Source organism: Ferdinandcohnia sp. SAFN-114 (genome assembly GCF_059415045.1).
In genome coordinates, this window is record NZ_JBPFDQ010000016.1 from 1 (window position 1) to 57671 (window position 57671).

Below are 57671 nucleotides of genomic sequence, written 5' to 3' on the forward strand. Positions count from 1 at the left end.
ATACAAAAAATTTGTATATACTAGTAAATCAATATTAAACAATATAAAATTAGTTTAGACTTTCTTGTCCTTTTACATATATGGTTAAAAGCAGTGTGATTTCTGATGTGAAATCCACTGCCTCTATTCTATATCTAATTTTATTTATATCTTTTCAAATGCGAGTAACTTTAAAGAGAAACAGATTAGCTTATTATTGACTCCACTTATTGACCATCGCAGGTTTTAAGTCCAGAAAGCTTTATTTTGTCACGATGGAAACTCCACCATCAACAATGATATTTTGACCTGTTACAAAGGAAGATTCTTTAGAAAATAACCAGGTTACCACATCTGCCGCTTCAGAGGAGGTCCCCATTCTTCCTAGGGCATTAAGGCTGTTGTACTTTTCTTCTAACCATTCTGATTGCTCTTCAGTCAAGTTTTCAAATTTTCGTTCGATCATCGGAGTCCTGATTGCACCAGGTGTAATGGCATTAACTCGAATTCCTTTACTCCCATATTCTTGGGCGACTCCGCGGGTTAATGCCAGAATGCCACTTTTCCCAGCTGCATATGCTGTAGTGTATGCCGAACAAATCAAGGCATCCAGGGATGATGTATTAACGATTGAACCAACACCATTTTCAATCATTGCTTGCAGCTCATACTTCATACACAACCAAACTCCTTTGATCGTAGAACCCATCATATGGTCGAAGTCTTCTTCACTTAATTCATGTGTTAATGCAGGCGTACCTTCCGCATTTCCCGCATTATTAAATGCAAAGTCGATTCTTCCAAATGTGTTCACTGTTTCTTTTACCATCTGTTCTACTTCTATTCCTTTGCTTACATCGACTGATAGAAAAAGAACATGTGGACTAATCTGTTTCAGTTTTTCTAGGGCTGAGTTTCCGCGTTCCCTATTACGACCAACTATGACAACTTTCCCACTCTCACGAAGTAATCGTTCTGCTACGGCTAGTCCAATTCCAGAAGTTCCCCCGGTTATAAGCGCCACTTGATTTTCAAATTTCACACCATCCACCCCTTGTGGTTAGAATTATCTAAATTTTACCACAAAGGGAACCTTAACAAGAAACTTTAATTACAGGACTGCACATAAAAGCTAAAAACCTACATAGGAACCAGGATGACAATCGCTGATTCCTACCATAAATAAGCCTTTTTCGTAAATAATTCTAATAACTCCATGGCACTATGTACTTCTTTATCTGGTTTATAGGTAGCATTAGTCGGTAAAGCTTTCTTACGATGATTCATCCAGATCGCTTGCCAGCCTGCTTGTTTTGCTCCGATAATATCTTTTTCAAAATTATCCCCAATATACACGGTTTTGGTTTGGTCAAGGTCTAGTTTCTTTTCAATAAAATCAAATACTTCTCTTTTCGGTTTTGCATGACCAATTGTACCTGAAATAAACGTCATCTCTGCCGGAATCCATCGACTAAGGCTGAGTTGTTTAATTTTCATTGCTTGATGTTTTTCTTCACCATTTGTAAGAATTCCCAGCTGTTTTCCTTCTTTGTAGAGCACATTTAGCAGTTCCTCGACTTCGGGAAACAAGGTAATGTTTTTTTGTTCGGTCACATACGTTTCATGAAAAATAGCTGCTTTTTCTGTATCTATTGGGATGTTAAAGTCCTTACAGGCAGCCATAATTCGTCCGGTTTGCCATTCAAATTGGGATATTTCACCTGCTTCACTTTGATCAAATAATATCTCGCTATACTTACGACTTGCAGTATATAATTGATCAATCTCCTCGTCTGAAAATGGCTCTTGAAAAAGCTTCCTCACCGTTCTATGAAAAGATTGTGCTTGATCATATAGTGTATCATCGACATCAAAAATTATCGTATCCATTTTCACAGCCCTCCTTATATTATGATGATATCACTATTTATCAACTAGAGAAAACAGAGGGCCTCCTTCATCTAATCAAACAAATAAGCAACAGCACTTACACAAGTAAGAATGAGGGATCAGAGCTATTCAGCCCTAATGCTAGTATCAGTTTTTTATTCATATCTTTTTATTATCGGTATATTCATCAATTGCTTTTGGAGCTACAAAGGTTACTGTTCCTAACAGTGCAGCACCTAAACTGTACGCCGTCCATAAAAGGAACTTTCTATCATCCTTGATGTCCTTTTCTTTTCTATCTAATTGTTTGTTTATTCTAACGAAAATTTCCTTTATTGTTCCCAATTTGTCCATTGTTTGACGTTGAAATGTTGCTCTATCAAAAAAAGCAAAGAAAATAGTTCTCTTTGCTTTTCTAAAGTGTTCTGCTTTAGCTACGTAAGCTACCCCTTAACCATGGTCGAGGTCGATAAGGACCGATTGGTATTTGGATTAAACTAGTTTTTTTATGTGAATCCATTTTGTAAATCTTATCACTCATATTCGCATTAAATCCTAGAAGTGGGTGTCCTCCCCATCCAATTGCTGTGGCCGCCAAAAGTAATCTCTGCACCAGCATACCAGCTTCCATTTGTTGAATCCGGTAACCTCTTAGACCTAGTGAAGTTTTTAAGTGATCTCTATCTCCTGCCACGTGAAAGCAGAGTGGGACTTGGGTCAAATTTACATTATCTGCAGACATTCCGTATTGAAGGTCAAGTCGATGGTCTCCAGGTTCTATCTGTTGTAACGAATGAGTAATGCTATCATAAGAATAAGCAGCATCCGGAATTCCCTCAACATTATGAAAACAGCCATACAGTGAGATACGGGACTCCTGCCCTTTTATTTCGTTGTCCAAATCATTTCGATATGCGAAGGAATCTGTTGCCTCTTGTAGTAAACTAGCCAGTTCCAGCTGATTTACCTTTCCAATAATGAAATCCATGTCCGGTGAAAAACGCTTTTGCAAGACCGACGCAAGGTCGTAAGATAAACGATTCACCTGAGGAAGAGTTACTTTAGGACCCCGACAAAATATTCTTTTTTTGGGCTTAATTTTATAAATTGATTCCGTGGAGTCAATAAAAGACTCTTCATTAAGCTTTGTTAACATTGGGTACTCTTGTACCCTCTGTGATCGTAAATAGTAATTATTATTAATTTCATTCAATTTACTAGCTAGTTCCACTGAATTGACGTTACCGTATCTGTCACTCTGAATAATATTCCAGTTTGTTGGTTCTACAGTAAGTGGAATAACCGCATATATGCTTTCTTCTTTTTCGGATAGCCCGAGTAGATGGTTGATTGCCTTATCAAGAAATTGGAAGTATACCCCTGTCTCAAATCCAAACCGTTTTGCTACTTCGAGTAACTGTCCAATCAGAACTCCCGTATCCAACCCTTGTAAACGGAAGGAAAAGTTGTTGTATTTAAAGAAATTTTTCCAAAACATTGTTGATATAAAAACCGTACCAAAACATGTAGACAAATCAATGCGGTTACCAAGAGCTTGGTTGATATAAAAATCGAAATTACCTTCTCGTAGTAATACTAATCGATGGTGTGCAACATCATAGTGGTATACCCCAAAAGGCAAATCCTCCAATTTTAGATAAACGTATAATTCGTTTGGATATAATGCTCCTCCGGAAGGGACAAACCGTCTGTACGACTGCATTAGATCAACGTCTTGGTCCGTTGTGAAGACTGATTGGCTTATTTGACTAAGACCAAATACATACCACAGAAAATGCCCCATTCTGCTATGAGTAGGTTTACTGGGGACATCCTGCTCTTCTAGCTTCAACGGCACATCTAAAGTCATCGGAAAACTCTCCAAGTCACGGTATAATTTATATGTCAAAGGTGAATCATCCCAATCGACTACCTTATCTGGTGGGCTTACTTTATCAATGTCAAAATGTAAGTTGTACAGAAATTCATTCAGACTCATCCTACTACCTCCTAGTCTACTTATGGAAACGGGTGTGGATGTGGGTTAAGCTGTTCTAGTGTAAGAAGATGATTCTCATACCCTAGCTCCATTGGTACCTTCAATACCCTCTCAAGTCCCGTTATTCGAGTAAGATGGTGTCCAAATGTCATCGGTAACATTCCTGGTATTAATACTTTTACACAGTGAAGTCCATTTCGTAGGGTTTCCGATGTCGTTTGATCCACAACAACTACATCGAGTTTCAATCGACGAAACTCCCGGAGAATGTCTTTAAGATCTTTGGTAAGGTCTGAATGTGGTACCTTCAACTTGAATTCCTCGGCAAATGTTCGCAATGGACGACTTTCGTGCAGCAAAAACTTTAGACGCTCTTCCGCTTCCGGCAATCCATAGAGCATGCCATGATCATCCATTTTTTGAACAAGGGAAGAATCATGCAACATATGCAGATACTCTCCCTTGTTCTCCTCAAATTTTTCGTCAAGCGTAAGCATCATACCGGACAGTTCATGAACTGCGCTTTTAGCAGCTCGAATCGGGTCGGGATGCGCTCCTGCTGCACAAATAATATTTAATCCATCTTTCTTTCTGTTTTTTGCCAATGCCCATACGCTTGGAATTCCGTGCTCCATCGTCGAGTTGAACAAAAATATTTCATATCCTGCAACTGCACGTATGCGATCAACCATTAACTCCAATTCCCTATCGTTAGATGAATACGGGTCTAATTGGGGTATGGACATTTGCGCGTACCAGGTCATCAAAAATGAATCACGTTCCACTACTTCCATTATTCCGTAGAAAATAGCCTCTTCTAAGCTTCCTCCTAATGCACATCCGTTTGAGGTTTCATAGACAAAGCCCTCCCCATCGCCTAAGCTGTAATAGGCAAGCAACTCTGGAACAAGAATCGGTCGATCTTGTAAAAGTGAATAGCCCCATACCCAATTCATTGGGCTATCAGGATCAAACGGTTTAAACGGAAAACCCGGTTGAGAATATTTTTCCGGTTCATGAATGCCTACTGTGAGAGGATTTAGTGCTTTTCCCTCTAAATTGCGGAAACTATCATGTACGACAGTTCTTTTGCCACGTGGAGCAAGACCACAGTACCGCTCCAAGCCTTCTAATATCGCAGTCAATTCACTTATTTTGTATGAATGGGTCCGTCCGGCAACTCCCTCGTCACCTATCAGCAAAGGCAAATTAACACCTACATCTGCAAAAGGCGGCAAGAGGTCATACATTTTACCATTTAAAAAGCCAGTCTTAGGATCCAAATAGTCGTCTACTAAGAATGTTTCTAAGTCGTCTATAGAACGGCATCGATAACTGTCAAGGCTGGTCTTAGGACTTGGTTGAAGAGTAATTTTGGCACTATCTTCTGAATCTACGGGAAGTCCACCACACACTGAACAAAGTGGATTAGAAAGAAAGGAATGCCATGAACTTTTTAGAGTTTGCAAGTTCATTAATAGTAGTTTTCCTTCTGAATGAGGGATATTTCCATCTAGAATACGCTTGACCTCTCCAACTATCAAATATGCCATCTGCAAAAGCCCCGTGTTAGATGCCCAAACATCACGAGTAATTCCTCTCTGTTCCGCAAGGTGTTTCTGCATATCCTGCATTTCTATTCGGTCACGGCCAGCCATGAGGCGTCTCATGTCAGCGCATTGGGAACAACCTGTGGAACCTGGTCGAACCAACGGACCAACCACACCCTCTCCAAAGGAAACAAAACCTCGTAACCAGGGGATTCCCTTAGGGCGTAATAACTCTTCTGCTTTTTGATGGATGGAGGGATTCCAGGCTTCATGCAATACTAAAACCAAATTAGTCTCTTCTGGTATTCCTGAGTTGATATCGGGATGACGAATTAACATGTAATGGGAGGCCAATTCTTCGGACACGTGATCAGCTAAAAAACCTTCTCCGATAATCACCACGATAGCATTCATGTGGACTCCACCTTTCTTAAAAGAACACCACACAGTTCAACTTGTTCCTTTTTCCAAAATGGTTCTATTTGAAGTTCAAATACCAATATTTGTTTGTTGTTACGTTCTAATACTTTTATAGCGGAATTCAAAATCTCGGCATGAAACATTCTTTCACAAGAAGGTATTTCAAGGCTGAGTGGGACAGTTTCCTCCAGCTGTACCGAAGAAACTTCCATTGCATGAGATGTTTGAAAATCCCCAATGTTTTCTGCCTTCATAATTGCGTGTTGTAATGCGTTTTCCAATGCCTTTGTGATAGTCAATCCTATACCGCTATACCAGCGGTTATTAGTACCAATCCAAACAACAGGGAATCCAGAAACCTTCTCTCCTAAGCCGATAATCGGTGCACCATTCAACCTAGTCAATACCTGCATATAAAACTGACAGTGCTTATCTTTTAAAGATTCCAATTCAACAAGTGATACAGTATGCTTCCGTTCTACATTTTTTTCACTTAGTTCCTTAACCAAACACTTTTGCAATCCCCTGCATACACTTTCTGCTAACGTTTCCCCCATTCCTACACTGATAAATTCGTTTTTTTCTCTAATACTACCATCTACTTCAAGTTGTGGAGGAGTTTTAAAGATATGATTAAACATTTGAGAAACATGGGCTTCAATCCCGATCAACCCTGCTTCCCTCCGAGCCTCCACATGAGTCAAACCAGCACAGACAATCTCTGGCAACAGTTTAGCAGGCCCATCTGACAAAGGGTTTGCTGCCTGAACCCGACATAGTGATAAGGGAAGTTGCTTCAAATCCCCTTCTTCCCAAGTATGAAGAATTCCTGTTTCAGGTGATGTCACATGATTGAATAATAGAAACAATTTATCCACATCACCACCGCTAACTCCTTCTTTGCTCCTTAAATCTAAATCGTGTATCCGTTTAGCTTCTGCAAATCCCGTCACAAAGGGGTGTGGGATGAAGGAATGCCAGTTCCCCTCCAAAGTATCTAGGTTAAGTAAAAAGAATTGATTATCCTCTTTTTCCATTTCGGTTCTTCTGGTAATCTCTTTGAACAATTCAAAGACGATTACATTTGCAAGCATTGCTCCTGCTATTTCAGAGAAATTGGATAACGACTGATCGTTGTGAAGTGCAGATTCGTGAATGCGCCTCCATGCAGATTCCCAACACCCCTGAGAATTAGGACGTACTAGAGGACCAGCCATACCTATGTGTTCTAAACAAATAGAGGGGAGAAATCCCTTTTTTTCCTCCGTACAAATCTCATTAAGAGCCCGCAATTCCTCAACATCACCCTCTTGTGACACATACAAAATGAATTGGAATTCTTGCACAATTTCCCGCCATGAACTCATCTCATCCTTTTGTGGGTTTAACTCATTTACCATTACCTCTGGGTCGGTTTGACGTGCATGTACAACGTGTTCTGACAACCTCTTTCTATTAGTAGATACTTGATCGGTAATAAATACATGGAACTTTGGTAATCCGGATTCGAGTAATGCAGATACCAAAGATACTAAGAATGGGCCAGCTCCAACCACCAAAACTTTTGACTGTCGATAAAGTTCAAAGCGGTAAGCACCTGAATCTCCGAAATTTTCTAAGAATTCAATTTGAGATGCAAACTTCTTAGTAACATGAGATTGCAATTGATGCGGTAAATCTTGACTAACATCCTGAACAAATCCGTTACGATACAGTGCTTCCGCAATTTCATATACCCGCTCACGGTATGGACCGGGTAATCCTTCTGTTATATTCCCCAACGTGTACTCTCCATTGAACATCGGTATTAGTTTTTGAACCCACTTATCAATCGTATTTCCTTTCATACTGAACGAACTTGTATTATTCCGAAAATATACTCCGTTGTTTGAAACAGGGAGAAAAAACGTGTCTCTTTTTACTTTGAGACGCATAGAAGGGGTTAATTTTGTCATTTCGCTCCTCCTTTACAAAATATCCAACTAAGGTTTCTATACCATCACAGTCACTATAATCCTATGTACAGAAATTTGTCTTATATGTCTAATCTTAGAGAGAAAGCCCCTAAAGCAATTTTTTAGGGGCTGCCTTTTTAATAGGCTAGATTAGTTTAATAATTAAATTCGAATTAATAACCTCCACAACGGTGTCCGCCTCCACAGCGTCCTCCGCCTCCACAACGGTGTCCACCGCCACAGCGTCCACCACAATTAGAGCAACTAAAGCAACTAAAGCAACGGAAACAATTAAAGCAATTAAAGCAATTAAAGCATCGAAAACAACTAAAGCAACTTGAACATCGTCCAAATGTACCGAATCCGCCAATTCCACCTATTTGACGGGCAGATTCCTCATAATACTGATTTGGGTCCCAAGGAACTGCTTCGCTCGAATGGAAATCTCCAATGTTCAACATTTGAAGTTCATTTTGAAAATTGTTCACGAACATTACCTCCGATTATTCATTTAATAAGGGGTGAAAGTACTTTAAAAGAAAATAGAACGAACAAAATAGTAAAGTAATATGATTAAGTTATATTGGAAATAATTCTAAGTCTTTCCCCAACAAACTATGAACGATTAATGGGTATTGTGCCTGATTCTAATGCCTATTTTTAATTGAAAACAGTTAAGACTATGAATTTACTAAATAGAAAAGCTTATAGACTAGCTTGTCCATGCAACATGACTTTATTTTTGACCAGGATAAATTCCTCTTATCCACCATCACGCTTTATCTAATAAACTATTTTTAGAATTTTTTCGTCCTTCAAAAACATGTTAAATTGTCTAAAAAGAGTTAAATAACAAAAGGTTATTTCATTTATATAAGTAGATAGGAACGTATGATCTATTTCTTTGTTATAAAGACCAACGTCATATTCATAACAGTCATTTTTATGAATTAAAAAGCCAACGTCATTTTAATGACGTTGGCTTTTTTACACTTCTTTGGATTTATAGATTAATTAGACTTAGCTTGTTTGCTCTTTGCTTTACCAGGAATGAGGTGAACATCGACACTTGGTCCAAATCCACTCCATCTGTAACCTGAGACTTCGACAAGGCCGTTTGGTAGGACATCTGAGAGTCTTTCTCTCTTAGAATATTTAGTTGCATGGCCAACCGCTTCTACTTTAAAGGTGTAGCGTTTTCCTTGTTTTAATCCTGTTACAGTATAGCTAGTATCAGATGTTGTCATTTCCGAATTAATCGGTGTGAATGTCGCTCCATCTGGTTTGATTGCTTGACCATTCACATATACTCGGTATCCGATTACATCTTGATTTTTTGCTTTTGCCTCATTCCAGGAAAGCGAAACACTTGTTCCGTCTGTATTAATCATTGCTTCTAGGTCACCTTCAAAATACGGAGCCCCTATAGGATATTGCTTTGCTGTCTCAAACTCTAGAGCACTATTATATGGTGATTTATTACCAGCAAGATCCACTGCTTCAACCTTAATCTTATATGCTGTGCCAGGTTCAAGACCTGTTAATGTGTATTTATTTGATGTTGCAAATCCTACTAACTCTCCATTTGCGTAAATATTATAACCCGCTATTCCAGTGTCATCCTTAGCAACATCCCAAGTGATTGAAGTCCAAGTAAACCCTGTATACACAACGTCTACTGCTTTCCCGCTAAAAGTATCACTAGAAGGAATTTTAGTAGTTGATTCTGATATACTTGTATTCTCTGGTAAAACTGGAGCTGTTTGGTCAGCTTCCCCAATTGTTTTTACCTTAATTTCTGGACCATTTAATGTTCGATTTCCGATTGCATCAGTAGCTTCCACTTTAAATGTGTATTCTTTAGCAGGAGTGAGCCCCTCAACAGTAAAACTAGTTTGATTAGTTGTTGTATAGTCTTCATTGAGTTTTTCACCATCTTTAAAGATGGTGTAACCCGTAACTCCTACATTATCAGTAGCTTCATCCCAAGTTAATGTCACACTTTTTCCGTCAGGTGTAGATTCTGCTTGAATACCTGCATTTTCAGACCATTGGGGTTGTTGAGTTGCATCTACTGGAGCGTTTGTCGTATTTTCAAAGATAAGTCCAGTAGAATTTTTAATTCTCCATGGATTTCCACCGTTATCCTTCACATTTGTAAAAGATACATTAATAAATTTGAAGCCTTTTGCGTAATTCATATTAACAGAATAGACATTATCGAATTTGACATTTTTAAATGTTATATTCTCATGATAAACCTCGCCAGCATCATTATTCCCGTTAACTAGAATGGCTTGTTTTTTACTACCGCCTTGATTTCGAACAGTTGTATCTACAATCTCCATATCTCTAAATTGCGAGATAACCTCTGCTGGTTCGTATAAGATTGAAGCGTTCGCATCCGTATATGAGGAAGTGAAGACAAATGGACCGTCTCCGTCAATACCTTCTAAGGCATTGTTTCTGAAAAGGATATTTTTTGCCCCACCACCCATTGGTGTATTTGTCTTACTACGTAAACCGACATCCGTCTTATACATGATATTATCTTCAACTAAGAAGTCTTGGATCCACCCACCTGTGTGACTACCGGTGACAACCCCTCCATGTCCCTCGCGGATATAGTTGTTGAATATCCAAGCATTTCCGGTTGGTTCACTATTAGATGCTGCTTGTCCCATACCAGATGCGAAATTAATAGCATCATCACCAGTATCAACAAAGTTATTGAATACCATGATATTTTGAGAGTCACCAAACTCGTAACCATCGGCATTATTTCCATCGTATGTTTTAGAAATGGTTCCATTTATAACGATATTTTTACTATGAAGGTTTACAATCCCGTGATTTGCAGGATTTAGCTGTGTGATGCCTTCGTAATACATGCCATCTACACCACGAACAGTAATCAGATTTGAGCGGGTAGAATAAGCAGACTTCACATCCATACCTAGTTCTTGTGCTGCATATGATTGGTTTGCAGCAAGAATACCAAATGTATCTTCAGATTCAAGGTTTAATGGGCTCATTTTCCCGTTCTCTACTTTTACATTTCCGGTTACTTTTGAATTATTGCCAGCGACGTAACGTGGTAATTCATTTCCTAGTTCATCGACAGTAGGATGATTCTTATCATATTTCCACCCGTTACCATCAATGATGCCGTTGCCCACGATACGAATGTTTTTTAAACTTCCATAATCGTATGTATGTGCATTGATGAGTGAATATGAACGTTCGTCTGTTGAATAGTCATAAAGCCAAAAATTCATACTGTAATCTTCTGCATCTGGAGATCCAAGCAAATACCCATCCACTTGTAATGTCATATCAGATTTAAGCCACAATTCTCCAGAGATAAATTTCCCCTCTGGAATTACCACCTTTGAACCAGGAGTAGCAGCGTCAATTGCTGCCTGAATAGCTTCCGTATCTTTTGTTTCGTCATCTGGGGCTGCCCCAAAATCAATGATATTAAAAATTTCAGGTGCTTTTGTTGTTTTTCCTACAATTTTATTGGAAGGTGCTGATTCCACCCCTTCAGCATTTACTGATGTAACATAAAATTCGTAGGATTTATTTGGTTTAAGATTATTAACCTGAAAATTATGGATTAATATCTTCTCGTGGAAATGATCCTTATCAATATTTTCATAGAAATTATCGATATAGGCTTTTGCTGGTCCACTATTATCTTCTAAAGCGCTTCCAATTTTCTTCTTATTCATGTAGATATTAAAGTCAACGATGTCCTTATACTGTTCCGGCTTTTCCCATACAAGAGTGATGCTGTCTTCATCATAAGCAAGGTTTGGAATCTGTAAATTTACTGGTGATGCAGGTCCATTAGGAGATGTCCCCGTTTTTGCATTCGCTGCCACTACATTAAAGTTACTTGAAACTAATAATAAAGTTAGAAAAACAGATAAAATTATCTTAAAGCTCTTCAAATACTATTCCACCTTCCCATATAATTAGTAATATGAACTTTCTGCCCTCCATTCTTTTAAAAATTTCTATAAACTTTTTAAGATGCTGAATGCATTTAAAAGTTTATTAAAAGGGAATTTAGGATTTCACAACAATGTTAATCTCTTCCATATAAGTACGTATACAATCATTTTATTGAATTTTTAGACAATTGTGGTTATTTCCTCCTACGCAAAAAGTCCTGTATGAAGAAATGATTACTTCCAATGAAATGACTATGATTAACCCGTTTGATTGACATCAACAGCTTTAAAGCCAGTTAAGTGGATTCGGTTTCACCCCGTCTGTCTCTTCTTCAGTAAAAGAACTAAATCGAGCCTCCGATTAGAGTTCTTATGTAGAATACCAGGAATAAAGTTTTTCCTTATTATCTCAACACATAATCCAATACAATATTTAACAATTTATCTATTCAATTCTTAAAAGTTCCAAATATTGACGTGTAATTCGGTGCTTGTTATTATTAGGAAATAATACATAGTACGTAGGGACATGTTATTTGTCCAAATGACTGTGAGGAAAGGCGAGAACAACATGAACAAACCTACAGGAACGAAACGTTTGCAACTTGCATTACTTTTAGGGTCACTTGGACTCTTAGGACCATTCACGATCGATATGTATCTACCATCATTTCCTACGATTGTGGAGGATTATGAAACGACTGCATCACTAGTCCAAGTCAGTTTAACGACATGTTTGTTAGGACTTGGATTGGGACAATTAATTATTGGTCCAATGAGTGATGTACAAGGACGACGAAAGCCATTACGAATATTTCTTATCATGTATTTGATTGCTTCCGTCATTTGTGCTTTTGCCCCATCTATTTATCTATTTATTGTAGGTCGCTTTCTACAAGGTTTTGCAGCAGCAGGTGGTCTTGTAATTTCAAGAGCCATTGTCCGTGATATCTATAGCGGCAGGGAATTAACAAAGTTTTTCTCCTTATTGATGTTGGTTGGTAACCTTGGGCCTATCGTTGCCCCAATTGTTGGTGGTGGAGTCCTTTCAATTACTGACTGGAACGGAGTTTTTATTGTTTTAGCAGGTTTGGGCTTTGTGCTGTTTCTTATAATCTCTATTAATCTAGAAGAATCATTACCTGTAGAGAAGCGTGTGCCGAGTAATCTAACTCGAGTATTAAGTAATTTTGGTTCATTATTTAAAGATCGAGAGTTTCTAGGTTATGCACTAACACAAGGCTTTATCATTGCTGGAATTTTTGCTTATGTTTCTGGTATTCCTTTTGTTTATCAGAATATTTATGGGGTGTCACCTCAAGTATTTAGTTTGCTATTTGGGGTTAATGGTCTGGCATTAATAATCGGAACTCAGTCTGTTGGACGTTTATCAGATATTATCCCAGAAAGAACGTTTTTGAAATTCGGTTTATTTCTTTCCACTACAGCAGGTACTTGTTTGTTAATAGCTCTTTTGTTAGAGGCACCACTTCTAGCAGTTGCGATTCCGATCTTCTTTTTGGTTTGTTCGATTGGTATGATTTCAACAACCTCCTTCGCATTAGCTATTGAGAGCCAAGGACATATTGCCGGAAGTGCTTCCGCCCTATTAGGTTTACTACCATTTGTTCTTGGTTCAATAACTTCTCCACTTGTTGGCGTCGCGGGAGAATATTCAGCCATTCCTATGGGAGTCGTTATATTATCAACGAGTTTACTAGCTCTATTTTCATATTTTGGACTGGTACGCCGAGCATCATTACGTTTACAGACTTCTAAAAAATATTCAGGTTAATCTAAAAAGCAGAGTTTAATAAACTCTGCTTTTTTCTATGAGACTTAAGCTGCCCTTTTTATTAGTCCTCCCTTTCTCTTGTTGTGGTTAAGTTGTTTCAACATCGAAACCACTACCGTAATAAAAGGTAAACCCCACAAAAATATGGCATAAGGAAGATATTCAGTAACCGGTAAGCCCAATACCGTACTACACATAATCGTTAGTACACTCCATGGAATCATGCCTGGAAACAGCATGGTCGAATCTGCCATGACTCTTGCTAGGTCAGCTTTCGTTCGGCGATTTATCCAGTGAGGTAGTAACGTTCTACCAGTAAGGATAATCGGTAATGTCTGATTTGCAGCAATTAGAGAGATCCCTAAGGTAGCAATGATTGTTTTTACGGAATCTTCAACTAAGGTTTTAGATTTATGGAACCATCCATCGACTAATGGTTGGATAACACGATATTCTTCTAAAAGCCCATTATATGCTCCAGCTAATGCTAAAAAGATAAGAAGTGTATACATATTGATGAGGCCCCCGCCCATTCCCTCTATACCAAAGAATAGGGCATGAAAAAGTTGGTAAATGGCAGTTCCGTCGATGAGAGAAATGATACTAGCACAGATTATACTTGATAGAAAAGCATAGACAATACCTTTTCGAAATAATACCACTACAATTAATACAAGTGGTGGCAATAACTTCAAAAAGTATAAATCTTCCCAGCTAAATGCTGCTATTTCACCTTGCTTCAAGTTATATTGAGAATCTAAATAACTAAAAAAGACTATACTAATTAGAATGGCTGGAATAGTAGTTAGTGCCAACGCTCTAAATTGCTTCTTATTAGGAATCTCAACCGTGTGTGATAATAACTGAAAAGCGCTTGAAAAAGGTGAAGTTCGGTCCCCGACAAATGCTCCAGATATCAAAGCACCAGCTACTATTTGAGGTGACAAATGGATTGAAATAGCACTGCTCATGATTGGAATCCCAACGGCACTTAGTGTTCCTATAGAAGTACCTAGCGTCATTGAAAAAAGCATCGCAATGATAAAGGAGAGCAAAAAGAAATGATCAGGTGTAATAATTTGCAAGGCAACAGAAACTAATACTTGAATAGTACCTGCTTCATACCAAGAAGGAAGGATAAAACTAACTAGAAATAAAATAAGAATGACAGTCTGTGTTTTGTTTATTCCCTTTCTACAAATCTTCCAAATTTCACGAAGAGATTTTCCTTTCCCTATTATTAATGAAATGAGAAATACAAATCCAGGTAAAAATCCAATAAATAATGGGATATCAAAGCTTACAGACCATAAAACTCCTGCAAGTGTAATCGTGATGAGCATACATATCTGACGTACTGTAAATCTATCGTTGTTCAGTTTTTTTCACTCCTAATGCTTACTTACTTGTACTGTCCAAAATGCATTATACCATTCATTCATTTCCGATAAAACTAAAACTAACCCCGTCTCAAAATAGAGACGAGGTTAGTTATCTTCCATTTTTGTGTATGATTTTTAATTGCATTTTGCTTATAACTGGTAAACCTTAGAATATTTCTCTTCTAAGTAGTTCACTAGATAAGTAGCATTTAAGCTTTCGCCAGTGACTTTCTTAATTAATTCATCAGGTGTATAAATAGCCCCGTATTTGTGTATTTTTTCTTTCAGCCAATTTTGAATAACGGTAAACTCTCCTCTTTCAATATGCCCGTAAAAGTCAGGGAGCTCCTTCTTAATGGTATTCAAAATCTGGGCTGCATATAAGTTTCCAAGAGAGTATGATGGGAAGTATCCTAAGCCGCCAAATGACCAATGAACATCTTGAAGTACCCCTAAAGTATCAGTTGGAGGTACAATCCCTAAATATTCGTTCATCTTCTCATTCCATACATTCGGTAGGTCTTTTACAGCAATTTCCCCACTAATGAGTCCTTTTTCTATTTCATAACGAAGCATGATATGTAAATTATACGTTAATTCGTCCGCTTCAACTCGAATATACGAAGGCTCAACGATATTAATTGCCCGATAGAAATCTTTCACATCCAGATTTCCTAATTGGTCAGGGAAATGATTTTGGAGATCTTGATAGAAGAACTTCCAAAATTCTTCACTACGTCCTACCATATTTTCTAAAAATCTTGATTGTGATTCATGAATACCAAAGGATGTTCCGTTGCAGATTGATGTTCCTTCTAATTCAGAATTTATGTTTTGCTCATAAATACCATGTCCTGCTTCATGGATTGTGCCAAAGATTGCCGAACGAACATTATCCTCAAGATAGCGAGTTGTAATTCTGACATCCCCTGTATTAATCGATTGAGCAAATGGATGTACGGTTTCATCTAGTCGTCCAGCATCCATATCAAATCCAATTCGCGGAAGTAAGAATTTATTAAACTCTTTTTGAATCTCAGGGTTGTAAAGCTTTTCAAAAACCTCGCCACTTGGCTTAGAAGTTGATAGATTGATTCGATTTAATAAATCAATGCTGTTTTTTCGTAAATCTGCAAAAAGTGGATCTAAAACTTCAACTGTTAATCCAGGCTCAAATTCATTTAATAATGCATTATATGGATGCCCCTCATACCCATAATACTTCGTAAATTCCTTTTTAATTTCCACAATTCGTTCAAGATAGGGAAGATAAACTTCAAAATTATTCGTTTCTCTAGCTTCCTCCCATGCATTATTTGCATTTGAAGTTAAGACAATATATTCATTGTACAGTTCAGATGGAATGCTTTTTGACTGTTTATAGAAGTTATTTCTTTCACGTACAATTGCTTTTGTCACGTCATCAAGTTGCTCATAGAATTTATCTTCTGTTAATACCTCTAATAGCTCACCCATTTCTTGCGAGATAGATAGCTTAAATATCTCCGTTGATAACGTTCCGATGGAATTGGCAAAAAGAGATCGTCCTTTCTTAGGTGCCATTACTTTTTGATCCCAATCTGCTAGAGCAAGTACACTATTTAGATGAGTAATTTTTTCATCTAATTTTTTAAATTGATTGACCTTTTCTTGAAGTTCAGCATTTATTACTTGTTGGTTAGACATACTATACCCCCATTTCGAGTTTCATCCCGAAGAAATAAAATTGACTGTTCAGTCTATAACCTATTATAAATAAAAATTCCGAAAATTAATAATAAAAAATAACAATTTTTACAAAATCTATCTCTCTTTTGATAGTTCACTATTGAGAACAACTTGTTTTCGCATTTCGACAAAACTTCGGGAAATAAAATATTAATGTGTTATATTGTGATAGTTTTTAAGTTTCGGCACCATTATCCTGATAAATTAGAGATTTACTATTAGAATAGAAAAAAGCATGAGGCGTATGATTTCCTCATGCTTACTTAAAACCCTCTTCCCCCACCGCCAGATCTGCCGCCGCCGGAAAAAGATGATCCTCCACCACTATTTGAATTTCTTTGAATCTTTTGTTGAGTTACTCGTGTATTGTAATGTCGGTCCATTTTATTGGTTACAGTAAATGAATTAGATTCTAAATACGTGTGGGCTGTTGTCGTCGAGCGCCCCCTGTTGTACATCGCCATTATCCCAACTGAAATAACGCCAACCCCAATTGCAATAGCAAAATAGATTAAGAGTTCTTTAACTAATTCTCCTTGGGAGGTACTTGATGAATAGGATGTCGAATTATCCGATTGTGCATATCCGCCAGAAGAAGATGGTCCTTCAGGAATTCCATCATTCATCGTAGTCTCAACGTCTGACAAGAATGCTTTCGCACTTTCACCATATGCTTCTTCTGTTAAATAAGGATAGACATGGTCAAGAATTTCCTCCACGGTTACGTCTGGAAAATAATCAACAATTCGATCACGTGTAAAGATATACACTTCCCGGTTATCCATGTCAATTAGATATAATATTCCATCCGCAGTTCCTTCATAACCGAATCCATGGCTATCATAAAAATCGCTTGCATAATCTCTTGCTGATTTTCCTCCACTATCATCCGTTGTGACGATACGGATATCCATTTGAAATTGTTCAGTTAATTGTATGCCTTGCTCCTGCAATTCTACCTTTTCTGTATCTGAGAATAAACCTGCCTGATCAAAAACACGCTCGTTGTCAGCAAACGTAACACTTGCGAAAGCTATTAACGTGAGGAGGAATAATGGAATAAAGAGAACTTTTTTCATTACCATATAAATAACCCTCCTAACGACAGGGCTGTAAAGACACTGGCTGAAATCATACCAAACCATTTACTAGCTCTTCCAATGCTAATTGGCAAGTCCCCCGCAATTTTTCCAGTTTGGCCATTCATTGCAAATATATAGGTCTTCCCCTTATATTGGTAAGTAAACATCCAAACGGGTAATAAAACATATTTTGCTTTAACATTGGAGAGTTTTACGTTTGCATTATGGATCGAAACCGTACTATATCCATGAATCGTACCTTGAAGTAACGTTCCGATATTATTACGAAGAACGTTTGAAATTCTTCCGTACACCTCATTTTGGTTCATATCATACTTTTCGGCAAAAAAGCCTGACAAATAGGACATTGAAAAATCGGTTAAATCGTTATAGTCATAAGGCTCTAAGATGGTCATGAGCTTATCATCCATTTTCTTAGATCCATCTGCTGGTACATCACGGAATATTGCTTTTCCTTCCCGCATCACCTTATAATATTTTGTTTCAGTATACCTGGTATCCCCTCTTGTATAGGTTCTAACTCTTCTAGCTTCACCCTCAATTTTTCCAGAAGTATTACTATCAAATAACCAAAATGGAACATAGATTCCTGAAAGTTTTTCGAGCTCTGAATTTGAAGTGAAGAACTTGGGGAGTAGTGGCTTCCCCTTACACCAATTTATAAATAATTCTTCCGCTTTTTTACGGTTAATTTTAAAAGGAATAACCATCTCAGGGCGATATTCTCCCTCTAATTGCCGTGGGATAATCGTTGGATTGTGGCAATAATAACAAAAAGTTGCGGCAGTGGTATCATCGGTTACAATTTCTGCTCCGCAACTGCTGCACGTATAGCCTGTAGCTTTTTCATCAAATTCCTGATCTAATACCTTTGAATGTTGTAGGGATTCTTTACTTGCTTTTGCTTCTTCCTCTGCTTTTTCATTATTGATAAAATTCTTCACGTCTTCTTCTGTAAATTCACTCAAACAATAATCACAGGTCCAATTCTGGGTTTCCGCTTTGAATGCTAATGGTCCCCCGCAGTTAATACATTTATAGACTACAACCCCCAACCCTTATCACCTCTTTTTCTTCTGAAATATTCCCGATTCAGCACATCATTTATGTTCAAAACGAGATCCACACTCAGGACAGAATTTTGCATTTTGATTTGCAGGTTTAAACCCGCATGTTTGACATGTTAGTTCTTCAGGCTTTTTACTGCCACAGTTTGAACAGAACTTCCCTTTATTTTCTTGGCCACATTGACATTCCCACGTTTCTTTATTAGCTTGTGGTTTGGGAGATCCACATTCTGAGCAAAAATTACCTGTATTTGTTTGACCGCAAGAACATTTCCATTGATTAGGATTTTCCACCTGTTGATTTTGCTGTTTTTTTGCTTGCTGTTGCATTTGCTGACGATTTGATTCAGAAGCAGCTCCCATAAAACCACTGCTACCTTGCATCCCCATTCCCATGCCTAAAAATCCTTGCATCGATCCAGCATCATTGGAACCGGCGGCCTCCAGCCCTCTTGCAATGGCACCTTGGACATATCCTTCACGAACTGAAGGGTCTTGAAGCATAGCACCTTGGTTTCTCATGTTTATCAGTTTTTGTGATTCATCATCATACGTAATACTGTTGATTCCTACGGATTCAACCTGCATTCCGCGCATCCGCGTCCAGTCTTCATCAAGAACTTCTGCCAGATACTTTGCAAGTTCCATTCCCTTTGAAGTGACATGAGAAATTCGGATCCCATCTGCGGACATTTTATTGATTGCCGTTTGCAAAGCATTCATATATTCAGATAAGTATTGTCCATTAATGTCATTGATATCAACATTTGATTTATTTCGAGGAATGGCTTCCATGAAAAACTTGAGCGGGTCAACAATTTTTATAGAATAGCTCCCGTGAGTACGTAAAAATAATTCCGCATTATAAAAATTGTCAAAGTAGTTTATCGGGTTTCGTGTACCAAATTTAATCCCTTTTATCTCTTGAAGATTAATAAAATAAACTTTTTGAGACGTTGATGGAACACCACCGAATTTAAAACGATTGAAGGTTTCGTATAAAGCTTCTTCAAATTGACCGTTGAATAAGGATGGTTGTGAAGAGTTTACAACTTGGTAATAGCCCTCTTCTGCTGTATAATCCACAATTTTTCCTCCGTCAACTAAAAGCATAAATTGATTTGGATACACATGGATGATTGAACCATTTGAAATCGTGGAATCTGTTCCCTTAAAGTTTTGATTTCGACGATCTTTAGCTCGTACTTTTACACCAACGGACATAACGGTTGTATCACTCATCTCCTGTGGTTCAATTACCTCTAGCCACTGATCTGCTAAGTTTCCTTTAACTGCACTAACTGCTGCTTTAATAATTCCCATTTAAACCCCTCCTGCAAAAAACTAAACATTACAAACGAATGTGAAATTTCATTTTTACAAATTTCTCTGTATTAATGTACTACGATTTATTAGGCAATAAGTTTCATATTCAGTTAAATTAAGAAATTTCCTACAAAGAAACAACTGAGTGGAAAAACCACTCAGTTGTTATCATTTCCTATACTAAGTAATTACATCAATAGGGTCTGGCAATACAATCATTTACTTTTTTAATGAGGCCAAGAATACATTTTGTGCCGCATTTACTCCAGCACCGGGCTTGAAGTTATAAGAAAAATCCTGTAAACCTGCTTCCATTAGGGAAACTGCTTGAAGGACATCACTAGGGAAGCAATAGCCCATATGTCCAAATCTGAAAATCTTGCCTTGGAGATGGCCAAGTCCCCCAGCGAAATCTAGGTGATATTCCTTCTTAAGGTGTCCTAAATAGGCTGAAAGATCCAATCCTTCTGGGGCACGAATTGCCGTAATTGTAGGTGATGCATACTCGTCACCCGTTAATAATTCTATTGATAAGGCTTTCATAGATTCCCGAACCATGTTTTTCATGACATCGTGTCGTTCAACCGTTTTTGAAAATCCGCCTTCCTCTTCAATTAAATCGCACACAGCAGATAGCCCCATTATGAGCGAAATAGAAGGAGTATTAGGCGTCATTCCTTTTGCTGCCCACTCCCGATAGCTTAATAGATTTAAATAATAAGCAGTGGTGTTATTGGCCTCAATTACATCCCAGGCTCTTTCACTAACGGCTACAAGTGCTAGTCCAGGTGGAAGCATCATCGCTTTTTGTGAACCTGTTACTAATATATCAATTCCCCATTGATCCATTTCAGCAGGGGCTCCTCCAATACAGCTTACCCCATCGACTATAAATAGCGCGTCAGAATGATTACGCACCACTTCTGCCAATTGCTCAATCGGATTTAAGATTCCTGTAGAGGTTTCATTATACGTAGCAAAAACGGCCTTAATAGTAGATAACGGTTTCAAAAATTCATTGAGGTCTTCCTTTGTACAAGCTTCACCCCAATTTTTAGCTAATTTATGTACAGTTAAGCCATATTTTTCACAAATCGAAACGAAATAATCTCCAAAGGCTCCTACAGTGATAACGACTACCTCATCCCCAGGGGAAACTGTATTTACCACAGCTGCTTCTAATGCTGCTGTTCCACCCGAGGGAAGTAGTAAAATATCTTGCTTAGTACCAAAGATAGGTTTCACACGTTGTGTGGCATCTTTGTATAACTTTACAAATTCTTCAGTACGATGACTAAACATATCCTGAGCCATTGCCAGTTCCACCTTTTTAGGGATTGGAGTAGGTCCAGGATGTCTTAGTATAAGTGGATACATATTAATTACCTCCATTTTGACTTCCACACTAATAATCGCTTTATAATAATGATGAAGCCAGACCCTGTATTGCTTTCCACATTATTCTAACACATTCGGTCGTATTCCGGTGCTTTTTTAGACCTTACGAAAGCAACAATTCACAGCATAGTTGTATTTTTGTGAAAATTGACAACTTCTTTCTACTTCCTATATAAAAGCTTCTGAACGATTTTCATAAAGTCATCTATTGACGGGAAATATGTGTTTTGTTGGTTATACCACTTACGAACTGTATCCACGACCCAAAACGGAACCGCTTTTCCGTCAATCATATGATAATACTCTTCATATCCTTTTTTTAGGTGTTCCCATCTAAAATCATTACCCGGCTGAATGTATTCGGAAACATCAATTATTTTTGCTCTTCCATTTTGCAATAAAATATTTTTTAGATGGATGTCACGAGGGTTTAGCCCCTTGTTCCGAACATAATCTCTTGCATCCTCCACATCCTCTACAACTTGTTTGGGGATATGGATTCCTTGAAGGATACAATCATATAGAGTTATCCCTTCTTCATAGCTTAAAACAAGGTAATGGTCTTCAGAAGCAAAACACTTAGAAAAGAATCGGGACTCCCCTAGGATCTGATAGACATTTACCTCAGCCTTAACCTTGGCAACTTTGTTCTTCGCGTATTTCTTAAATGCATATTCTGGGGCATTAATAGATTGAAAAACGGCTGCATCCGTACCGACACCGATACAGTTTAAATCATCAGCATCACCAATAATGGTGACTGGTTCGTTATTTGGGTTTGATAAAACAGTTATTTTAGATAGTGAATCAAACGCAATTTCCCAATTATGCTCCACATAATCTCTCCAATCGTTAGCTGAATAAATCATATTTATGTATATGAGTATTTGTTCATTTTACGCATTTAATTAAAGAGATAGCAAGGTATTGGTCTTATTCGTCGCAAATTAAAAAGAGGGCCATTAACGACCCTCTTTTGCGCATATTAATTTTTTATAATCCCTTCACCCATCTTGCAGCCATTTCAATCCAATTCTCTATTTCTGGCTGAATGTGATTGTCTCTTCCTTTTGACTGTGTTTCTTCTGTTCCAAGTGATAGTCCATGAACTCCTTCTGGATAAATGTGCATTTCGAGCGGGACTTTCTGTTTTAATAAACTTTGAGCAAATAGCATGCTATTCTCAACAGGAACAGATGCATCAGATACAGTATGCCATAAAAATGTGGGAGGGGTTTCAGGCGTTACTTGGTTTTCCAAGGATAAAAATTCTCGTTGCTCTTGGTCCTCAAACTTTTCTCCTAATAATGCCCTAAAGCTTCCTTCGTGAGCATAAGGACCAGAAGAAATGACAGGGTAACTTAGGACTAATCCATTTGGTTTAATTTGATCCTTCGAATAGGATAATTGTTCTGTTAAAAACTCCTTATCCCAGAACACTCCTAAGCTTGCAGTTAGATGGCCACCTGCTGAAAAGCCCATGACAATAATCTTGTTGGGGTCAACATTCCAGCTATCTGCATTGTCACGAATCAAACCGACTGCATTTGCCAATTGGCAAAGGGCTGTCGGGAATACAGATGGTTCCACACTATATCTAAGGACACTCGCGTGATAACCTTTACTTAGCATTTTTATAGCAACTGGTTCTGCCTCACGGTCAGACGTATGGACATAGCCACCGCCAGGGCAAATGACAATCATTGGTCGTTTACGGTCTGGATCAATACTTACCGAATTATCAAGAAGATACGTGAATAATTCAGCTTTTTCGTTCTTGTGTTTTAGTTCATGTTTTTCGTGAATCATGCTTTCTCACCCTTTTTTAATAATCTTCACCTATATAAATTTTCGACATATATGTATGACTTCCTTCAGGCAAAACAAAAAAGGAGGTTAGCACCTCCTTTTTTATCCCTCTTATTCGTAACGTAATGCATCGATTGGACTAAGTTTTGAGGCTTTGTTTGCTGGTAAGATTCCAAAGATGATACCAATGAAAGCAGAGAAGCCTACGCCGATTATGACAATCATTGGACTTACCGTAGCAGTGATTGGTGCAAATTGAGATACAACAATCGTCCCTAATGTTGCAAGCCCGATTCCGATCATGCCCCCTAGTGAGGTTAATGTTGCTGATTCAATTAAAAATTGCAGTAAAATTCTTCCTCGAGTAGCTCCAAGGGCTTTTCGTAAACCAATTTCCCTCGTTCTTTCAGTTACGGAAACGAGCATGATGTTCATAACACCGATGCCACCCACTAATAATGAAATTCCTGCAATACTACCAATGACTAATGTCATGATTGTTATAACAGTATCAACTTCTTGTTCATATTCAGAAAAATCGTTTACTGTATACATCCCATCCTCGAGTTTTTTAGCCATCGTTAGGGTATCAGCTGCAGAACGCCCGATTTCTGATATTCGTTCTGGATTGTCTGCAATTATAGCTAAACGTTCAATTTCTCGATTGCCAAACATCATTGAAATGACTCCTCGTGGCATGAGCATTTCCCCTGACTCATTATACCGATACTGCTCAGGGATTGGCGACTCGTATACCCCGATTAACTTATAGGGATTACCATTCAAATCGACGATTTCACCGATAATATTTTCTTTATCTTTAAAGAATTTTCCCCTTGCGACAGTGTCGATCATCACTACACGATTTCGTCCATCGTTATCTCTCGCATTGATTGGTCGTCCCTCAACAATTTGGATGTTTCGTGCTGTAAAGAACTCAGGTCCTACTCCGGTAATTTCCATTTCTCCCTGTTGGTCATTATAAATCAACGGCCCCCAGCCTTGGTTTGTAGCGATAACTGCTTTTACACCTGGAACTTCAGAAAGGGTTTCGACGTCATCAGAAGTTAATTCAGGTTCCATCCAGAACATTTCTGAATCTTCTTCTCCTTCTTTTGGCATTGGCTGATACCAAATATCGACTGCATTTTTTTCGATACTAAATAATTCCTCTGTCATTTTCGTTTTGGCCCCTTGGCCGATTGCAACAATAATGATTACAGCCGCAACACCAATGATGATTCCCAGCATCGTCAAAATGGACCTAATCTTATGATTCCAGATTGAGGATAATGCTACTTTAAAGCTTTCTAATAGACTCATAGCCTTCTCCTTTGGTCATCCGTTATCAACCCATCCTTTAAAGTGATAACCCTATTTGCGTATGCAGCAACTTCATCCTCATGCGTAACAATGATAACAGTTCTACCTTCATTATTTAGTTGAACCATTAGCTCCATTATTTGCTCACTCGTTTTAGAATCAAGAGCCCCAGTTGGCTCATCTGCTAACACGATTGAAGGGTTATTTACAAGCGCTCTCGCAATTGCAACCCTTTGTTTTTGACCACCAGAGAGTTGATTTGGCAAGTGTTTGATTCGATCTCCAAGTCCGACCTTCTCCAACATTTGTTTGGCTCTGTCCATCCGTTCCCGCTTCGGAACTCCTGCATAAATAAGTGGAGATTCAACATTTTTTAGTGCGTTGTGACGTGGTAACAGAAAAAATTGTTGAAAAACAAAACCGATATGCTCATTACGCAATTTTGCTAACTTTCGATCCTTTACAAGACCTATTTTTTCATCGTTCAATTCAAACGTGCCCGAAGTTGGCGAATCCAGGAAACCAATAATATTCATTAAGGTAGATTTTCCTGAACCAGATGGTCCCATGATGGCAATAAATTCCCCGTCCTCAATGGTTAAATCTATCCCGTGTAAAACTGGTACTTCAAGAGCCCCGTTTCCATATACCTTTGTAATCTTACTCAACTTCATCAAAGGAGGTCACTTCCATTCCATCGTACATTCCCTCATATGGTGTTAAAACCACGAGATCATCCTTATTAACACCTTCAGTGACTTGGATAAATTCATCATTCATTGACCCCGTTTGAACTTCACGTCTTTGTAAGATACCATCTACTAATACATACACAACTGCTACTCCACCTTCATCCAAAATAGCTGTATGCGAAATTACAGGAAGAATCTCAGTTCCAGGAATTCGAACCTCTAATGAAACGTGGAACCCATGACGAAGGTCAGTTGTGTCGTCTGTAATTCCCACTTTGAAAGGATACATGGTAACATTGCCACCACCCATTCCCGAAAATTCTCCGCCAGCTCCTCCGTCATCATTTGGAAAATGAGAAACGGATTCGACAACACCCTTCCATTCTCGGTCCTTGAATACCTTAGGACGGACAATTACTTCTTGTCCCTGTTGAATTTTGACTGCATCAAATTCACTCATTGTTCCTATTACTTTATATGGTTTATTCGAAATGATATGTATGACCGGCTCTGTTGCACCCGTCTCGGTTGATGCAATATTTTTATTCACTTTTACAATGATTCCATCAATTTTACTAACAACTGTCATTTCTTTTTTCTGATTTGTAATTTCCGCGATTCGTTCATTTGCTGCTGTAATTTCTGATTTTGTATTTTCATATTGTAGCTCCATTTGAACCTTTTCACTTGTAAGTTGGTTTACGTCTTCAACTGGTGGTTCCTCTATTATTTGTTGTGGTTCTGTACCTTCTTCAGTCTTTTCAGGTGTCTCAGCAGCTTTTGTTTTTGGTTTGTTTTTTTGTGCGGCTATTTCTTTTTTTGCTACTTCAATCCGTTTATTTAGGGCCGCAATTTGATTTTGTTCTGTTTTAGCTCTTACCTGAATTAAGTCTCTTTCTCTAGTTGCTCTAGCTAATTCTGTATCTAGCTTAGAAGAATCGTAGACAAATAGCGGGTCTCCAGCTTTTACAGTTTTGTTTTCTTCTATCTTATATTCGCTAATCTCTCCATGCTCTGGATTTATGAATACTTTTTGCTCCCCTTCAGGAACGATTTCGCCTGTTACAAGAATCGTTTCTATTAATTCTTGTTCTTTCGCTTTTTGTACCGTTACATTTACTTCCTCAATTTGTTCTCCAACTGATGCCACACTCTTTTCTTTTATGAAAAAGGCAGCTACTCCACCCGCGATTACCAGGATTCCGATAATCGACAAAATCCAAATTAAAACCTTCTTTTTCTTCAACATACTTCCCCCTATAGTTTTCATTCTCATTAGATAGGTAAATATTGAATATCTCTATCACTGTATCCTTGTTTAATCTATTAGATTGCGATTTTAAAAATAATCAAATTTTACCCTAACCATTAAGACGGCGAAGATTGCTAAAAGGTTTCAATTTTTTACAAATATTTTTAAATTTTTACAAAAAAATCAACCAGAGTAAATCTGGTTGATCTTTTGGATTATTTTCTTTTGGATTATTTTTTATTTGCGCGATATAAATCACGTGTTTTATATCCTTCTGAAAGGATCATTTTCATTTCTTTACGTCGTTTTTTCTTGGTTGCTTCTTGTTTTGCACTATAAATAAACCGAGCCCAATCCTTCCGATAACCTGGAGTTAATGCCTGGTAAAAGCGAAGGATGTCTGGTGTGTCTTTGAGGTCTTCTTCAATAGCAGGAATGAAATCAATATAATCATCAACACATTGGCTTGCCTTTGTTGATTTTACGTTTTTAGTTTTTCCTGCTTCTTTTAAACCAACAACGGTAAAGACATCATCTAATCCGACCATACGTGAAAATTTAATGTCACTTTTACCGATGTAGCCATATTCGTCTGCATCAAGCCCGCTTAACAGATCATCACGATGAATAAAGGTATCATATACTTTATTCCTCTTTTTAGGATAAGCAGCAAAAAAGTAACCTTTTTTATTTAATAGATTATGATCGATAATTTTAGTAACTATTTCCTTTAATGTTTCTAAATCCATTACAAATGCAAAAATTAGATCATAGGAATGTTCCTTAGATAGAGTTGTTTCATAATCTGTTAATCCTTCAAAGTAGTTTTGACCCTCTGGTACATCTAATAGGAGTTTCTTGTTGTATTTAGTTAGGTTTAATTTTTCTACAATTGTTTTAGCCATAGCAATCACCTGTTCGTATAGTTGTTAATTTAGTTTATAGGTAAAATTTGGCGAAAGCAACCGTATGTAAAAGAAAAAAGTAGCTACAAAAAAGCTACTTTTTGTCTAAAGATTATCTAGGTTGTACACGTCTTGGCCGTTCGAAATAGCATTCATTACAAATAGCAAATGAAAAGCCAATTGGTAAGTTCTTTCCACATCGTTTACATACTCTTTTAGTCGGTTGAATGCCTGATTTCAAGTGTTCGTGTATCTTGTCACTAATTTCTTCCCTCACTCTTTCCCAATAATGAGCTTCAGTCTGTTTCCCTAATTTATAAAGGAATAACAAATGGAGGCCAACCGCTTTATAGGAGAGCTCAAGCTCCTCAAGTCCAGATTCTTTAAGGATCGGGTCTGGCAGTGGAAAACCATCGACAATCGCCTCGAGTGCTTTCTTCCATTGTGCACGCAGTGATGGTTCATTTGACGAAAATGGTAGATGCAAAAAGCCATAAAGGTCAGGTAATGATAACTTTGCTTCAATAATTGTATCCTCAACTAACTCATATAGCATCCGTTCCTCATAAAGACTTGCTTTTTTCGTTCCCTCTGGACTCTTGAATTGATCCCATAGATAGAAAAACATCCTCATTTTTCGAGAATACTTCTGAAAACGTTCAAGAACTGCTGTTGTTGGAGCGATCGCGAAGCCCTGAAGCGGGGGATCTTCTTGTTCTAATAATCGTGTCATTGTTTTGATATCACTAGTAAAAGCGACTTTTCCGATATCATAAATTCCCCGTCTTCCCGCTCGACCTGCTATCTGTTTTACTTCCTGAGAGGTTAGCAGCCTTCTTCTCGTTCCGTCGAATTTATCATTTTCCAAAAATACTATCCGTCTAATCGGCAGATTTAAACCCATACCAATTGCATCTGTAGCCACAATAACCGTTGTCTCCCCATTATTAAAGCGTTGGATTTGCTTTTTTCGAGTTTCCGGTGGCATGCTCCCGTATATCATACTCACACGACGTCCACTTCGTTGTAACTCGGAGGCTGTCTCAAGAACTCTTCTTCTTGAAAAACAAACCAAGGCATCGCCTTGTCGGGTTTGGTTCAAACGGAAAGCTTGCGGTTCTACCTCTAATGGTACATCTCGATGATATTCGTAAACTTCTACATTTGAATCACCAAGAAGCTGTAGAATCATCCATTTTGCATGAAAGCTGCAAATGATATGAACCTCCTGTGCATTTGCATTTGTTATTGCTTTATACCATGAAAAGCCCCTGTCCTTATCGGAAATCATCTGGGCTTCATCAATTACAACTACATCGTAGAAATCTTTTTCTCTTAGCATTTCAACGGTTGCTGAGAGATGGTTGGCCCCTTCTACAAGCTTTTCTTCTTCTCCTGTCTTTAAATTGCAGGGTACTCCTTCCTCATTCAATGTTTCATAAATTTCGAGTGCTAATAATCGTAATGGAGCTAAATAAACCCCACTATTTGCTTCCTTCATTCGTTGGATAGCCTGGTACGTCTTCCCGGTATTGGTTTCGCCAACATGAAGAACGTACTGAATATTTCGTCCTGGTGATAAGTTATATGCGCGTCCAAATATATCCTCGAGCATTCTTTGTTCTTCTTCTCTTTGTCGTCTTAATTCTTCTTTTTCCTTTTCGGCACGTTCTTTTCTCTCAGTAATGTCTTTTAAAAAGAGTTGTCTATGTGTGTCCAACTCAAATGGAATGTCAATAAGCTTCACAAGATCTGACACATATTCCTCTAATATATCCTCAAATAAATCATCACGAACGTCGAGAAAATACTCGTAGGCCACTTCCTGCAAAAATGCATCAGATAATGGTTCTTGAAAGCTATTTTGGCAATCGACAAATATATGTTCAGGTAAGTGCGATTTTAACCAATTTGGTCCGAAATCCATGAGTTGATGTAAAATAAGATCTTCATATTCCTCAATCAAATTTTCTTGATAAAAATAGCGGTTATGTGCAAGTTCAGTTTCTTTATAAAGATAAGAAGCAAACGTCACATCGTCTGATGATAAAATCATCCCTTTTTGATCAATCTCAATTGCTAAATGACTCCCTAATAAATATCGAATCCTTAGATAAAGTTCTTCGTAATGATCACCAAGTATTTCGTTTAGATAAAAATTTAACTTGAGAATAAATTTTCGCTTGGTTTCTCGATCCATTTGCTTCTTAATTCGAGCTTCGTAATCGTCTCTTGCGGTTTGATACTTTTTTTGCCATTCGTCAGGATGTTTTGCATAGGTCTCTTCTAACCAACCTAATAAATCATAAGGATGCACATTACGTATTTCAGTTCGAAATAATTTATTTAGCAGTTTTTTACCAACATCCTCAACTTCAAATCCATGTTCCACTAAATAGGCTTTCTTTTCAGATATAGAAGCATGAACGGCTGTATTTAACCAAGCGTTGAGCCAAATTTGTTCGATAAACTGCCCTCTTTCTCTGACATACTGTTCAAATGAGGGAATCGTTTCTTTTGGTTCCATATAATGATTAATGTCATCCATAATCATCTGTTTTGCTCTTTCGACTGCTTGATTATAGTATTGACTAAGTTGAATACTCATTGAATTGCTCCTTGTAAAGACGTATTGTTATTAGTTTACATAGGCCTGAAACAATATATGTATAGGATGATATTACCACATCTATACGGTCCGACTATTTGTTAAAATTTGAGGATAAACTGAATTTGGAGGACAACATCATGAAGAAACGATTTATCTTCCTTAGCATTTTGGTGGCTATAATCTTTGTTGGTGGTTTATTAACAGGTGTGTTGTTAACAAATCAAAATCAACATGAAACCAAAATAGGTGATGAAGTACCACAATCTTCAAAAAAACCAAATCAAAAAGAAAAACCAAAACTTGATAAAAATATGTCAAACGTTTTAGTAGGTTATATACAGGATTTTCGTGATCCCAACCAAATTGATTATACTAAACTAACCCATATTATCTTTTCCTTTGTTCATCCTACAAAGGATGGGCAATTATTGTTTACCGGTGAACATGCTGAAAAAAATCTCAAGAATATGGTTGCCAATGCCCATAAGCATGAAACTAAAGCAATGCTTGCGGTTGGAGGATGGTTCCATATGAATGGCGGAGAATCCTATGATTATTTTTCGGCAGCATTAGCGAACCCAGCTTCACAGCAAAAACTTGTGAATGAACTCATTGAAGTCGTTGAACAAGAAAATCTAGATGGTATAGATATTGATTTTGAACACCCTCGTACAGATGCAGATGCGAAACATTTACATCATTTTATAAAAACATTAGGTAATAAGCTACACGATAAGAATAAAGAGTTATCCATTGCGGTTCACTCAAAAATCCATGGCCAAACCTTAACTGAATTAGCTTACGTGAAATATGAGACAGCCATGTTTCAATATGTAGACTATGTAAATATTATGGCATATGATGGCCAATGGGACGGTGGTTATCATGCTCAGAATTTATCACCCTACCCATTTACAGAAAGCATCGTAGGTTATTGGGCAGATTTATTTGATACTCACAAGCTGCCAAAAGAAAAGCTTGTCCTTGGTGTTCCATTTTATGCGCAGCCAGCAGACCCAAACATCAAACAGGTTTCCTACGAAGCAATCGTGGAAAGTAATCCTGACAATGCAGTAAAGGATTCGGTTAATATGAATGGTACAACGTATTATTATAACGGCCAATCGATGATGACAAGAAAAACAAAGCTTGCGTTAAAACATGGTTTTGGTGGAATGATGATTTGGGAATTAGGCTTAGATTCAAAAGGGTCAAATAACCTAACGAACACACTTTATGAATCAATTGCAGAGACGACTATAGACGATTACTACACGTTAAAAAAATAAAATTGTAATGTTATTTCAATTTCCATCCATCCTAACAGATGGAGGTGAAAAAAATGGCAAATCGCAATCCAGTCGAATTTACCGGGAAGGTATTAGATAAAAGAAATACCTTAACAGGTCCAGATGACGAAGGTAAGAATGGACATCCAAAGCGGCCACAAAATGTAATGATTAAAAAAGATGAATAGTGTTGAAAACAAAAAAGTGATTCTCAATTGAATCACTTTTTTAGGATGATGTGATTTGTCCACCATTAACATGTATCGTTTGACCAGTAACAAAACGGGAATCATCAGTAGCAAGGTACACATAAGCAGGCGCAAGTTCAAATGGCTGTCCTTGGCGGTCCATTGGATTACCAGCGAGTGTGACTTGGTCTGGTGAAAAGCTTGATGGAATTAGTGGCGTCCAGACTCTACCTGGCGCTACAGCATTTACACGTATTCCTTTGGATACCAAATTATTAGCAAGGGCACGAGTAAAGCCGACTATCGCGGCTTTTGTCATGGTGTAATCAAGTAGTTGATCATGACCATAATAAGCCACTACTGATGTTGTATTGATGATGGAACTGCCGGTTTTTAAATGTTTTAATGCGGCTCTTGTTGTATAAAAATAAGAATATACATTAACCTTGAAGGTATCATCAAACTGTTCATCCGAAATATCAAGAAGACTTGACTGCTGGAATTGAATACCGACATGGTTGACCAGAATGTCAAGCTTACCGAAGGCTTGAACGGTCTTTTCTACAATATCAATACATATCTCTTTTTCACGTAGGTCACCGGGTAAAAGCAAACAGCGTTGACCCATCTCTTCTATCATTGATTTTGTACGATTCGCATCCTCATGTTCATCTAAATAAGAAATAGCAACGTCTGCTCCTTCCTTTGCAAAGGCAATTGCGCAAGCGGCTCCAATCCCGCTATCTCCACCTGTGATTAACGTAACTTTTCCTTTTAGCTTGCCACTACCTTTATAGTGGGGATTATCAACAATAGGTTTCGGTACCATTAAGCCTTCGACACCTGGTTGGCGATACTGACGCTGTTCAGGGACTGTAAGGGCTACGTCCTTATATTGGGTGACTTTTCCATAATTCGGATACATAGGATAGCTTTGAGTCTCTCCATCTATTTCTCTAGAGCAAGACATAGGTATACCTCCTAATATAAAATACAGGATGATTTAGTCTATGTAGAACTCAGTTTAGAGTGAATGCATTACTTAGCGTACGGGCTCATTATAGGGACGAATTGAATAAACTAAGTATGGTAACTTAAAAGGAGTTGGAACTATGAAATATTACTACAGTCCAGAAGTGACATTTTTGCTTATGAACGAATCGAAAGAACGTGTCGAGGTATCATATATAAACCACAGCTTTGATTTGCCACAAATTGGAACAAGACCGCCCTACTATTACAATCCACGTTATGAACATTATTTTCCTTTGATATAAAAAATTTTTATCTAGGGAATATTACTCCATAAGATTGGAGGATTTCCCTGTGATTGAGAACATTGATGAAAGATTACCCTCAAATGAAAACCCGATCCGTGAACGGGTGAGAAAAAGAAATGCAACTGATTTTAGCAGTTCATCGCTAAGACGAATCGCACTCACACAATTAGGTCGTAAACGGTAAAAACGTTAGGGTGTGCCCCTAACGTTTTTTTAGCTTATACCAGAGCAAATTGTAGTAGTTCTTCATACAGTTTTACATATTCCTTTGAAGAGGCTCCCCAACTAAAATCAAGTTTTAATGCTTTTTCAGAAAGCTCTTTCCATTTTTTTGGTTGGAATCGGTAGAACCAAATCGCACGCTCAATTGTATATAGCATGTCATGGGCATTGTAATTAGTAAAACTGAAGCCGTTTCCTTGGTCTGTAAATTCATTGTATGGTTGGACTGTATCTTTAAGCCCACCTGTTTCTCTTACAAGAGGCAATGTCCCATAGCGGAATGCTAGTAACTGACCAATCCCACAAGGCTCAAACTGTGACGGCATTAGGAACAAATCTGAACCAGCATATACTTTTCGTGAAAGTGCTTCGTCAAAAAAGATATTCGAAGAAACCTTCGTTGGATACCGATATGCCATTTCACGGAAAGTATCCTCATAATGGCGCTCACCCGTTCCAAGTAAAACAAATTGCACATTTTGGTTAAGTATTTCTTCAAACACGTGTAAAACAAGGTCAATTCCCTTTTGATCTACAAGGCGTGTAATCATGGAAATCACAGGAACCTGTTCGTTCACTGGAAGCCCAAGTTGCTCCTGTAGTGCTCGTTTATTTTTCATTTTACCTTCATATGAATCATAAAAGGTAAATAGTTCACGATCTGAAGCGGGATTATATGCTTTATGGTCAATTCCATTGACAATTCCATGCAATTCAAAATTCCGTTTTCGCAAATATCCATCTAATTGTTCTCCAAAATAAGGAGTCTGGATTTCATTTGCATAGGTAGGGCTAACGGTCGTTATCGAGTCACTGAAAGCTAATCCTGCTTTCAGATAGCTTACATTGCCGTAAAATTCCACTCCATCTATATGAAAATAGCGATCACTTACATCAAGTAATTCACTTAAAACAGATTTTGGGAATACGCCTTGATAGCGTAAATTATGAATCGTAAATACTGTTTTAATCCCCTGATAGTCTGGTTGATTCGAGTAGTGAGCTTTTAATAAAAGTGGAATCGGTCCAGCTTGCCAGTCATGACAATGAATGACATCTGGCTTTTTATCTAGAAAGGGAATAGCTTCAAGTACAGCTCTTGAAAAGAAAGCAAATCGCTCCCCATCATCATAAAAGCCGTAACTCCCATAGCGCTTAAAATAATATTCATTATCTAAAAAGTAATAGCTAATTCCGTTGTGGACTAATTTTTCAATCCCACAATATTGTCTGCGCCAACCTAATGGCACCTCGATGATTCGTTCTAAAACTAGCTGTTCCTTATATTTATCAGCTAAATCTCCATATTTAGGGAGGATAACACTTACATGTACCCCTTCCTGTTGAAGTGCATTCGGTAAAGCCCCTATTACATCCCCTAGTCCGCCTGTTTTAATAAATGGAGCACACTCTGATGCTGCGAATAATACGTTCATGATTTTCCCCCATTAGATAATATCAGCTTTTTTTATCACAGTTGGAGAAAGTTCCCCAACGATTACTTTTTCTGAAGTGATGTTTACTTGTTTATCTGTAATGACATTTTCTAGGTATGTGCCTTCGTCAATGACACTCTTCTGCATAATAATACTATTTTTAACAGTTGCCCCTTTGCGTATTTTGACCCCACGGAAAATAATACTATTCTCGACAGTTCCCTCTATATCACTACCGTTTGCAATTAACGAATTGCTTACATTAGATGTTGTCGAGTATTTGACGGGTGGCTCATGCTTGGTTTTTGTATAGATCTCCCAGTTATCGAAAAAGAATTCCTTTGTCATTTGTGGGTTTAAGAAATCCATATTCGTTTTATAATAGCTCGAAATGGAATGAATAAATGGCATATAACCTTTAAAATGATAGCTGTTTACATTAAGATGTTGTAAATTCGCTTTAACGACATCTCGAATAAAATCATATTCCCCATTTTCATAGCACTTTGTAATAAGTTCAATTAATAATTTCTTTGAAAAAACAAAAGTTTCCGTACACACAGGATCTCCCTGTTTTGGAATTGTATAGAGTTCGAGGTTTGTCACTGTGTAATCAGCATCTAGAATACATTTATGATAGATTGGTTTATCGACAGGTTCTCCATCATAATCCTTATAAACGACAGTAATATCCGCACCACTTTCTCTATGTTTTTTGATAACTTCATTAAAGTTAATTTTATAAACATGATGACCAGGAGATAAAATCACAGTGTCCTCATGGGATCGCTTGAAAAATTCAAGGTGATCATAAAATTGCTGAACATCACCTACTATACTTTTGTCTGGGTGAATTGGAGGTAAAATAAACAATCCCCCATTTCGTCGATCAAGGTCCCATTCCTTCCCGTTACCGAGATGATCCATGATTGAACGATATTTGTCCTTTGTGAATATGCCAACCTTTTTAATTTGAGCGTTAATAAAATTGGACATTGTAAAATCGATTAATCGATATCTTCCACCGAATGGTACTGCTGCAAAACAACGATGTTGTGTTAATTCTTTTAAATATTGTTTATCATTTACTAAATTTATTACGCCAATTACTCGTTCCAATCCCAATCGCTCCTTGTGTGATATTTACTTAATTACGGTTAAGGGTCTTACAGTGTTTTCATCTCCAATTAATGTTATGGCAGCGTCTGGGGCATCAGACCCAATATGCGCTCCATCTGGAATACATAAATCACTCGCGATTATTGCTTTATGAATCGTTACATTCCTACCGATTTGCACATTCGGCATAATCACAGAGTCTTTAATGACTGAATTCTCTCCAACCTGTACATTGTATGAGAGCACCGAGTGGTCAATCGTTCCTTCGACGGTACATCCTTCATTTATCAATGATTGAGATACATCTGCAGTTGCTGATATAAGTTGTGGTGGATGAGTTGCAATCCCGGTAAAAAATGGCCAGCTTGGATCATGTAAATCAAAGCCTGGAGCATCATCTAACAAGTCCATATGAGCTTCCCAAAGGCTTTCGATGGTCCCAACATCCTTCCAATAGCTATCAAACTGGTAGGCATACAACTGATTATCATCAGCAAGTAATTTTGGGATAATGTCCTTCCCAAAATCATTTGAAGAATGAATATTTCTTTCATCTTCGACTAAATACTGTTTTAATAGTTTCCATTTGAATAAGTAAATTCCCATTGATGCAAGATTGCTCTTTGGATTCGCTGGTTTCTCATCAAATTCAACAATTCTCTTTTCGTCATTCGTATTCATGATTCCAAAGCGACTTGCTTCTGCCCAAGGCACTTCGATAACCGCAATGGTTGCAGCAGCATCTTTTTCAAGATGAAAGCTAAGCATCTTACTATAGTCCATCTTGTAAATATGATCGCCAGATAAAATGAGTACATATTCTGGATCGTATTGCTCGATATAATGGATATTTTGGTAGACTGCATTGGCAGTTCCTTTGTACCAATCTCCGCCATGTTTTCCAAGATATGGCGGAAGGACTGTTACTCCCCCATTGTTCCGATCTAAATCCCAAGGACGTCCATTACTAACATAATTATTGAGTACATGTGGTCGGTATTGGGTAATGACGCCAACTGTATCAATACCTGAATGAGTACAATTACTTAAAGGAAAATCAATAATTCTGTATTTCCCACCAAACGGAACAGCGGGTTTGGCTAGAGTCGTTGTTAATTCCCCCAATCTTGACCCTTGACCACCTGCTAATACAACTGCAATCCACTTCTTTGACCTCATTTTTTGACGACACCTCTTTTTCTCTTTTTTGTCTCTTTTCTGAAGATACTAATTGCTAAAGGTGGAACTTTAATTGTTATGCTGTATGGTTGATTATGAGCTGGCGTCTTATCAACTGATAAAGATTCTGCATTAATCTGACCAGAGCCTCCAAATTCCACTGAATCACTATTAAATAATTCTATATAACTCCCAGTTGATGGGACGCCAATACGATAATTTTCATAGACCTCTGTAGAGAAGTTACAAACGATGATTGAATAATCACCCTTGCGCTTTCCATGTCTCATGAAGGTAATCACAGATTGGTCGTTATTATCCGGGTCAATCCATTCAAACCCTTCTTGTTCATGATCCAGTCTCCAAAGGCTAGAATTCATGCGATAAAAATGCTGAAGCTCTTTAAAATAGGACTGAAGCTTAGTATGAGAATCATAGTTTAGAAGCATCCAATCTAGTTCCTCAAGCTCCTTCCACTCAGAGAATTGACCAAACTCTCCTCCCATAAAAAGAAGTTTCTTTCCAGGGTGGGTCATTAAGTACCCATATAATAAACGTAAATTTGCAAACTTCTGCCAGTAGTCACCTGGCATCTTATCTAAAAGGGATTTTTTCCCGTGAACAACATCGTCATGTGAAAAAGGTAAAACAAAATTTTCCGAAAACGCATAGAAGAAAGAAAAAGTTAATAAATTATGATGATAACGTCTGTCGGAAGGGTGCAGACGCATGTATTTAAGGACGTCATTTACCCAGCCCATATTCCATTTATAATTAAAGCCTAATCCACCATCAGAAGTTGGTGCAGTTACAAGAGGATAATCGGTTGCTTCCTCTGCAATCATTAGCACGCCTGGATATCGTTTAAAGATGGCTTCATTGGCTTTTTTAATAAATTCAATTGCCTCCAAATTTTCTTCGCCACCAAATTGATTAAATAGCTTTTCTTGTTGTGGGTTGTCGTGGTTAAGGAAAATTAATGAAGATACGGCGTCAATACGAAAGCCATCAATATGGTACATATCCATCCAAAAAGCGAGATTTGATAATAAGAAACTATGAATCTCCATTTTTGTAAAATCAAAGCTATACGTACCCCATAATGGTCGGTCTGCTCTTTTTGAATCGGATGACTCAAAAAGAGGAGTCCCATCAAATTTTCCTAATCCGTGTTCATCACGGCAGAAATGTACAGGAACCCAATCGAGTATGACACCAATGCCTTTTTGATGACATTGATCTACAAAATACATAAAGTCTTCAGGACTTCCATGCCTACTTGTTACCGAATAAAACCCTGTTATCTGGTAGCCCCACGATAAGTCAAATGGATGCTCCATAATGGGCATTAATTCAATATGTGTAAACCCATGTTCAACAACATAGTCAATCACATCGTCAGCAAGCTCCCGATATGTATAAAAGCTGCCATCCTCTTTCTTTTTCCAAGAACCTGTATGTAATTCATAAATAAGCATTGGATTATTATACGAATCAGCTTTTTCGCGATTCCTCAACCATTTCTTATCATTCCACTCATACTGGTCAAGTCTTGTTACAACAGATGCGGTGTTTGGTCTTACTTCAGAAGAGAATGCAAAAGGGTCCGCTTTTAGCTTTTTTTCTCCATTAGCAGTGATGATTTCGTACTTATAAATGTCACCTACTCGTAATCCTGGAATAAATCCAATCCATACCCCTGAATTCGGAATCATTTCAAGGGCATGTTCACTGCCCTCCCATTTGTTGAAATCCCCAACAACTGATACGGATTTTGCATGAGGTGCCCATACAGAAAAGCGTACTCCATCTTCTCCTTTATAGGACATGACGTGTGCTCCAAGCATGTTATAGGCTTCTAATAAAGTTCCTTCGTGAAATAAATAAAGATCGAAGTCACTTGGAAAAAGTTCAACCTCTTTTTCAGCGATTGATTTCACCTTGATATCCTCCTTTTGATATATGTATAGAGAACGCGTGTAATACCAAAAACTTATGTCATTTGTATGAAAATAAATAAAAAATAATAAAACCATAGTATAAAACTGAATAAACGCAATTTTGGTATTATTTTTTCACTTTATTATATTAATTCGTTTTAAGGTTGAAATATTCCTTTAGCGAATAATGTTTTTTATTGTCGGATTAGGTAGAATTTGAAGAAAATTATTATTTTCGTGAAGATAAAAAATCAACAAGTTGTTGAAACCGTTTACAATAGGTAAGGGTTTTTTGATAAATTTTTACATTTTTAAGTGAAATTTTGATATTGCAAAATAATGTAAAAGCATATCTGATTATCAGGGTTTTTATTTTTCCGAAATAGTGTTAACTTGTAGTTCAAACGGGGTAGACAAATATATCATCATTAAAAAAAGCTGCAAACGCAGCTTTCTAAGAAATCATTTGTTGAGACATATCTTCTATTTTTGTGAGGAAAATATAGGACATCGCAACTGACCATGCTAATGGAGTGTTTCCATTCGGTCTATTCGTTCCTCCTACATAGAGTTCAGGAACCTCCCAATTATCAGGAACAACTCTCTTTGTTTTAGCTATATATTCACTTGCTTTATGAAATTGCCCTAATTCAAGGTAGCAAAGTCCCAACCATGGGAATCCAAAGCACCATTCAGCTTCTTTACCTTCATTATAATACTGATCGTTTTCATATCGAATGACACCATAATTACGCTCTAATTTTGAGGAAACGGTTTCAACAATCTTAATGGCAGTATCACGGTCAACCACACGATATGGGAATACGAGGCTAAGCAACGCTAAATCAGTATCTTTTGTTTCGCTTTCACGAGGTAATAAATTCCGTAGAGCTTCCTCTCCTTTCTTAATCAGATCATCGTTTACGTTTACAAGAATCTTTACGGCATTAAGTCCAGCTACACAGGCACCAATGCTTGAGGCGTGGACTTCCATGTTTTCTTCCCACATGCCATTATCCTTTGCTTGCCAATATTGCAAGCATTCTAGATAATCAACAAGCTTTTGTATGATTTCTATATCCTTTTTATCTCGGATTACTTTTTGTCCTAGACGGTATCCTTCTCCAACACCCCATAGAAAGGCGCCGATTGCATCATTTTGGGCATGCCCCCATTCAACAGGCATTTCTTTTAAGTCGGTTGAATAGCGTGAATGGATATATTCAAATAAATAAATTGGTTTCTTTTTCCGATGGATATCAATTTTCCACTCGTAGCTTTTAAACATATCTAATAAAGCATGATAGGCTTTTGCATATCTTTCAGATGGTTCATTGATAAACGGTAGAACTGTATATACTATGTCTCGAATCCACACATAGCTGTAATCATTCGATAAGCTTGCTGTATAAGCCCCATTTGATAATCGCATACGGTCAAGAACCTGAATTGCTTTATTGGTATACATATCGTATCACCCCATTAGCTTATTTAATATACATTCATTCTTGACATAAATCATATTTATAAAACACATCAAAATCATTTTAGGGTCTTTTTACAAATTAATATTTAATATTAATTTATATTCTATAATATGTAAGCACAACCAAAATGATAACAATTGTCTACTTTTTGTGTGAAACGCCTACATTTTAGTGCATGTCATTCCCGATTTTTCTTGTTTCACAGTAATGTTCCACGAAAATCAAATGTACAATAAGCAAAACATCCACTAACTACTGCTACTTCCTCTCGCAAATGTCGTTGTTAACACTTCCTCCGGCAAGCACAATTCGAGACTGCTAGTAGGTTCATCTTTGACCTTCTGGACGAATCGGCTTGTGACTGGGGCTTGGCGCTTGTGCTGTACAAATAGGAAAAAGACCAAATCTAATTTAGGTGATTTGGTCTTTTCATGATGATCTATTTATTTGTTAAAAATGGTTGCAATAATCTCATCTGTTGTCATGTTACTGTTTATTTCATGTGAGCCAAGCTTGAGGTATTTTGCTACTCCCTTTTTCTCAACAAGATTTGCAAAATCCCACGCATCTCCACTTATGATTTTAGCTGAAATAAGTGCTTTTCCAACCTCATAGCTTGTCATACCTTCGGAAACAGTAATAACTGTTTTGCGAACAACTGGCTCAGCGGGCTTTTCTTTCTTCTCTTCTTTCACTTCTTCTTTGGCTTTATCTTTCGGTTGTTCCTTCGGTTGTTCTTCGACTTTTTCTGTGTTTTTCGCTCCAGCAATAGCATTGTTCCATTCATCTTCTGTATGGACTACATAGCCTTCTGCAGCAAGTTGACTTTTTAGCTCTTCAACAGTTGGTTTTTCCTCTGAGCCTGAACTAGTTGCTTGTTGTGGTCCGTAAAAATATACCACCGCACAAACCGCTGAAGCGAGTAAAAGCCCAGAAGCAAAGCTAGTTAATGTTTTAGCGGTCATTTGCTGCTTTTCTCCCTTCTTTTTGTTTTGTAAAAGGAGACAGCATACCTTGTACTTCAATTTCACTTAAATTCTTTTCAGTTGCAATACTTGATACTGAATATCCTCTTTTATATAAATCGAGTACATCACGAAGTAATTCGTGTTGTTCAATATCTGTTGTATCAAGTCCTGCTTGGTTTTTAAGAATTTCATTATCTAATTCGAGATTTCTTATTTGCTGCTGTAGCTTATTAATTTCTTCCATAAAACTAATTGAATATAATTCAAGCTCACGCTGTTCTGCCTTTTTTGCCTTTTTCGTAAGTGCATAAGATAAAATGAGCAACACCGCTGCTACACCGAATAATATGACTAACGCCCACTCCATCATTGGACATCATCCTTTCAAAGCTTTTTGTCTTACAACAGTCAATTATACAACGAAATAAGACAAATTTCGATTAGTTTCGATAAAATCCTTCCATAGTCAGTGGGAATGGAAGATTTTAACGAGGGAAAAGCAAGGTTTCCCTCCTTTGGACCTATGTACAATGAGGATTGGAAATTGCTTGGTTTAAGATATATCCATTAATTACAAACCGCAAAAACAAATAGATGCCCCGATCTATCGAACAAGGCATCTTAATAACAGATTATTCTTTTATAAATTCTTTTGTACTTCTTACGGTATCAATAGGTCGGACATAGCTTTCAATAGCCTCACGCTTTGACTCGAGAAATGGAGGTAATGAAAGCTTCTCTCCGAGTGTTTCATAAGGTTCATCGCCCATAAACCCTGGGCCATCTGTCGCAAACTCAAATAGTATTCCAGGAGCTACTCTAGAATAAAGAGAGCCGAAGAAGAAGCGATCAACAAAGCCTGAAGTCTGGAATCCGAAGGCGCGAAGATGTTTGTCCCATGCTTCAAGTACTGACTTATCTTCTACACGAAAAGCAGCATGATGGACTGTTCCAAAACCTTGTTGTCCTGAGGGTAGAATTGTGTTATTTTCAACGATAACCTGTGCCCCATTTCCACCTTCCCCTACTTCAAATAAGTGGAAAGAGTCCTCTTGAGCAATTTCTTTAAATTGTAATACTTTTTCAAGCATTTCCTTAAAGAAATCAAAATGTGCAGTTCGTACAAATAACGGTCCCAAACCAGTGATTGCAAATTCTAATGGAATAGGTCCTTTTTGCCATGGAGTTCCTGCAGGTACACCTTTATTGTTTTCATCGGAAACTAATTGATAGTGTTGGTCATCAAAGTCAACAAAGGATAAGGTTTTCACTCCGAATTGCTCTTTTACACCGAAATGTTTAATATTTAATCGATTAAAACGTTTTTCCCAATATTCAATTGCAGCGTCTGTTGGAACACGGAAAGATGTTTTTGAGATTTCATTTGTGCCGTGGACCCCTTTTGGAATCCCTGGAAAATCGAAAAAGGTCATATCTGTTCCTGGGCTGCCTGTATCATCGGCAAAAAATAAATGATATGTCTGAATATCATCTTGGTTTACTGTTTTTTTGACTAATCTCATACCTAAAACATAAGTGAAGAATTCATAGTTTTTCTCCGCACTACTTGTAATAGCAGTGACGTGGTGTATTCCCTTTATAGTGTTCATACTATATGCCCCCAAAAGTCTGTCTTAATACTAGTTTCTCCAATGCGAAGTAAACTAATATAATGAAAAAATATCTTAAGTTGATATATCTTAAATTCAAGATAATTATATAATGTAATTTAGCATGTGTCAATAAAGCATAGCCAATTTCTTTGTAAGACATAAAAGTCCCCACCATTTTGTGGGGACTTTTGTGTCACATTATTCTCCAATAATAACGCGGAGGACATTAGGGCGGTCTTTAAATGTTTTTGTACCAGCTCCGTAGCCAATCGTTGTTACCTTCATAGAAGGAAAGCTACAGAATTCTTCAGTCAGGACGGATACAATTCCTGCTCCTGTAGGAGTTGTAAGTTCAAAACGAATATCGCTTTGTTCAATTGGAACTCCTTTTAGAATTTCAAGTGTAGCTGGCGCAGGGACTGGGTAGATACCATGGTCAATATTGATTTTACCTGTTCCCACTGGTACGGATGATGATTTAATAGTTGACACTTCAAGTTGGTGCAATAAGATTGCTGCCCCCACTATGTCAATAATGGAGTCAACAGCACCTACTTCATGAAAATGGACTTTGTCCAAAGGAAGTCCATGAATAAGCCCTTCTGCTTCACCGATTTTTCTGAATATTTTAAGTGATGTTTCCTTTACTTCTGGTGCAAGTTCTGATTGTTCTATCATCTTCACAATATCCTTGTAGGAACGATGTGAATGGTGATGATGATCATGGCTATGCCCATGTTCATGATGATGGTCGTGACTGTGATGATGATGATCATGTTCATGGTGATGGTCGTGATTATGCTCGTGTTCGTGATGGTGATCATGGTTGTGACTATGATTATGATCGTGTTCATGATGATGTTCATGACTGTGATGATTGTGATCATGTTCATGGTGATGGTCATATGTATGTTCATGGTCGTGTTGATGACCATGCGTGTGATTACTGTCATCGTTTTTTAAGATGACATCAAATTTTGTTGAAGTAATCCCATTTTTTACGACTTTCTTCCATTCTAATTCGTATTCATCTTCAAATTGAAGTTTCTTTAATTCCTGAACTAGTATTTGTGGGTCTGCTCCTGCATCGAGTAATGCACCAATAACCATATCCCCACTAATCCCAGAAAAACAGTCAAAATATAGTGTTTTCATCTACTTTAAGTTCTCCTTCTGAGCAAGTTGGTCTATTAATACTGCACTGTAGGCTCCGCCGAAACCGTTGTCGATGTTTACAACACTTATTCCTGATGCACAGGAATTAAGCATCGTTAGCAAAGCTGACAGCCCTTGAAAATTAGCTCCATATCCAATGCTTGTTGGGACAGCAATAATTGGATGGGATACCAGCCCTCCAACTACACTAGGCAATGCACCTTCCATTCCAGCGACAACAACGGAAACATTTGCGTTTCTAATTTCATCAATGTTATCGAATAATCTATGGATCCCTGCTACCCCCACATCGTAAAAACGTCGAACAGTACTACCTAATACTTCAGCGGTAATAGCAGCCTCTTCAGCAACTCTTAAATCAGATGTTCCAGCACAAACAATAGCAACATAGCCATTTCTTTTTTTGTTATCCTGCGTAGTGTCGGTCCAGTATAGAATTTGAGCTGTTTCATTGTATACAAACTCAGGATTGGATTGTAAAATAAAGTTTGCCTTGTCCTGTGAAATTCTTGTAACAAGGACATTGTCTCCACGTCCCTTAATCACATTGACTATGGTTTGAATTTGTTCCTTTGTCTTGCCTTCACCAAAAACAATTTCAGGGAAACCCTGCCTGTTCTTTCTGTGGTGATCGATTTTTGCAAAACCTAAATTCTCATATGTTGCAAGTTGCTGTTTCGCATCATCAATACTTAAAGTTCCCTGTTTCACTTGCTTTAAAATTTCTTCTACCATGTTGTTTCACACACCTTAATCGATTTGAAGATCGATTCTAGAATCTATGTATAGCCTAAAGCGCCAGTAACAATCTGACGCTTTCAATTAAAAATGTTTAATAATATCTTTTTCAATTGCTTCATATTTTGCGTATATATTTTTGTATTTTTCATGGTTTTCCATATTTGGAACGACAGGATCACCCATTGGAATATTGTTTTTAATATCTTCGAATGAGTTAGCTTTGCCAATTCCAACTAATGCAGTCCAAGCTGCACCCCATGCAGCACTATGATGGCTTTCAGGAACATAAACCTCTTTACCAAATACATCAGCTAGCATTTGAAGCCATAAAGAAGAACGTGCCATTCCTCCGTTTACGTATAGTTTTTCAGTCTCTCCAGCTTGTTTTTCTAATGCTTGGCCGATTTGATAGAGATTAAATGTGATTCCTTCTAGGACCGCACGTACAAAGTGTTCAGTTTTATGCGTAACAGACATTCCGAAGAAATTTCCACGTGCTTGCTGGTTCCATAAAGGAGCACGTTCCCCATTTATATAAGGATGGAAAAACAAACCATCCGCACCAGGTGCTACCTTTGCAGCCTCTGCTGTAAAATGGTCAAAGCTTTCCTGATAATTAAGAAGTTCTTTTAACCATTGAAGAGCGATACCACCATTGTTTGTAGGGCCACCAACAATAAAATATTCTTCAGAAAAAGCATAACAGAAGGTTTCATGCTTTGTATTGGATTGGAAACCTTTTGTAAATTGACGAATGGCTCCACTTGTACCAACAGTTACCGCAACTTCACCTGGAGAAATAGCACCAATTCCTAAATTTGCAAACTGACCATCAGCTGCTCCGATGATAAATGGCATCTCGCTTGAAATTCCCATTTCATCAGCAATTGCTAGGTTCATTTCGGTTAATCGATAGGTTGGTGGTACGATTTTTGAAAGCATGTTCTCTGTAATACCGGCTTTATTAAGAACCTCTTCATCCCATTGGAAAGTGTTACCGTTAAACATTCCGGTTGCAGATGCCATTGCATAATCAATAACACGTTGATTAAACCATTTTAGGAGCAAATATTCTTTAATGGATAGGAAATAGCTTGCTTGATTATATGGAATATAATCATTTTCCCTCATCCATATGAGCTTTGCTAAAGGTGACATCGGATGGATCGGCATGCCGGTTTTTGAAAAAATTTCCAGTCCGTCTGATTCCATAAGTTCATTTGTTTGTTTTGTACTTCTACCGTCTGCCCAAATCAATGCTTGAGAAAGAGCCTCTCCATTATCTCCCATACAAATGAGGGAATGCATTGCGGCTGAAATACCTAAGCTAATAATTTCATCTTTATTAACATTCGCTTGCTGAATAGCCATATTAATTGCCTTTACAGCAGAGCGCTCAATTTCATCAGGGTCTTGCTCAACCCATCCATGCTTCGGATAGTAAGAGGTAACTAGATCCTCTGCTTCTGCAACTACCCTACCATCTAAGGTAAAGATTACTGCTTTTGCACTGGTTGTCCCAAGATCGAGACCAATAACGTACTCATGTGACATCCCTACATCTTCCTTCGTTCAATCGTATTTTCGTTAGTTTGCGACTTAATGTTACCATATTATTCTTTCAAAAGAAAAAGCTTTGGAAAGATTCCCAAAGCCTTTTCTTCTTATGATTCGTGTTCAAAAAGGAGGATGAAAAGGACCGAGAATTTCAAGGCGGCGCAGTTTTGAGTAGCGGAACGTATGTACTTTATACGTGAGCACTAGGAAGACTTCTTCCTGAATCCGCTCCGCACGCCGGAAAAGTGATTTTCTTTTCCAAGGAACGGAAAAACAAGCCAACGAAGAAATTCGAAGTGTCATTTTTACCGGACTTTTTGAACATCCTCTCTTAAGAAAGTACTTTATTCATACTTCCACTCTTATACCCTACTAAATCAAGTGTTATATATTTATAGCCAATTGCATTTAGCTCTTTAGTAATGGCTTCATGTTTTTCTAAGACAATATTCATGTCGGTAGGTTCAACCTCAATCCTTGCAATATCTTGATGCGTACGAACACGAACTTGGCGGATTTCAAGAGTTTTAAGGAATTCCTCTGCTCTTTCGACCTTTGTAAGTTTTTCAATCGTGATTTTCTCACCGTAAGCAATTCGAGAAGATAGACATGCGAAGGATGGTTTATTCCAAGTAGGTAAATCAAATTCACGGGATAATTCCCTAATTTCGTCTTTAAAAAGATTTGCCTCTTGTAATGGACCACGAATGCCTTTTTCCTTAGCTGCCTTCATTCCAGGTCGAAACTCATTTAAATCATCTGCAATGACTCCATACACGACATTGTGAAAGCCTTCACGTTCCATAACAGGAATGAGATGATCAAATAGACTGCTCTTACAGAAATAACAACGATTTCGGTCATTTTCTGTGTAGCCTGGAATGGCAAGCTCTGATGTTTCAATCACACGATGGTTTGCACCAATATGTTTTGCTAGAACTTGAGCCTCCTTAAGCTCAGTTGAGGGATATGTTTCTGAATCGGCAGTTACCGCCAACACATTTTCTTTTCCAAGTGTGTCGACAGCAGCCTTAAGTAAAAAGGTACTGTCAACACCACCGGAAAATGCAACGACAACAGATTCCATCTCTCGGAGAATTGACACAAGCTTTTGATACTTTTCATCTATCATTGTCTTCTCCCCCTTCTCTCCCGGTTGTAAATTAGATATCTACTATATATATATCGTCTCATGACGCATAAAAGAAGTTTGAATTAGATGGTCATGCTTCCAAACCCGCCATCAACGCGAAGGAAAGTACCAGTTACAAAGCTTGAAGCATTCTCTGAAGCTAAGAAGACAGCAGCCCCTTTTAGCTCATCTGGGTTACCGAAACGATTCATTGGTGTATGACCCATGATTGATGCAACACGCTCTTCACTTAAGATTTTACGATTTTGTTCAGCTGGGAAGAATCCAGGAATAATTGCATTTACACGAATGCCGTGTGGTGCGAATTCTCTAGCTAAGAACTGAGTCATGCTGTTAACACCAGCTTTTGAAACCGAATAAGTAAATACTTTAGATAGAGGTGTTGTAGAAGAAACGGAAGAAATATTAATAATACTTCCCTTGCGCTCTTGTTCAATCATTCTCTTTGCGAAAATTTGAGTCGCAACCACATAACCTTTTAGATTAACGTCCATGATTTTGTCATACTCGTCCATTTCAAGTTCAAAGAATGGAGTAGGACTATTCATACCTGGTGCATTTAAGAGGATATCAATTCCACCTGACCAAGCTACAATTTCATTTGCGGCATTTTCAAGTGATTCACGTGAAAGAACGTCTGCAGAGAAAGCTTTAGCAACGCCACCTTCAGCTTCAATTTCTTTTACAACTGCTTCTGCTTTTTCAAGATTACGTCCTACGATTGCAACTTTCGCGCCATGTTCAGCAAATCCTTTACAAATAGAAGAACCTAGGACACTATTTCCACCAATAGCTACAGCTGTTTTTCCAGTTAAGTCAAATAATTTAGTCATGTCTATTCCCCTTTTTCTTATGTGATAAATCCAAAATCTGTTCTTGGGGGATGAACCCCCACATAACAAAAATTACTTTAGGTTTCCGTTTTCGTCAAAATCGAAATCGTAAAGATCTGAAGCCTGTTCCATGTTAGGATGTTGTTTAATGTAATCGAGCAATGCTTCTGATACTTCAATTTCGCTCACATGTAAAGTATCTTTAATACGAACCATTTTAACCGTTGTAAAATCTAAGATATTACATGTTTTGATTGCTGCTTGGATTGCTTCTTTATCGTTTGGTAATGTTGTTGCAATTTTCGTTGGTGCCACAACCGTTGAAGTAAGTCCATTTGCATAAGTGAAATCGCGGTCCATTTTATCCACAAGACGTTGTGTTGTGAAGTCGGCAGTTCCAACACCGTTTGCATTACCTTCAGTTTCTGGAGTGAGATCAAGAACAACCATTTTGTTCACTTCAGGACCGCCGTGTGCATAAGGAGTAGGATAGCGTCCCGTAATATTAGGATCCATTCCGTCACCGCTTATATTTTTACCAATTTGATCAATGACAAGGACATCGATTTGATCGAAGAATAGTTTAGGAAGTAATTTTTTTGCTTGTGCTTGAAGTTCAGGTTCCTTCTCGACAATTTCATCTGGGAGCATAATATCAAGTACAGCGACTTTGTCGAATGCATTTTCGACTGTTGCCACCCCAAAAAGAATAGGTGTTTTTTCCATGATCATCTGCGCCATTGCTGGAACATTTTCTGCCATGTATTTAAAACCTAATTGATGGCAAGCTTCTGCTCCTTTTTGTTTTCCAAGGCCAATACTGATCATCTTTTGAATACCACTTTCTACAGAACCACGGAAGGCTGTATGTGGTTTAACGCGGTTAATAACTACAATACCGTCAGCTTCTGAGGCATATTTATCAATATAAACAGGTAATCCGTTTGCTAATTCACCCAACTTTACAACTTCCATTGAAGAGCGAATCTCACAACCAACACTTTCTTCAGTTACACCAAGATGTTTAAGGACTTCACGTTGTCCCTCCCCTGTTGCACCGCCATGGCTTCCCATACTAGGTACAATGAAAGGAGTACCACCTTGTTCTTTAATGAATTCAACCGTTGTTTTCGTGAGGTCAACTAATCGATCAATTCCACGGCTTCCCACTGCAATTGCAATTTCCATGCCTGGTTTAATTGTTTGTTTTACTTCTTCACGTTGAAGTTTATTTGTTAATTCTTCTACTAAATTTTCGATCTTTGAATCATCGAAAATTTGTTTCACTTTGAGCATTTTTGGAACAGGAATATCCCGTAATAACTCTTGGAGAATACCCATGATAAAACTCCTCCTTTTATAGCGTTTCATCTATAGAATTAGTTTACGCGTTTTCACAAAACTGTATCTCTGTTTACACTAAGTGACATTACAACAACAGAACAGTCAGTGGCTCAAAAATATGTAATCCCTTACATCAAATGATGCAATTTTAACAAACAAAAGCTGGGGTTCCAATGTTGAAACCCCAACAATGTGTATTATTCCATCCAGTTTGTATGGAAAGTTCCTTCTTTGTCTACACGTTGATATGTGTGAGCACCGAAGTAGTCACGTTGTGCTTGAAGAAGGTTCGCAGGTAATGTATCAGTACGGTAGCTATCATAGTATGCAATAGCACTAGAGAAACATGGAACAGGGATTCCTTTTTCAATTGCTACTGAAATGACTTTACGTAATGATGACTGATAACCTTCAGCAATTTCTTTAAAGTAAGGATCTAATAAAAGGTTAGCTAATTGGCCGTCTCTGTCATAGGCATCTTTAATTTTTTGTAGGAATTGTGCACGGATGATACATCCACCACGGAAAATCATTGCAATTTCACCGTAGTTTAAATTCCAATTATATTCTTCAGAAGCTACACGCATTTGCGCAAAACCTTGTGCATAAGAAATGATTTTACTTAAGTATAGTGCTTTACGTACTGCTTCAATAAGTTCTTGTTTATCTCCATTAAATCCTTCAGCAGATGGACCAGAAAGAACTTGACTTGCTTTTACACGCTCATCCTTCATTGCAGAGATGAAACGAGCAAATACAGATTCAGTGATGATTGGTAGTGGAACACCTAAATCTAACGCGTTTTGGCTAGTCCATTTACCAGTACCTTTTTGACCAGCAGTATCAAGAATCACATCAACAAGTGGTTTACCTGTTTCTTCATCCTTTTTAGTGAATATATCTGCAGTAATTTCAATTAAGTAGCTATCTAGTTCACCTTTGTTCCATTCAGCAAATACTTCATGAAGTTCATCAGTGCTTAATCCGAGAACATTTTTTAGAATGAAGTAAGCTTCACAAATCAATTGCATATCACCGTATTCAATTCCGTTGTGAACCATTTTCACGTAGTGACCTGCACCGTTTGGCCCGATATATGTACAACATGGATCGCCTGATACTTTAGCAGAAATTGCTGTTAGGATTGGCTCAACAAGCTCATATGCTTCTTTTTGTCCACCAGGCATGATTGAAGGGCCTTTTAATGCTCCCTCTTCACCACCAGAAACTCCAGTTCCGATGAAGTGGATGCCTGTTGATTCTAATTCTTTGTTACGACGAATTGTGTCTTGGAAGAATGTGTTACCACCATCAATTAGAATATCATTTTCTTCAAGATATGGTTTTAGAGAATCAATTGTTGCGTCTGTTGCTGGGCCAGCTTTAACCATTAGTAAAATTTTACGTGGTTTTTCTAGGGAATTAACAAATTCCTCAATCGTTTTCGCTCCAACAAAGTTTTTGCCAACAGCTTCATTTTGAAGAAACTCTTCTGTTTTTTCGTATGAACGGTTAAAAACAGCAACAGAGTATCCTCTGCTTTCTATATTTAACGCTAAGTTTTTACCCATTACTGCTAATCCAACTACACCAATTTGTTGCTTAGACATATAAATCATACCTTTCTACTTATGTATTCAATGATAGAAAACAAATCATGATGATATTTTGCGTATCTTTTAAAATGATTATGACAATTTATTTTTAAAAGATTATGTAGTACTCAAATAATTAATTTGTTTCCTAAACTAATTATTTTATATATAGAAGAATATACTGTTTGCTTCAATTCGTCAACTGTTGAAATTTGTAGTTTCTATGAAGCTTTTAATCAATTTTTTTAATAAAACTCGTAAATACTCAGAAATTTATTAATTGATTATCTTAAAAATAGTGTTACAATGAGTAATAATTTAAATTTTTTGATTTTATGCATCATTTGATATGGAGGTATTTTTTAATGGCAGAATTACGTAGTAATATGATCAAATCAGGGTTTGATAGAGCTCCTCACAGAAGCTTGCTTCGCGCAGCAGGAGTAAAAGAAGAGGACTTTAATAAACCATTTATAGCAGTAGTAAACTCATATATCGATATTGTTCCAGGACATGTTCATTTACAAGAATTTGGAAAAATCGTAAAGGAAGCAATTCGTGAGGCTGGTGGAGTTCCATTCGAAATGAACACAATTGGTGTTGATGATGGAATTGCAATGGGTCATATCGGAATGAGATATTCTCTACCAAGTCGTGAAATTATTGCCGACTCAGTTGAGACAGTTGTATCTGCACACTGGTTTGATGGAATGGTTTGTATTCCAAACTGTGACAAAATCACTCCAGGTATGATGATGGCAGCAATGCGTCTAAACATCCCTACTATCTTTGTTAGTGGTGGTCCAATGAAAGCTGGTCGTGATGCTGCAGGAAACCCACTAGACCTTACGTCTGTTTTCGAAGGTGTTGGAGCTTATCAATCTGGTAAAATTGATGAAGCGAGATTAACAGAAATCGAGCAATTTGCTTGCCCTACTTGTGGATCTTGTTCTGGTATGTTTACAGCAAACTCTATGAACTGTTTAGCTGAAGGACTTGGACTTGCTCTTCCAGGTAACGGAACAATTCTAGCGGTATCCGAAGAAAGAAAAGAATTTGTTAAAAAATCTGCGAAACAATTAATGAACTTAATAGAAAAAGATATTAAGCCTCGCGACATCGTAACAATTGATGCAATTGATAATGCTTTTGCATTGGACATGGCTATGGGCGGTTCTACTAACACAGTCCTTCATACACTAGCATTAGCAAATGAAGCTGAAATTGATTACTCATTAGAACGTATCAATGATATTGCTGCTCGTGTTCCACACTTAGCTAAGATTGCTCCTGCCTCTGATTATCATATTGAAGATGTTCACAATGCAGGTGGTGTTAGTGCAATCATCAATGAATTACTTAAAAAGCCAGATGCTCTGAATGGAGATTGTTTAACTGTTACAGGTAAAACCTTACGTGAAAATGTGGCGGGCTGTGAAATCACTGACCACAACGTAATCCGTCCACTTGAAAATCCACATTCTGAACAAGGTGGATTAGCTATTTTATTTGGTAACCTTGCTCCAGAAGGTGCAGTTGTTAAGGTTGGTGCTGTAGACCCAGAGGTTGGCGGATACCACAGAGGCCCTGCTGTTTGCTATGATTCTCAAGAAGATGCCCTATCTGGAATCATTGTTGGTAAAGTTAAAGAAGGCGATGTTGTAGTCATTCGTTATGAAGGACCTAAAGGTGGTCCAGGGATGCCTGAAATGCTTGCTCCTACATCTCAAATTGTTGGTAGAGGTCTTGGTGCAAAAGTTGGTCTAATTACTGATGGACGTTTCTCGGGTGCATCTAGAGGAATCTCAATCGGACACATCTCTCCTGAAGCTGCTGAAGGTGGTCCAATTGCATTCGTCCAAGATGGTGACATGATTGAGCTTGATTTAAATAATCGTACTATTACATTAGAAATTTCTGATGAAGAATTTGAAAAACGCAGAGCTGAGTGGAAAGGCTTTGAACCAAAGGTGAAAAAAGGCTATCTTGCTCGCTATTCAAAACTTGTAACAAATGCAAGTACTGGTGGAGTTATGAAAATATAATACTCTTCACATATGAAACATCCCGATTCAAAAGAATCGGGATGTTTTTTTTTAGTTATGTTCTTTCTAGCATTCTCTCTAGGGCAAGTACGGCATCCTTTGCAATTTCTTCTGGAACTTTAATAATTTGTGTGGTCTCCCCTCTTTCAATCATTTCTAATGACCATGTTAAATGTGGTAAGTCGATTCGATTCATTGTTAAACAAGCACAGAGATGAGGATTAAGTGAAATAATCTCTTTTTCCGGATGTTGCTTGATGATTCGTTGAACGAGATTCATTTCAGTTCCAATTGCCCACTTGCTTCCTTTGGGTGCTTTTTCAATCATATCAATAATATAAGCGGTTGAACCCGCATAATCTGCAAGTACTACTGTTTCATATGGACACTCTGGATGAACAATGATATTCATATCGGGTTTTGATTTACGGATATTCTGTACATTTGATGGTGTAAAGTTTTCATGAACGGAACAATGTCCCTTCCAAAGGATGATTTTAATATCTTCCATGTTTCCTTCATATTTTAATGTATGATTGATCGGATCCCAAACAGCCATCTGGTCTAGTGGAATACCTAATTCAAATGCCGTATTTCTTCCTAAATGCTGATCAGGTAAGAATAAGATTCTTTCTTTTTTAGTAAAAGCCCACTTGAGCATTTTTTTCGCGTTTGACGAAGTTACAGTTGCTCCCCCATTTTTTCCGACAAATGCTTTAATAGCAGCTGTTGAATTCACATAGGTTAATGGCAGGATTGTGTCACCAAAAGTATCCTGTAATTGGCTCCAGCACTTTTGTGTTTGGTGAATATTGGCCATATCAGCCATTGAACAGCCGGCTCTCATATCAGGTAAATAGACTTTTTGTGATTCAGTTGTTAAAATATCGGCTGTTTCTGCCATAAAGTGAACCCCACAAAATACGATGAACTCCGCATCTTTGTTCTCGGCAGAAATTTGTGCAAGTTTTAATGAATCACCTGTTGTGTCCGAAAACTTAATCACTTCATCCTTTTGATAATGGTGACCCGGTATAAACAGACGCTTACCAAGTCGAGACTTTATTTGTAAAACGCGTTCTTCCATTTCCTGAACAGATAAACGTTTATATTCATCTGGAAGTAAAGCTCCAGATGAAGTGTTTTTCATCATTTCTAATAGGTTCATCTATGTTCTCTCCTTTACTTATGAATAAACGATATTTTCAAAAGCTCTCTTTCGGATAATCTCTTTTTTGTACCAATTATCGTGGTCTTCAAATGGGTAATCTTCACGGAAATGACTACCTCTGCTTTCTGTTCTCATCTTGGCGGAACTGGCAATTAGCCAACCTACGGTGATCATGTTTACGATTTCAAGCTGTTCAATTGTTAAACTTGATGGTGAAATTTCATCAAATTTACGTTTGAATTTCTCTAACCATTCTATTGCATATTGAAGTTGGTCATCATTACGTACAATCCCTACATTCTCCATCATCATTGTTTGAATTTGAGTTTTTGATGGTAGACTAAGAGTATAGTCTGGTTTACCAATTCCTTTAGCAACTGGGTACAATCTGTTTGGTATATAATCTACAAAAATATCATTTGCAACTAAATTTCCAAACACAATCCCTTCAAGTAATGAGTTACTTGCTAAACGATTTGCTCCATGGACTCCAGTACAAGCTACTTCTCCAATAGCATACAAATTCGGAATAGTTGTCTGTCCTCGCGTATTTGTTTTTACCCCACCCATTGAAAAATGGGCTCCTGGTACTACTGGTATTAATCCATTTTCTATTTTAATTCCATTTTTTATGCAAAGGTTAGTGATTGTTGGGAAGCGACTAGCAAAATCATCAATCATAGAAATATCTAAAAAGATACTTTTACCGTTACAGATCTCATCAAAAATGGCTCGTGCTACCACATCTCTTGGTGCGAGATCAAGCAAAGGATGGAGACCATTCATGATTGGTCTACCATCTTCATCAACAAGGATGGCACCTTCTCCCCTCACTGCTTCAGAAACAAGACCACAGGATCTCCCGTCTTTGTGTAATAATGTCGGGTGGAATTGAATGAATTCTAAATCACATAGCTCCGCACCAGAACGATAAGCCATTGCAAGACCATCCCCCATGATTGTTGTGTCATTTGAAGAAAAGGAATATAGTCCTCCACATCCACCTGTTGCTAAAATTGTATAATCTGCAAAATAATCGAAAATCTCATTGTTTTGAGATTTCGCTTTTACCCCGATACAGTGATCATTTTCAATAAGAAAATCAATTGCTGTTAAGTCCTCAAAAATTTGAACCCGTTCCTTTACTTTTGCAAGCATGTGCAGTACCAACGCTTTCCCAGTGGCGTCACCACCTGCATGTAGGATTCGTCTCGTGGAATGGGCCCCTTCTTTTCCTAGTACCAGATTATGGTCCTCATCTCTATCGAAGTTCATTCCATCATTGATTAACTTCCATAGATAGCTGGGTCCGTTTTGTACTAAAATTTCAACTGCGCTCTCCTTGTTATGATAACAACCAGCGGAAACGGTATCGTTAAAATGGGAACGCCAGGAATCGTCCTTTCCAACACTAGATGCAACACCACCCTGCGCCAATATGGAATTACTGTTTGTCACTTTTGACTTTGTGATAATAATCACATTCTTTTTCAAACTTAATCTATACGCAGCGGTTAATGCGGAAATACCACTGCCAATAATAATAATGTCGCTGCTTGGCATTTGAAAAAACCCTCCCTTAGTATGCGTTATCAATCTAGGTAACTTTTTAGGAGAAAAAAGAATTGAGTTTACAACTGTCTTGACACTTATATTTACATAAATGTAGACTAATGACAAGACCTTTTTCATTGTCCCCTGCTTTTGTAGGTAGATTGAAAGGATGGTAGAGACGATGATTTACTTAGATTATGCCGCAACAACTCCGATTCGCGAGGAAGCATTACAGACGTTTACAGAGGTTTCAACAAAATATTATGGAAATCCAAGTAGCTTACATGATGTTGGTTCTAATGCGAAGCAATTGCTAGAATTGTGTCGTAAAGAGCTTGCTGATACAATAAATGGGGAGCCTGAAGGTGTTTATTTTACAAGCGGAGGTTCAGAATCAAATCACTTAGCGATTCGCTCCCTTCTAGAAGCACATAAAGCCAAAGGAAACCACTTGATTACAAGTTCAACAGAACATTCATCTGTTCATAATGTATGTAAGCAACTTGAAACAGAAGGTTACGATGTTACCTATCTTCCTGCTGATCGATTTGGACAGGTTCGATTGGATGATTTGCAATCAGCAATTACGGATAAAACCATTTTTGTGTCGATTCAGTTTGCAAACCCAGAAATCGGCACGATTCAACCTATTGTAGAAATTGGGACTTTTCTACATGAGAGAAATATTTTATTTCATAGTGACTGTGTCCAGGCTTTTGGGAAGATTCCAATAGATGTTAAAAGAGCACATATTGATAGCTTGTCAATTTCTAGTCATAAAATATATGGTCCAAAAGGAGTTGGAGCTTGTTATATACGTCCATCTGTCATGTGGAAAATGCAAATACCTGGAACTTCACATGAAAATGGATTCCGTCCCGGAACCGTAAATATACCAGGAATTGCATCCTTTATTACTGCTGCTCAGTTAATTTGTAGTGAAATGGAAATGAATACTAGGAAAAATCAAGGATTGCGAGATAGACTATTATCTGGGCTAGCCATTTTAAAAAATGAAATTAATGTTGAAGGACATCCAACTGATCAGCTTCCACATATTATAGGTTTGTCCGTTGACGGTATACAAGGGCAATATATTATGCTTGAATGCAATCGACATGGAATCGCAATTTCTACAGGAAGCGCTTGTCAAATTGGTAAGCAAACCCCATCGAAAACAATGCTTGCAATAGGAAAAACGAAAGATGAAGCAAAACAGCTAATTCGTATTTCATTTGGACGAATGACAACTACAGAGGATATTGACAAGGTAGTCGAAGTTTTAAGGAATATTGTTTAACAGCTTGATAGTGATATTGGAGTGAATAAAATGAGTGGAGATAAAAAATTATTAGGTGAGCAACGACGAGAAACGATTATAAAATGGTTAAAGGAAAGTCCTACCCCAATCATTGGCGAGGAGTTATCAAAACGAGCAAATGTAAGCCGCCAGGTCATTGTTCAAGATATCTCGTTATTAAAGGCGAAAAATGAACCAATTGTTGCTACTAGTCAAGGCTATATCTATTTACAAGATCAGCCCAAGGAAGAAAATTTCACACGCATTATTGCCTGTAAACACACATCTGAGGAAACGGCGAAAGAACTAAATATTTTGGTTGATCATGGAGTGACCGT

Annotated in this window: 47 protein-coding genes (1 of these 47 running past the window's edge); 8 read left to right on the forward strand and 39 right to left on the reverse strand. The window is 37.7% G+C overall.

The window, feature by feature from the left end; all coding sequences use genetic code 11:
* Positions 1–241: 241 nt before the first annotated feature.
* The 8 genes from ACR65M_RS07165 to ACR65M_RS07200 form a co-directional block, all read right to left on the reverse strand.
* Positions 242–1021, reverse strand: a complete 780-nt coding sequence (locus ACR65M_RS07165) for an SDR family NAD(P)-dependent oxidoreductase (RefSeq protein ID WP_341331789.1) — start codon at positions 1019–1021, stop codon at positions 242–244.
* 131 nt (positions 1022–1152) lie between these two features.
* Positions 1153–1869, reverse strand: coding sequence for an HAD family hydrolase (locus ACR65M_RS07170; protein ID WP_440272953.1), 717 nt, complete (start codon positions 1867–1869; stop codon positions 1153–1155).
* Between the two features lie 159 nt (positions 1870–2028).
* Complete coding sequence (locus ACR65M_RS07175; RefSeq protein WP_440272954.1) at positions 2029–2214, reverse strand: hypothetical protein; 186 nt, start codon at positions 2212–2214, stop codon at positions 2029–2031.
* 85 nt (positions 2215–2299) lie between these two features.
* Positions 2300–3868 (reverse strand): SagB family peptide dehydrogenase, encoded by a 1569-nt coding sequence (locus ACR65M_RS07180; RefSeq protein WP_440272955.1) that lies wholly within the window; start codon positions 3866–3868, stop codon positions 2300–2302.
* 20 nt (positions 3869–3888) lie between these two features.
* The gene (locus ACR65M_RS07185) at positions 3889–5832 is read right to left on the reverse strand and encodes a TOMM precursor leader peptide-binding protein (protein WP_440272956.1); all 1944 of its coding nucleotides are present in this window, start codon (positions 5830–5832) and stop codon (positions 3889–3891) included.
* The gene (locus ACR65M_RS07190; RefSeq protein WP_121449440.1) at positions 5829–7793 is read right to left on the reverse strand and encodes a putative thiazole-containing bacteriocin maturation protein; all 1965 of its coding nucleotides are present in this window, start codon (positions 7791–7793) and stop codon (positions 5829–5831) included. Before ACR65M_RS07190 ends, ACR65M_RS07185 begins: the two co-directional genes overlap by 4 nt.
* Positions 7794–7966: 173 nt before the next feature.
* On the reverse strand, positions 7967–8287 hold the full coding sequence (locus ACR65M_RS07195) for a heterocycloanthracin/sonorensin family bacteriocin (RefSeq protein ID WP_440272957.1): 321 nt from the start codon (positions 8285–8287) through the stop codon (positions 7967–7969).
* A 516-nt stretch (positions 8288–8803) separates the two neighbouring features.
* A complete protein-coding gene (locus tag ACR65M_RS07200; protein WP_440272958.1) occupies positions 8804–11749 on the reverse strand; it encodes a fibronectin type III domain-containing protein in 2946 nt (981 codons plus the stop codon).
* Between the two features lie 574 nt (positions 11750–12323).
* Between ACR65M_RS07200 and ACR65M_RS07205 the strand changes: the two genes are divergently transcribed.
* Positions 12324–13547 (forward strand): multidrug effflux MFS transporter, encoded by a 1224-nt coding sequence (locus ACR65M_RS07205; RefSeq protein ID WP_341331782.1) that lies wholly within the window; start codon positions 12324–12326, stop codon positions 13545–13547.
* 44 nt (positions 13548–13591) lie between these two features.
* Here the strand turns inward: ACR65M_RS07205 and ACR65M_RS07210 are convergent, their stop codons facing one another.
* The 13 genes from ACR65M_RS07210 to ACR65M_RS07270 form a co-directional block, all read right to left on the reverse strand.
* On the reverse strand, positions 13592–14890 hold the full coding sequence (locus ACR65M_RS07210; protein ID WP_440272959.1) for a Na+/H+ antiporter NhaC family protein: 1299 nt from the start codon (positions 14888–14890) through the stop codon (positions 13592–13594).
* A gap of 189 nt (positions 14891–15079) precedes the next feature.
* Positions 15080–16615 carry a carboxypeptidase M32 gene (locus ACR65M_RS07215; RefSeq protein WP_341331780.1) on the reverse strand — a complete coding sequence of 512 codons (1536 nt, stop codon included), beginning with the start codon at positions 16613–16615 and terminating at the stop codon, positions 15080–15082.
* Between the two features lie 305 nt (positions 16616–16920).
* Positions 16921–17742, reverse strand: coding sequence for a TPM domain-containing protein (locus ACR65M_RS07220; protein ID WP_440272960.1), 822 nt, complete (start codon positions 17740–17742; stop codon positions 16921–16923).
* Positions 17736–18728 (reverse strand): TFIIB-type zinc ribbon-containing protein, encoded by a 993-nt coding sequence (locus tag ACR65M_RS07225; RefSeq protein WP_440272961.1) that lies wholly within the window; start codon positions 18726–18728, stop codon positions 17736–17738. The genes ACR65M_RS07220 and ACR65M_RS07225 overlap by 7 nt, the downstream gene beginning before the upstream one ends.
* Before the next feature lie 132 nt (positions 18729–18860).
* Positions 18861–20150 carry an SPFH domain-containing protein gene (locus ACR65M_RS07230; protein WP_121449448.1) on the reverse strand — a complete coding sequence of 430 codons (1290 nt, stop codon included), beginning with the start codon at positions 20148–20150 and terminating at the stop codon, positions 18861–18863.
* A gap of 222 nt (positions 20151–20372) precedes the next feature.
* Positions 20373–21530, reverse strand: a complete 1158-nt coding sequence (locus tag ACR65M_RS07235; RefSeq protein WP_440272962.1) for a pyridoxal-phosphate-dependent aminotransferase family protein — start codon at positions 21528–21530, stop codon at positions 20373–20375.
* 182 nt (positions 21531–21712) lie between these two features.
* Positions 21713–22420, reverse strand: a complete 708-nt coding sequence (locus ACR65M_RS07240; protein ID WP_440272963.1) for a serine/threonine protein kinase — start codon at positions 22418–22420, stop codon at positions 21713–21715.
* Between the two features lie 124 nt (positions 22421–22544).
* A complete protein-coding gene (locus tag ACR65M_RS07245; RefSeq protein WP_440272964.1) occupies positions 22545–23360 on the reverse strand; it encodes an alpha/beta hydrolase in 816 nt (271 codons plus the stop codon).
* Between the two features lie 111 nt (positions 23361–23471).
* A complete protein-coding gene (locus ACR65M_RS07250) occupies positions 23472–24683 on the reverse strand; it encodes an ABC transporter permease (protein ID WP_121448552.1) in 1212 nt (403 codons plus the stop codon).
* Complete coding sequence (locus ACR65M_RS07255) at positions 24680–25360, reverse strand: ATP-binding cassette domain-containing protein (RefSeq protein WP_121448553.1); 681 nt, start codon at positions 25358–25360, stop codon at positions 24680–24682. Before ACR65M_RS07255 ends, ACR65M_RS07250 begins: the two co-directional genes overlap by 4 nt.
* A complete protein-coding gene (locus ACR65M_RS07260; protein ID WP_440272965.1) occupies positions 25344–26621 on the reverse strand; it encodes an efflux RND transporter periplasmic adaptor subunit in 1278 nt (425 codons plus the stop codon). Before ACR65M_RS07260 ends, ACR65M_RS07255 begins: the two co-directional genes overlap by 17 nt.
* Before the next feature lie 236 nt (positions 26622–26857).
* The gene (locus tag ACR65M_RS07265) at positions 26858–27532 is read right to left on the reverse strand and encodes a YdeI/OmpD-associated family protein (RefSeq protein WP_440272966.1); all 675 of its coding nucleotides are present in this window, start codon (positions 27530–27532) and stop codon (positions 26858–26860) included.
* A gap of 112 nt (positions 27533–27644) precedes the next feature.
* Entirely contained in the window at positions 27645–30140 is a 2496-nt protein-coding gene (locus tag ACR65M_RS07270) for a DEAD/DEAH box helicase (protein ID WP_440272967.1), read from the reverse strand.
* A gap of 140 nt (positions 30141–30280) precedes the next feature.
* Between ACR65M_RS07270 and ACR65M_RS07275 the strand changes: the two genes are divergently transcribed.
* Both ACR65M_RS07275 and ACR65M_RS07280 read left to right on the forward strand, forming a co-directional pair.
* Complete coding sequence (locus ACR65M_RS07275; protein WP_440272968.1) at positions 30281–31432, forward strand: glycosyl hydrolase family 18 protein; 1152 nt, start codon at positions 30281–30283, stop codon at positions 31430–31432.
* A 53-nt stretch (positions 31433–31485) separates the two neighbouring features.
* Positions 31486–31620 (forward strand): hypothetical protein, encoded by a 135-nt coding sequence (locus ACR65M_RS07280; protein ID WP_281254541.1) that lies wholly within the window; start codon positions 31486–31488, stop codon positions 31618–31620.
* Between the two features lie 40 nt (positions 31621–31660).
* Here ACR65M_RS07280 and ACR65M_RS07285 read toward each other — a convergent pair whose 3' ends face one another.
* Entirely contained in the window at positions 31661–32590 is a 930-nt protein-coding gene (locus ACR65M_RS07285; protein WP_121448557.1) for an SDR family oxidoreductase, read from the reverse strand.
* Between the two features lie 142 nt (positions 32591–32732).
* Between ACR65M_RS07285 and ACR65M_RS07290 the strand changes: the two genes are divergently transcribed.
* Positions 32733–32897, forward strand: coding sequence for a hypothetical protein (locus tag ACR65M_RS07290; RefSeq protein ID WP_165918252.1), 165 nt, complete (start codon positions 32733–32735; stop codon positions 32895–32897).
* 49 nt (positions 32898–32946) lie between these two features.
* Positions 32947–33084: a hypothetical protein gene (locus ACR65M_RS07295; protein ID WP_440272969.1), complete on the forward strand. Its 138-nt coding sequence runs from the start codon at positions 32947–32949 to the stop codon at positions 33082–33084.
* 34 nt (positions 33085–33118) lie between these two features.
* Here the strand turns inward: ACR65M_RS07295 and glgA are convergent, their stop codons facing one another.
* From glgA to gnd, 15 genes are all read right to left on the reverse strand, one after another.
* Positions 33119–34558 carry a glycogen synthase GlgA gene (gene glgA / locus ACR65M_RS07300; protein ID WP_440272970.1) on the reverse strand — a complete coding sequence of 480 codons (1440 nt, stop codon included), beginning with the start codon at positions 34556–34558 and terminating at the stop codon, positions 33119–33121.
* Positions 34559–34570: 12 nt separating this feature from the next.
* Complete coding sequence (gene glgD / locus ACR65M_RS07305; RefSeq protein ID WP_440272971.1) at positions 34571–35677, reverse strand: glucose-1-phosphate adenylyltransferase subunit GlgD; 1107 nt, start codon at positions 35675–35677, stop codon at positions 34571–34573.
* 24 nt (positions 35678–35701) lie between these two features.
* Entirely contained in the window at positions 35702–36856 is a 1155-nt protein-coding gene (locus ACR65M_RS07310; protein ID WP_440272972.1) for a glucose-1-phosphate adenylyltransferase, read from the reverse strand.
* Positions 36853–38796 (reverse strand): 1,4-alpha-glucan branching protein GlgB, encoded by a 1944-nt coding sequence (glgB, locus tag ACR65M_RS07315; protein WP_440272973.1) that lies wholly within the window; start codon positions 38794–38796, stop codon positions 36853–36855. Before glgB ends, ACR65M_RS07310 begins: the two co-directional genes overlap by 4 nt.
* Positions 38797–39250: 454 nt before the next feature.
* Positions 39251–40264: a glycoside hydrolase family 15 protein gene (locus tag ACR65M_RS07320; RefSeq protein WP_341331765.1), complete on the reverse strand. Its 1014-nt coding sequence runs from the start codon at positions 40262–40264 to the stop codon at positions 39251–39253.
* Positions 40265–40726: 462 nt separating this feature from the next.
* Positions 40727–41248 (reverse strand): hypothetical protein, encoded by a 522-nt coding sequence (locus ACR65M_RS07325; protein ID WP_440272974.1) that lies wholly within the window; start codon positions 41246–41248, stop codon positions 40727–40729.
* Positions 41238–41621, reverse strand: coding sequence for a hypothetical protein (locus ACR65M_RS07330; protein WP_341331763.1), 384 nt, complete (start codon positions 41619–41621; stop codon positions 41238–41240). Before ACR65M_RS07330 ends, ACR65M_RS07325 begins: the two co-directional genes overlap by 11 nt.
* A 262-nt stretch (positions 41622–41883) precedes the next feature.
* Positions 41884–42861 (reverse strand): ring-cleaving dioxygenase, encoded by a 978-nt coding sequence (locus ACR65M_RS07335; RefSeq protein WP_440272975.1) that lies wholly within the window; start codon positions 42859–42861, stop codon positions 41884–41886.
* 201 nt (positions 42862–43062) lie between these two features.
* Positions 43063–44019: a nickel pincer cofactor biosynthesis protein LarC gene (gene larC / locus ACR65M_RS07340; protein WP_440272976.1), complete on the reverse strand. Its 957-nt coding sequence runs from the start codon at positions 44017–44019 to the stop codon at positions 43063–43065.
* Positions 44020–44775, reverse strand: a complete 756-nt coding sequence (larB, locus tag ACR65M_RS07345) for a nickel pincer cofactor biosynthesis protein LarB (RefSeq protein ID WP_341331760.1) — start codon at positions 44773–44775, stop codon at positions 44020–44022.
* An 87-nt stretch (positions 44776–44862) separates the two neighbouring features.
* Positions 44863–46335, reverse strand: coding sequence for a gluconokinase (locus ACR65M_RS07350; protein ID WP_440272977.1), 1473 nt, complete (start codon positions 46333–46335; stop codon positions 44863–44865).
* 334 nt (positions 46336–46669) lie between these two features.
* On the reverse strand, positions 46670–47470 hold the full coding sequence (larE, locus tag ACR65M_RS07355; protein WP_341331758.1) for an ATP-dependent sacrificial sulfur transferase LarE: 801 nt from the start codon (positions 47468–47470) through the stop codon (positions 46670–46672).
* 83 nt (positions 47471–47553) lie between these two features.
* Positions 47554–48324, reverse strand: a complete 771-nt coding sequence (locus ACR65M_RS07360; protein ID WP_121448570.1) for an SDR family oxidoreductase — start codon at positions 48322–48324, stop codon at positions 47554–47556.
* A 72-nt stretch (positions 48325–48396) separates the two neighbouring features.
* On the reverse strand, positions 48397–49665 hold the full coding sequence (locus ACR65M_RS07365; protein ID WP_341331757.1) for a nickel pincer cofactor-dependent isomerase, group 22: 1269 nt from the start codon (positions 49663–49665) through the stop codon (positions 48397–48399).
* 200 nt (positions 49666–49865) lie between these two features.
* On the reverse strand, positions 49866–51278 hold the full coding sequence (gene gnd, locus ACR65M_RS07370) for an NADP-dependent phosphogluconate dehydrogenase (protein ID WP_341331756.1): 1413 nt from the start codon (positions 51276–51278) through the stop codon (positions 49866–49868).
* A 350-nt stretch (positions 51279–51628) separates the two neighbouring features.
* Between gnd and ilvD the strand changes: the two genes are divergently transcribed.
* Complete coding sequence (gene ilvD / locus ACR65M_RS07375) at positions 51629–53308, forward strand: dihydroxy-acid dehydratase (RefSeq protein ID WP_121448573.1); 1680 nt, start codon at positions 51629–51631, stop codon at positions 53306–53308.
* A gap of 55 nt (positions 53309–53363) precedes the next feature.
* On the opposite strand, the gene nadA is transcribed toward ilvD, so the two are convergent.
* Together nadA and nadB are read right to left on the reverse strand one after the other, a co-directional pair.
* Positions 53364–54476 (reverse strand): quinolinate synthase NadA, encoded by a 1113-nt coding sequence (nadA, locus tag ACR65M_RS07380; RefSeq protein WP_341331755.1) that lies wholly within the window; start codon positions 54474–54476, stop codon positions 53364–53366.
* Between the two features lie 18 nt (positions 54477–54494).
* Complete coding sequence (nadB, locus tag ACR65M_RS07385; RefSeq protein ID WP_341331754.1) at positions 54495–56042, reverse strand: L-aspartate oxidase; 1548 nt, start codon at positions 56040–56042, stop codon at positions 54495–54497.
* A 172-nt stretch (positions 56043–56214) separates the two neighbouring features.
* Between nadB and ACR65M_RS07390 the strand changes: the two genes are divergently transcribed.
* Positions 56215–57333, forward strand: coding sequence for an IscS subfamily cysteine desulfurase (locus ACR65M_RS07390; protein WP_440272978.1), 1119 nt, complete (start codon positions 56215–56217; stop codon positions 57331–57333).
* 30 nt (positions 57334–57363) lie between these two features.
* Positions 57364–57671, forward strand: partial view of a transcription repressor NadR gene (locus ACR65M_RS07395; protein WP_341331752.1) — the 5' portion only. The gene runs 235 nt beyond the window's last position; only the first 308 of its 543 coding nucleotides appear in the window; the start codon lies at positions 57364–57366; its stop codon lies beyond the right edge, outside the window.

Bases quoted from the DNA above. Each gene is read 5' to 3' on its own strand.
- ACR65M_RS07235 (WP_440272962.1), bottom strand. From the start codon at position 21,530: ATGTATCCACTTATACTAAGACATCCTGGACCTACTCCAATCCCTAAA.
- ACR65M_RS07250 (WP_121448552.1), bottom strand. From the start codon at position 24,683: ATGAGTCTATTAGAAAGCTTTAAAGTAGCATTATCCTCAATCTGGAAT.
- ACR65M_RS07310 (WP_440272972.1), bottom strand. From the start codon at position 36,856: ATGAGGTCAAAGAAGTGGATTGCAGTTGTATTAGCAGGTGGTCAAGGG.
- ACR65M_RS07280 (WP_281254541.1), top strand. From the start codon at position 31,486: ATGGCAAATCGCAATCCAGTCGAATTTACCGGGAAGGTATTAGATAAA.
- ACR65M_RS07320 (WP_341331765.1), bottom strand. From the start codon at position 40,264: ATGTATACCAATAAAGCAATTCAGGTTCTTGACCGTATGCGATTATCA.
- ACR65M_RS07190 (WP_121449440.1), bottom strand. From the start codon at position 7,793: ATGACAAAATTAACCCCTTCTATGCGTCTCAAAGTAAAAAGAGACACG.
- gnd (WP_341331756.1), bottom strand. From the start codon at position 51,278: ATGTCTAAGCAACAAATTGGTGTAGTTGGATTAGCAGTAATGGGTAAA.
- glgA (WP_440272970.1), bottom strand. From the start codon at position 34,558: ATGAACGTATTATTCGCAGCATCAGAGTGTGCTCCATTTATTAAAACA.
- ACR65M_RS07205 (WP_341331782.1), top strand. From the start codon at position 12,324: ATGAACAAACCTACAGGAACGAAACGTTTGCAACTTGCATTACTTTTA.
- larC (WP_440272976.1), bottom strand. From the start codon at position 44,019: ATGAAAACACTATATTTTGACTGTTTTTCTGGGATTAGTGGGGATATG.
- nadB (WP_341331754.1), bottom strand. From the start codon at position 56,042: ATGCCAAGCAGCGACATTATTATTATTGGCAGTGGTATTTCCGCATTA.
- ACR65M_RS07180 (WP_440272955.1), bottom strand. From the start codon at position 3,868: ATGAGTCTGAATGAATTTCTGTACAACTTACATTTTGACATTGATAAA.
- ACR65M_RS07185 (WP_440272956.1), bottom strand. From the start codon at position 5,832: ATGAATGCTATCGTGGTGATTATCGGAGAAGGTTTTTTAGCTGATCAC.
- ACR65M_RS07350 (WP_440272977.1), bottom strand. From the start codon at position 46,335: ATGTCACATGAGTACGTTATTGGTCTCGATCTTGGGACAACCAGTGCA.
- ACR65M_RS07360 (WP_121448570.1), bottom strand. From the start codon at position 48,324: ATGACTAAATTATTTGACTTAACTGGAAAAACAGCTGTAGCTATTGGT.
- ACR65M_RS07240 (WP_440272963.1), bottom strand. From the start codon at position 22,420: ATGATTTATTCAGCTAACGATTGGAGAGATTATGTGGAGCATAATTGG.
- ACR65M_RS07210 (WP_440272959.1), bottom strand. From the start codon at position 14,890: ATGCTCATCACGATTACACTTGCAGGAGTTTTATGGTCTGTAAGCTTT.
- ACR65M_RS07265 (WP_440272966.1), bottom strand. From the start codon at position 27,532: ATGGCTAAAACAATTGTAGAAAAATTAAACCTAACTAAATACAACAAG.
- larB (WP_341331760.1), bottom strand. From the start codon at position 44,775: ATGGTAGAAGAAATTTTAAAGCAAGTGAAACAGGGAACTTTAAGTATT.
- ACR65M_RS07230 (WP_121449448.1), bottom strand. From the start codon at position 20,150: ATGGGAATTATTAAAGCAGCAGTTAGTGCAGTTAAAGGAAACTTAGCA.
- ACR65M_RS07270 (WP_440272967.1), bottom strand. From the start codon at position 30,140: ATGAGTATTCAACTTAGTCAATACTATAATCAAGCAGTCGAAAGAGCA.
- ilvD (WP_121448573.1), top strand. From the start codon at position 51,629: ATGGCAGAATTACGTAGTAATATGATCAAATCAGGGTTTGATAGAGCT.
- ACR65M_RS07330 (WP_341331763.1), bottom strand. From the start codon at position 41,621: ATGATGGAGTGGGCGTTAGTCATATTATTCGGTGTAGCAGCGGTGTTG.
- ACR65M_RS07215 (WP_341331780.1), bottom strand. From the start codon at position 16,615: ATGTCTAACCAACAAGTAATAAATGCTGAACTTCAAGAAAAGGTCAAT.
- ACR65M_RS07245 (WP_440272964.1), bottom strand. From the start codon at position 23,360: ATGATTCACGAAAAACATGAACTAAAACACAAGAACGAAAAAGCTGAA.
- ACR65M_RS07365 (WP_341331757.1), bottom strand. From the start codon at position 49,665: ATGGGTATTCTCCAAGAGTTATTACGGGATATTCCTGTTCCAAAAATG.
- ACR65M_RS07170 (WP_440272953.1), bottom strand. From the start codon at position 1,869: ATGGATACGATAATTTTTGATGTCGATGATACACTATATGATCAAGCA.
- ACR65M_RS07195 (WP_440272957.1), bottom strand. From the start codon at position 8,287: ATGTTCGTGAACAATTTTCAAAATGAACTTCAAATGTTGAACATTGGA.
- ACR65M_RS07285 (WP_121448557.1), bottom strand. From the start codon at position 32,590: ATGTCTTGCTCTAGAGAAATAGATGGAGAGACTCAAAGCTATCCTATG.
- ACR65M_RS07390 (WP_440272978.1), top strand. From the start codon at position 56,215: ATGATTTACTTAGATTATGCCGCAACAACTCCGATTCGCGAGGAAGCA.
- ACR65M_RS07220 (WP_440272960.1), bottom strand. From the start codon at position 17,742: ATGGTAATGAAAAAAGTTCTCTTTATTCCATTATTCCTCCTCACGTTA.
- nadA (WP_341331755.1), bottom strand. From the start codon at position 54,476: ATGAACCTATTAGAAATGATGAAAAACACTTCATCTGGAGCTTTACTT.
- ACR65M_RS07335 (WP_440272975.1), bottom strand. From the start codon at position 42,861: ATGAACACTATAAAGGGAATACACCACGTCACTGCTATTACAAGTAGT.
- ACR65M_RS07275 (WP_440272968.1), top strand. From the start codon at position 30,281: ATGAAGAAACGATTTATCTTCCTTAGCATTTTGGTGGCTATAATCTTT.
- ACR65M_RS07325 (WP_440272974.1), bottom strand. From the start codon at position 41,248: ATGACCGCTAAAACATTAACTAGCTTTGCTTCTGGGCTTTTACTCGCT.
- larE (WP_341331758.1), bottom strand. From the start codon at position 47,470: ATGATAGATGAAAAGTATCAAAAGCTTGTGTCAATTCTCCGAGAGATG.
- ACR65M_RS07290 (WP_165918252.1), top strand. From the start codon at position 32,733: ATGAAATATTACTACAGTCCAGAAGTGACATTTTTGCTTATGAACGAA.